This is a genomic window from Microbacterium sp. HA-8, assembly GCF_046111165.1.
GTDB lineage: Bacteria > Actinomycetota > Actinomycetes > Actinomycetales > Microbacteriaceae > Microbacterium.
In genome coordinates, this window is the sequence record NZ_CP162025.1 from 1,029,740 (window position 1) to 1,086,258 (window position 56,519).

Genomic DNA, 56,519 nt, shown 5'->3' on the forward strand with positions numbered 1-56,519 from the left:
TCGCAGCTCAGCCATACGCACAGGGTAGTGGGGTCCGGGTGCCCCCGTCACGGACGCTCGACCCGGTCACCTGCTGTTCACGGAGCGAAGTATCTCGACGTCAAGAGAAAAGATGCCTTGCGATAGGCTGGAATGACGACCCGAACGGAGACGACACCGGTGACCGACTCGACCATCATCTACACCTACACCGACGAGGCACCGGCTCTGGCGACGGCGTCGTTCCTGCCGATCGTCAAGGCGGTCGCCGGCCAGGCCGGGGTCGACATCGAGACCCGCGACATCTCGCTCGCGGGTCGCATCCTCGCCGCCTTCCCGCAGAAGCTCGCGCCCGAACAGCAGGTGGGCGACGCGCTCGCCGAACTCGGCGGGCTCGCCACGCTGCCCGAGGCCAACATCATCAAGCTGCCCAACATCTCGGCGTCGATTCCGCAGCTCAAGGCCGCGATCGCCGAGTTGCAGGCGCAGGGATTCGACATCCCCGACTACCCCGACGAGGCCGCTTCGATCGAAGACAAAGACATCCGTGCCCGGTACGACCGCATCAAGGGTTCGGCGGTCAACCCCGTGCTGCGCGAGGGCAACAGCGACCGCCGCGCGCCGCTGTCGGTGAAGAACTACGCGCGCAAGCACCCGCACCGCAACAAGGCCTTCCCCGCCGGTTCCCAGACCCGGGTGGCGACCATGGGCCACGACGACTTCAAGAGCAACGAGAAGTCGTGGGTGGCGGCGCACGACGACGTGCTGACCGTGCGCCATGTCGCCGCCGACGGCACGACGACCGTGCTCAAAGACAACCTCAAGGTGCTGCCGCGCGAGATCATCGACGCGACCTTCCTCTCCGCGTCGGCGCTCGACGCTTTCCTCGCCGAGACGCTGGATGCCGCTGCCGCCGATGACGTGCTCTACTCGGTGCACCTGAAGGCCACGATGATGAAGGTCAGCGACCCGATCATCTTCGGTCACGTCGTCACGACGTACTTCGCCGACGTGTTCGCCCGGTACGGCGACCGCATCCGGGCCGCGGGCCTGAACCCGAACAACGGACTCGGCGCGATCCTCGCGGGGCTGCCGAAGGTCGAGGGCGGCGACGAGATCCTCGAGGCCTTCACCGCGGCGATGGCCGCAGGTCCCCGTCTGTCCTACGTCAACACCGACCGGGGCATCACCAATCTGCACGTGCCCTCCGATGTCATCGTCGACGCCTCGATGCCCGCACTCGTGCGCAACGGCGGCAAGCTCTGGGGCGCCGACGGCGGCGAGGACGACACGATCGCCGTGATCCCCGACTCTTCGTATGCCGGCGTGTACCAGGCCGTGATCGACGATGTGATCGCCCACGGCCCGCTCGATCCCGCGACCATCGGCACCGTGCCGAACGTCGGACTCATGGCCCAGGCGGCCGAGGAGTACGGCAGTCACGACAAGACGTTCGAGATCGCCACCGACGGCGTCGTGCAGATCCTCGACGGCGAGGGCGAGCTGCTCATCGAGCACGCCGTCGGCGCCGGCGACATCTGGCGGGCGACGCAGACCAAGCACATCGCCGTCATCGACTGGGTGCGCCTGGCGGTCGGGCGCGCCCGTGCGACGGGGTCGCCCGCCGTCTTCTGGCTCGACGTCAACCGCTCGCACGACGCGCAGCTGATTGCGAAGGTGCACCAGGCCCTCGCCACCCTCGACGTGCACGGGCTCGAGATCCTGATCCTCGCGCCCGAAGAGGCGACCAGCTACACGCTGGCGCGCATGCGGCAGGGTCTCGACACGATCTCGGTCACCGGAAACGTGCTGCGCGACTACCTCACCGATCTCTTCCCGATCCTCGAGGTCGGCACGAGCGCCAAGATGCTCTCGATCGTTCCGCTGCTCGCCGGCGGAGGGCTCTTCGAGACCGGCGCGGGCGGCTCCGCCCCCAAGCACGTGCAGCAGCTCGTCGCAGAGAACTACCTGCGGTGGGACTCGCTCGGCGAGTTCTTCGCGCTCGCGGCGTCCTTCGAGCATCTCGCCGAACGCACCGGCAACGCCAAGGCGAAGGTGCTCGCCGACACGCTCGACGCGGCGACGGGCACCTTCCTCGAGCAGGACAAGTCGCCCGGCCGCGCCCTCGGCACGATCGACAACCGCGGCAGCCACTTCTATCTGGCCCTGTACTGGGCGCAGGAGCTGGCGGCGCAGAAGGCCGACGCCGACCTCGCGGCCGCGTTCGCGCCGGTGGCCACCGCGCTCGCCGAGAACGAGCAGAAGATCGTCGACGAGCTCGTCGCCGTGCAGGGCTCGCCGGTCGAGATCGGTGGCTACTACCGTCCGGACGAGCGGCTCGTGACCGAGGCGATGCGTCCCTCGCAGACCTTGAACGGCATCATCGACGCGCTCTGACCGTGAACGACGAAGGGGGTGGATGCTGCAGCATCCACCCCCTTCGTCGTTCGCTCAGGCGTGCACCCACACGTCGGTGCCGACGTCGGCCCACTCGTAGATCTGCTTGGCAAGGCCCGTCGGCATGCCGACGCAGCCGTGCGAGAGGGGCGTGCCCCAGATGTTGCGCCAGTACACCGCGTGGAACGCCTGGTCGCCGCTGAAGTACATGACCCACTCGACGTCGGGCTGCAGGTAGCCGACCTCGGTGTTGCCCATGTCCTGCATGCGCACCTTGGCGTTGACGGTGAAGCGCCCCTGGTTGGTCTCCCAGCCAGGCCCGCCGCTGGAGATGAGCCAGGTGTGGATCGTGACGCCGTTCTCCTTGACGTAGAGTCGCTGCTCCGAGAGATCGACCTCGAGCAGCCGGACGACGCTGGTCCTCTCGGCCGGGGTGACCTCGACATCGAGGGCGTAGGCGGCGTCTCCGGCCGAGAGCTGCGTCGCGAACGCGGCCGCGATCCCCGCGGTCGCACCGAGCACCCGTCCGTCGGCGCCCTGCTGCTCGGTGCGCAGCTCGCGTCCCGCGTTGTTGACGACGACGACACCGTTGGTGGCGGGTCGGTCGACGGCCGCCGGCAGCGTGTCGACGACGGCCTGGATGGCGGCCTCGTCGGCGGCGATGTCGATCGTGCCCTCTTCGGGATCGGGGGTGATGCTCAGCCACGACGCGGTCGTGTCGGGCGCGATCGGAACCGTGCGCTCGTCGCCGACGTAGAAGCCCGCCGAAGCGAGCATCGCGTTCAGCTCGCCGGCACGCTCGGTCGCGACGGTGGTCGTGATGTCGGCCTCGAGCTCGGTGAGCGCGTCGTCCATGCTCGCGGGGGCCGACGGGTCGAGGAGCAGCGCCGTGTAGGCGGCTTCGGCCTCGGCGTGATCGACGCCCAGACCGGGCTGGTCGGGGGTGACGACGTAGGTGTCGCCGGTGTCGTCATACGCGATGGAGGCATCGATCGGAGCCACCCACTCGGCGGCGAACGCCTGCGAGAGGGAGGAGAGCGCGAGCTCGGAGTCGAGCGTGGGTGTCAGACGATCGGGGTCGGGGAACCAGCCGCCGACCTGCCACAGCGGGTTGGTCTCGAGGGCGGCGGCGGCGAGATCCTCCGCCGGGATCTGCGCGCCGAGGTCGGCACCCGTGATCGTCGCGGTGACATTGCCGGCGGTGATCTCGACCCCCGTCTCGGCGATGGTCCGTGAGACGGTGTCGGCCGCAGCATCCACCGTCATTCCGCCGACGGGCACACCCGAGATCGTGACGCCCGGGGCGATGAGGGTCGTTCCGAAGTACCAGCCCGCGGCCCCCAGGGCGAGGGCGGGGATGCCGATCCACAACGCGATCGGCCAGCGTCGCCGGCGCACGGGGTCGGGTGCGGGCGCCCACTCGACGCGCGGCTCGCCCTCGGGCTCGGCACCGCTCGTCGGCGACGGCGAGGTCACCAGATCCGTCATCACGCCCCCCTGTCGCGTGCCGGTGCACGCGTCAGGTCGATTGTAGGCGACGGTATATCACGTTCCGGCAACGGTTGCGGCGCGCGCGCCGCGACGACGGTACGGACGGGTCTACGAGAGGCAGAGTTCCTGGAACTCGGTGAAGCTCTCCTGCAGCTCGGTGCCGACGCTCTGCAGCTCTTCGGCTTCGGCGAGATCCCCCTCGGCGACCGCGGACATGGCATCGGCGATCGTCGAGAAGCCCGACTCGAGATCCGGCAGGAGGGCGGCGACGTCGGCGTTTCCGACCTCGGTCGATGCCTCGCCGATCGCGTCGGCTGCGGCGCGCAGCGCCTCGGCTGCGCCGGCCGGGTCTTCGGCCGAGACGTCTTGGAACTCCGAGGCCGCGGCCTCGATGGTGTCGTTGACCACCGCACACGCGTCGGCGACGCTCTGGTCGGGGGAGGCCTGCGACCCGCCGCCGGTCGAGCCGTCGGCGCCGCCCGCGCCCCCCGCTGAACAGCCGGCCAGGCCCAGCACGGCGATGCCCGCGAGGGCGATCGCGGTCAGGTTCTTGTTCATGTGGTGTTCCCCCTTCACCCGTCCACCCTAGGTGCCACGGTGGCGCGGACGGCGCCGAGGGGTTTGGAAGGCGTCTGAACGAAAGTGGGGGAAACTCTTGCGCAATCTTTGTTCGTAAGGTCTACTAACAAACATGCCTGCCCCGAAGACACCCCGCACGAGCGTTCTCGACACCGCGCCGAACACGCGTTCGTTCGGCCGCGGCCGCGCCCTGCGCTCGGCGGGCAAGGTGCTGCCCGAGCAGGCGCGCGGTCACAATCGCGCCCTCGTGCTCCAGACCCTGTTCCACGACGGCGCGATGAGCCGCGCGGACCTCTCGCGGCAGACGGGTCTCACACGCGTGACGATCAGCGACCTCGTCGCCGAGCTCATCGTCGACGGCTTCGTGATCGAGAAGGGTCCCCGCGAGGGCTCGCGCCCGGGCAAGCCGGCGATCCTGCTCGACATCGATCGCGCGGCGCACCGCATCGTGGGGGTCGACCTGTCGGGCCCCGATGCGTTCCTCGGGGCCGTGCTCACTCTCGACGGCGAGATCGTCGCGCGCCGCGAGGTCGCTCGCCCCGCGACGGAGAGCACGGTGGATGCCGTCCTCGACCTCGCGCGACGCCTCATCGCCGACTCGCACGCGCCCGTGCTCGGCATCGGTGTCGGGACGCCCGGCATCGTCGACGACGAGGGGGTGGTGCTGAGCGCGCCGAACCTCGGGTGGACGGCGTTCGACCTGCGGGGCGCTCTGGAGCGGGCGCTCGATCTGCCGGTGCTGGTCGCCAACGACGCCAACGCCGCCGTGCTCGCCGAGTACACCTTCGGCCGCGCGGAGGGCGACATGATGCTGATCAAGGTCGGAGCCGGCGTCGGCTCCGGCCTGCTCACCGGCGGCCAGCTCACCCGCGGCAGCCGCTATGCCGCGGGTGAGATCGGGCACGTCACGATCGGCACGGACGGCGGACCGCGCTGCGCATGCGGCAAGGTCGGCTGCCTCGAGGCGTGGCTGTCGGTGCCGTCGCTGTCGGACGCGCTCGCCGAGACGGCCGACGACGCCGCGCGCGAGCGGGTGCTGCGCGACGCGGGCGAGCGGCTCGGTATCGCCGTCGCGCCGATCGTCGGTGCGCTCGATCTGTCGGAGATCGTGCTCTCCGGCCCCGAGGAACTGCTCGACGGACCCCTGATGCGTCAGACCGTCGAGACGCTCCGAGCCCGCACGCTCGCCGAGTTCCACGACGAGGTGCGCGTGCGACTGACCGCCTACGGCCAGGACATCGTGCTGCGCGGCACCGCCGTCATGGTGCTGCAGGGTCGCCTCGGCGTCTCCTGAGCCTGCCCCGACAGCATCCGGACCCCCCACCCCATCCATCACCCATCCACACCCCCACCGAGAGAACACGAGGGATCACCATGAAGAAGACGCTCGGAGCGCTGGCCTTGCTGGGCGGCAGCGCGCTCGTGCTGGCCGGTTGCGCGGCCGGCGGCTCCTCGGAGTCCGATGGCGCGGAGATCCGCGTCTGGCTGGTCGGCACCGACACCCCCGATGCCGCGCGAGAGTATCTGGTCGACACGTTCGAGGAGGAGAACCCGGGATCGACGCTCGTCATCGAAGAGCAGTCCTGGGAGGGCCTGGTCGACAAACTGACGACGAGCCTGTCGAGCTCGGACAGCCCCGACATCGTCGAGTTCGGCAACACCCAGGCGCCTGCCTTCACCTCGGTCGGCGCCCTGCTGGACATCTCCGACGAATACGAAGCCCTCGGCGGCGACGACCTGCTGCCTGGCTTCGTGGAGGCGGGATCCTACGACGGCGCGTTCTACGCGGCGCCGCTGTACTCCGGAGCGCGGGTGGTCTTCGCCGACCCGGCGCTGGTCACCGCCGCCCCCGCGACGCTCGACGAGTACGTCGCCACGGCCAAGAGCCTGGCCGCGGCCAACCCCGGAAAGTCGGGCGTCTACTTCGCGGGCCAGGACTGGTACAACGCGCTGCCCTTCATCTGGGAGAACGGCGGCGAGGTCGCCGTCGCCGACGGGGAGGGCTGGGATGCGCAGTTGAGCTCGGACGCCTCGATCGCCGGACTGCTGCAGGTGCAGGACCTGATGATGAACGCCTCGCTCGCGCCCAAGGACGGCGACAACGCCGAGCCGTGGACGCCGTACTGCGAGAACCAGGCCGTGCAGTTCTCGGCGCCCAACTGGGCGCTGGGCCTTGCGAGCGCGTGCGAGACCGAGGCCCCTCCCGCCGCGCCGATGGTCTACGCGCTGCCGGGCATCGACGGCGGCGCCGCACAGGTCTTCGCCGGCGGATCGAACATCGGCATCTCGGCGCGATCGGAGAACCCCGAGCTGGCCAAAGCCGCGCTCGAGATCATCCTGAGCGACGGATTCCAGACGATCTACGGCGAGAACGGCCTCATCCCCGCCAAGCTCTCGCTCGCCTCGACACTGGGATCGAGCCCCGAGGCCGAGGCGTTCACCGCGGCCGCCGGCAACGCCAAGCTCACCCCCGCCTCCCCGAACTGGGCGGAGGTCGAGGCGAGCCGCGTGCTCGAGGACTTCTTCGTGCAGATCGCTCAGGGCGGCGACGTGGCGGCGCTCGCCGCCGAGGTCGACATCCAGATCGAGGAGATCCTGAACGGCTGATCCGCCTCGGGCGGGCGGGTGCGTGGCGCATGGCGCCCCGCCCGCCCGAAGCACCCGTCATCCGAACACAAGGAGTCCCCATGGCGAGCGTCCGCAGCGATGCCGCTCCCGCGGTCAGCGCGATCGACGGCGAGCGGCTGATCTCCCCGGCACCCCCCGGAAGGGCGCCCCGGCGCCGGCGACGCGGCGGGTTCACCCCGTACGCGCTCCTCCTGCCCGCCCTGATCGTGCTCGCCGCGATCACGGCCTGGCCGCTCGTGCAGCTGGTCATCATGTCGTTCCAGCGCTTCGGCCGCGAGCAGGTCTTCGGCGCCCCGCCCGAGTTCGTCGGCTTCGACAACTACCTCGCGGTGCTCACCGACGACGCGTTCTGGGCGGTGCTGGGGCGCTCGCTCGCCTTCGCCGCCGTGTGCGTCGTCGTCACGATGGTGCTGGGCGTGCTGGTCGCGCTGCTCATGAAGCGGCTCGGCACGGCCCTGCGCACCCTGGTCTCGATCGGCCTGCTGCTGGCCTGGGCGATGCCGCCGCTGTCGGCGACCATCGTCTGGGGGTGGATCTTCGACACCCAGTACGGCGTGCTCAACCACGTGCTGAGCTCGTGGTTCGGGTTGCCCTTCGAGGGGCACTCGTGGCTCATCGAGCCGCTCAGCTTCTTCTTCGTCGCCGCGATCATCATCGTCTGGGGTGCGGTGCCCTTCGTCGCCTTCACGGTGTACGCCGGACTCACGCAGGTGCCCGACGAGGTCATGGAGGCCGCCCAGCTCGATGGAGCGGGCGGCGCGAAGCGGTTCTTCTTCGTGATCGTGCCCTACATCCGATCGATCCTCATCGTCGTCACGATCCTGCAGGTCATCTGGGACCTGCGCGTGTTCACCCAGATCTACGCGCTGCAGTCCATCGGCGGGCTTGCGGAGCAGACGAACACGCTGGGTGTCTACATCTACCGTGTCTCGCTCGGCTCGGGCGATTTCGGAATGGGCGGTGCGATCTCCGTGATCGTCGTGCTGCTCCTGGTGGCGATCTCGATCTTCTACGTCCGCCGCAGCATCAAGGAGGACGCGGAGTGACCACGACAGCATCCCTCGTCACGGCGCGGCGCGACGCGCGCGCCCCCCGCCGACGCCGTCGCCTGGGCGGGTTCCTGGCCGCGGTCGCCGCGGTCATCGTGTTCGTCGCGTCCGTCTTTCCGGTCTACTGGATGCTCAACACATCGCTGCAGCCGAACTCGCAGGTGCGCGGCACCGACGTCAACTTCTGGCCCGAGCAGTTCACGCTCGACAACTACGCCGGGATCCTCGCGGGCGACGGGCGCGCGCCGTTCCTGCCGGCGCTGCTGAACTCGCTGCAGGTGACTCTCGTGACGATCGTCGTCGCGCTCGTCTTCGCCTTCCTCGCCGCGCTGGCGGTGTCGCGTTTCCGTTTCCGCAGCCGCGGCGGGTTCATCATCGCGATCCTGGTCATCCAGATGATCCCCGCGGAGGCGATGATCATCTCGATCTTCCGGCTCGTCGACGGCTGGCAGATGCTCAACACGATCATCGGGCTCTCGGCCGTCTACATCGCCACCGTCCTGCCCTTCACGATCTGGACGCTGCGCGGGTTCGTGGCCGGAGTGCCCATCGAACTCGAGGAAGCCGCGATGATCGATGGACTCAGCCGCGCCCAGGCGTTCTGGCGCATCACGTTCCCGCTGCTGGCGCCGGGTCTGGTCGCGACCGGTGTGTTCGGCTTCATCCAGGCCTGGAACGAGTTCATCTTCGCGCTCGTGCTCAACCCGCGCCCCGAGGCCATGACGCTGCCGGTGTGGCTGCGCACCTTCCTCGATCCCAACGGCGGCATCGACTGGGCGCAGCTGATGGCGGGCTCGACGCTCGTGGCGGTTCCCGTCGTGATCTTCTTCCTCATCGTGCAGAGCCGCATGACCAGCGGCCTCGTCTCGGGGGCGGTCAAAGGCTGATGTCCGACACACCTCCCGCCGGCCCGCCTCCGCGGCACCGGCCGATCACCCTCGGGCTCGACGTCGGCGGCTCCAAGACCGATGCGGTCGCCGTCCGCGACGGCGAGATCCTCGCGCGCGTGCGACTGACCACAGGCTGGGGGCCGGATGCCGTCGTGGCGACCATCCTCGACGCTGTCACCGCCCTGCGGGGCCAGGCGGGCATCGCACCCGGTGATCCGACGACGATCGGCATCGGCATCCCGGGCCAGATCGTGCCCGGAACGACGCGCGTCGAGCACGCGGTGAACCTCGGCCTCGACTCGTTCGATCTCGGGGCGGCGCTCGCCGACGCGTCGGGATCGGCGGTGCGGATCGAGAACGACGTCAAGGCCGCGACCCTGGGCGCCGCCTTCCTGCGCGGCGGCGCCGCATCGATGGCGTATCTCAACCTCGGCACGGGCGTCGCCGCGGGAGTGCTCACGGGCGGCGCGCTGTGGCGCGGGACGCGCGGGGCAGCGGGCGAGATCGGACACATCTCGATCGACCCCGCCGGGCCCGACTGCCGCTGCGGTCAGGTGGGCTGCATCGAGGCGCTCGCCGGCGGCGCCGCGATCGCGCGCCGCTGGGGGCATCCCGGGACGCTGCCGGTGCGGGACGTGTTCGACGCCGCCGACGCGGGCGACACGCGGGCGATCGCGCTGCGGGCGGGACTGGCCCACGGGGTTTCCGCCGCGGTGCGCGTGCTCGTGCTCACGGCGGACGTCGATGTCGTGACGATCGGCGGCGGGCTGGCAGCTCTCGGCGACCGTCTCCTGGCAGACGTGCGGCGGGAGCTGCGGCGCTCGGCCGCAGCATCCTCGTTTCTCGGTTCGCTGCGCCTCGACGAGCGCATCGAGACCCTGCCCGAGGGCTCGGCCGCGGCGGCGCTCGGCGCGGCGCTCGCGGGCGCCGACCGCCCGGCGTCGCAGCTGAGGGGGGTGCTCGCGCGTGGCTGAGGTGATCATCGTGCGCGATGCAGCGGCGGGCGGCGCGCTCGTGGCCGATCACATCGCCGCGCTCGTGCGCCGCCGGCCCGAGACGGTGCTGGGACTTGCGACGGGATCGACCCCGCTGCCCGTTTACGCGGCGCTGCGCACGCGCCTCGCGGGCGTGGATGTCTCGCACGTGCGCGCCTTCGCGCTCGACGAGTATGTCGGGCTCGACCCCGCCCACCCCGAGTCCTACGCGCGGGTGATCGAGCGCGAGGTCGTGCGCCCGCTCGGGCTCGATCCGGCGCGGGTGCGGGTGCCGCGGGGAACGCTGCCGGGCATCGAGCACGCGGGTGAGGACTACGAGCACGAGATCGCGGATGCCGGGGGCATCGATCTGCAGATCCTCGGCATCGGCAGCGACGGTCACATCGGGTTCAACGAGCCCGGGTCCTCGTTCGCGTCGCGCACCCGCGTCAAGACGCTCACGCGGCAGACGCGCGAGGACAACGCGCGGTTCTTCGCCGGCCCCGACGAGGTGCCGAGGCACTGCATCACGCAGGGGCTCGGGACGATCCTCGACGCGCGCCACCTCGTCCTCCTCGCGTTCGGCGAGGGCAAGGCCGCCGCGGTCGCGGGCGCCGTCGAGGGCCCGCTCACCGCATCCCTGCCGGCGTCGGCGATTCAGTTGCACGAGCGTGTGAGCGTCGTGGTCGATGAGGCTGCAGCATCCACCCTGGGGTTCGCGGACTACTACCGCGAGGCGTGGGCGCACAAGCCGGCCTGGCAGGGCCTCTGACGCGCCGCGCTCTGCCGCGCGCCCGCGCGCTGCCGCCGCGCTCTGCCGCGTGCCCGCGCGCTGCCGCCGCGCTCTGTCCCCGAACCCACATTTTTGCAGCGAGCCACCACGCGTCTGATGGTGGTTCGCTGCAAAAATGTGGGTTCGCGGGTGGGAGGCGCGCGCAAAGCGCGGACGCGGGCATCGGCGCGGAGCGAAGTGTGGGCGCGGGCGCGCGCCCAACGCCGGCACGCCCGGCAGCGCTCAGAACACCTTGCCGGGGTTCAGGATGCCGAGCGGATCGAACGCGCGCGTGATCCTGCGCTGCAGCTCCCACTGCGCGTCGCCGAGCTCGTCGGCCAGCCACCGCCGCTTGAGCACGCCGATGCCGTGTTCGCCGGTGAGGGTGCCGCCCAGGCGCAGCGCAGCACGGAAGAGCTCGTCGGCGGCGGCCCAGATGTGCTCGGGCACGGCGGGCACACCCTCGGCCACGGGCGCCGTGAAGACGAAATTCGGGTGCAGGTTGCCGTCGCCCGCATGCGCGACGGTGGGGATCGCGATGTCGTAGGACCGCTCGATGCGGGCGATCTCGTCAAACATCGCCGCGAGGGCGCTGCGCGGAACGGAGACGTCCTCGATCAGCGTGGTGCCGAGCGCCTCCATCGCGGCGTGGAACGAGCGGCGGATGCCGAGCAGCCGCTCGCCCTCGGCGGGATCGTGCGAGAGAGCCACGGTTCCGCCGTGCGCGGTGAGCACGCGCGCGATCTCGTCGGCCTCGGCATCCGCCGCGGGGCCGTCGGTCTGCACCGTCAACTGCGTGGCGCCGGGCGTCGGGGGCTGAAGGCCCAGCAGGTCGTGCACGGCGGACAGGCTTGCAGCATCCATAAACTCCATGAGGGCGGGCTGGATGCCGGCGGCCGTGACCGCGGCGGAGGCCCGTGCCGCGCGCCCTACATCGGCGAAGGTCGCCGCGATCGTGCACACCGTGCCGGGTGTGCGGCGGCGCAGCTTCAGCGTCGCGCCGACGATGACGCCCAGCGTGCCCTCGGATCCGATCACGAGTGAGGTCAGATCGAGCCCCGTCACACCCTTGACGCTGCGATGACCCAGTCGCAGCAGCTCTCCATCGGCGGTGACCAGGTCGACGCCGAGTACCGCGTCGCGCACGACGCCGTACTTCGCGCACAGCAGGCCGCCGGCGCCGGTGGCGATGTTGCCGCCCACCGTCGAGATCGCGCGACTGGCGGGATCGGGTGCCCACCACAGGCCGTGAAGGGCGAGTGCGTCGCCGAGCTCGGCGTTGAGGATTCCGGGCTCGACGACCGCGAGCAGGTCGTCGGCGTTGATCTCGAGGATCCGCGTCATGGCGCGCGTCGAGAGGACGATCTCGCCGGGTCCGGCCATCGCCGCCCCCGCGAGACCGGTGCCCGCGCCGCGGGTGACGACCGGGGTGCGCGTCGCGCTCGCGATGCGCAGGGTCTCTTGCACGTCGGCGGCCGAGGCGGCGTGCACGACCGCGAGCGGAGCACCCGCGGAACGGTGCCCGGACTTGTCGACACGGGCGCCCTCGAGGCTCGCCTCGGTGGTGTCGACACGATCGCCGAGTGCGCCGCGGAGGCGGGTGACGACATCCCCGTGGTCGATCATGGACGCGCGGCGCTCACGCGAACCGGCGTCTGCCGACGAGCATCCCCGTCACCACGGCGACGAGGCCGAACGCGACGCCGACCCACGGCTGCCCCATGCTCCACCAGGCGAGCGTCACCGACACGAAGATGAGCAGCTCGACGACGGCCGCGACGAACGGATGCACGGCCACGACCGCGCGGGGGGAGACGAACAGCGCCCACAGCAGGATTGCGAACGCGGGTGCGCCGAGTCCGGCGACGATGTTCCACGGCACGGGGAACGAGACGAAACCCCACAGCACGAGGGTTCCGACGGCGACGATCTCGGTGAGCAGGCGGACGATGTCGAGCGCGCCCGGTCGTGCCACGACGCCCGCGGGGCGGGGCTGCTCGGGCGTGGAGGGTCCGACGTGGGGGGTGTTGCTCATCGTTCGATTCTACGAGCGGTGTGCGCGGGGGCGGTGCGGCGTGGCTGGTGGCCGTTCGCGGCCGGGGATGCTCAGGGGGCGGCCGGTGGGGGAGTGAAGAGCTGATCGAGGAGGTCGGCGATCGGCGTTGTCGGCTCGGGCTGCGGTGCGGGTTCGGGGTCGGGCTGGGGCTCGGGCTCCGGTTCGGGCTCCGGCTCTACCGGGGGAGTGGTGGGCGGGTTCGTCGGCGGCGTGGTGACGGGTGGGGTCGTCGGTTCGGGATCGGTCGGCGGGGTCGTCGGCTGCACGGGATCAGGAGTGGGCGTGGGTCGCACGGGATCCGGCGTCGTCGGGGGCGTGGGGCCGGTGGGTGTCGTCGGTGTGCTGGGCGCGGTGGGCGCGGTCGGTGTCGTCGGTGTCGTCGGGCGGACCGGGGCCGGCGTGGGTGCGGACGGGCTGGGCGCCGGCGACTGGAAGACATCGCGCAGCGCGAATGGCGCGGACGGTGTGCGGGGGATCGTGCGCGGCGCTGTACCCACCCGATCGGTGCCACCGGAGGCCGGTGGTGCCGCCTCGGGCAGCAGAGGGGCGGGCGGGTCCTCTGTCGTGCTCGGCGCGGTGGTGGCCGACCGGGTGGGGCGTGGCGTGGGCGTCGTCTCGGACGCGGTGAGCCGCGTGTCGGCGTCGATGGTCCGGGTCGTATCCTGCGTGCCGAGCGTCGGCAGCACCGAAACGGCGACGGCGCCGGTGGCGACGACAGCCCCGGTCACGAGCACCGCGGTGATGGCGACGCCGGAGAACGCGCGGCGGCCCGCACGCGGTCGGCGGGTCGAGGCGGCGCGCCCCGCCGCGCGCCCCGCGGGTGTCAGCGCGGCCGGAGCGGCGAGAGCGCGTGCGGCGACCTCGGCGGGTGTGCCCGCATCGAAGACGTCGCCCGGCGCGGGGGAGGTCACGGTCGCGGAGGCGATGACGGCCGAACCGGCTGCCGCCGCTGCCGCCGTCGCGCCAGGCGCGAGCGCGGCCGCCGCGCCAGGCACGGGCGGGATGTCGGCGGTTCGCACACCGGTGTCGAGAACGGTCGTGCGGTAGGCGGCGGCGCCGGCTGCACCGAGCACGCCCGGCAGCACGCCGGCGGCGAGCCGCGAGGGCAGGCGATCGACCTCGGTCGCCAGGGCGGCGCACGCGCGGCACTCGGCGAGATGCTCCTGTGCGCGCTCGGCGTCGGCGGTGTTCAGCGACGCCTCGGCGAGGGCCGGCAGCTGGGTGCGCGTCCACGCGCACTCCGCCGCGATCTCGGGCTCGGCGGGGCGCGCCTTCAGCCAGATGCGACGCAGTTCGCGGCGGGCACCCGCGCTGAGTTTGGTGACGGCCGTGGGCGCGGCGTGCACGAGCGGCGTGATCGCGTCGGGGGTCATCCCCTCGATCTCGGAGTACCAGAGCAGCTCCTGCTGGTCGGAGAAGAGCTCGCCGTACGCATCGGCCGCGGACCGGTCCCGCGGGGCCACCCGGGCGCGGGCGCCCGAGGCCGAACCCGCCGCGACGGCGATGGCGCGCACCTTCGCGAGCAGATGGGCGCGGAAGGCTCCGCGAGGCCGCTCCCCGCGCACGATGCCCTCCTCGACGCGGCGGAACGCGTCGGCGACGAGCGCCGGATCCTCCGTGTCGCCGATCGCCTCGGTCGCTGCGAGCGCGTGGCGGTAGTGGCGACGCCAGAGCTCCGCGGAGGCGGCGGGATCGCGCCGGTGCACGCGCTGGATCAGTTCGACATCGGCAGCTGCGCCGACGTCATCCGCGTCGGCGACAGGCAGAAAAGTCCCCATCATGCTCCCCAGACGCCGGTGATCCGCGGATCACATTCCCCAATGCCGCCCGCGCGGCGCCGAACACACGGACGTCTCCCCATTGTGCCGCACTCGGCGCGTCGTGCCCGACCCAGGCACATGAGAGTTGTATGAGGCTTCCGCCCGCACGGGGTTCGTGCCGCCCCGGGCGCCCGTCCGGCGCGCGCTGCCGCGCCTCCCCCCGGACGTTGGGGCGTCGGAATCACGTTGGGGCGCGGAGCAGCACGCCCCAACGTCGCCCTGACGCCCCAGCCCCACCGTCGCCCTGACGCCCCAACGTCGCGCTGACGCCCCAACGCCGAGAAACGGGATGCTGCGCCCCGGGCGCCGCGGTCAGCTCAGCCGCGTGCCCGCCCGCCATACGCCCCGCACCGCGAGATCGGCGCTCCAGAGCACCGCGTCGGCCGCCGCGGCGGGCTGCAGCATCCCGAGGTCGCCCCGGCCCAGCAGGCGGGCGGGAGCCGCCGTGGCCGCGTGCACCGCGTCGGGAAGGGGCACGCCCGCGGCGACCGCGACCCGCACGGCGCGGTCCTGCGTGAGCGTGGAGCCGGCGATCGTCGTGGTGCCGCGGACGTGCGCGATGCCGCCCTCCACCGAGACGTCGAGGACGCCGAGGCGGTAGTCGCCGTCGCCCGCGCACGTCGCCGCCATCGCGTCGGTCACGAGCGCGACGCGCCCCGGTGCCATGCGCGTGAGCAGCGTGAGCACGACGGGGTCGAGGTGCACGCCGTCGGCGATCGCCTCGAGCGTGACGCGATCGTCGGCGGCGGCCGCCGCGACGGGGCCCGGCGCGCGGTGGTGCAGGCCCGGCATCGCGTTGAAGGCGTGGGTGAGTATGCGCGCCCCCGCATCGAAGGCCCGCGCCGCGATCTCGGCCGATGCGCCGGTGTGTCCGACCGCGGCGATCGCGCCCGCGTCGACCACAGCCCTGACGGCGTCGAATCCGCCCGGCAGCTCGGGTGCCAGAGTGATCTGCCGGACGGTTCCCCGGCCGGCGCGCAGCAGCGCGGCGACGGCATCGGGGAGGGGTGGGCGCAGCAGGTCGCCCGCGTGCGCGCCGCGGTGGGCCGCGTCGAGAAAGGGTCCCTCGAGGTGCGACCCGAGCACGCCGGTCTCATCACCGACGAGATCGGCGATGCGCGCTGCCGCGGCCTGCATCGCGGCAGCCTCGGCCGTGGCGAGAGAGAGGATCGCGCGGGTCGTGCCGTGCCGTGCGTGGGCGGCAACCGCGCGCAGCACCGCATCGGCATCGGGATCGTCGTACGAGACCCCCGCCGCCCCGTGCCCGTGCAGATCGATCATGCCCGGGGTGAGCAGAGCGCCGGGCCCGGCATCCACCCGCCCGTCGATCACCCGCGCCGCAACGCGCGCACGCCACTCGTCGCCCGTGCCGAGCGCGGCGACGCGGCCGCGCTCGAACAGCACCCACGCGTCGTCCGTGTCGGTCATCTCTCCCGCGGTGGATGCTGTCATCAGCCGCACCGAGTGGATGAGCGTGCTCATCTCGTCACCCGCGCGATCTCGGGCGAGGCGAAGAACCCGATGCCGAGCGCGTGCCACAGCGGCTCGAGGGCGGCCACGCGCACGCGGAACGACTCCCACGTCCGCTCCGCGGCGAGGGCCGACGAGGGGGACCACGCGATCTCCGCGGCGGTGGCGATGCGCGGGAAGACCATCTCGTCGATATCGGCGGGGGTGGCGATCGTCTCGGTCCACAGCGCCGCCTCGACGCCCCGCACACGGGCCTCGTCGAGGCCGTCGATCACCGTCGCCGGATCCCAGTCGTAGGCGCGCTCGACGCTCGTGGGGCCATCGGCCCACGTCAGCCCCAGCCGGGTGCCGCCGTCGTACTTCATGTCGAGGTAGACCGCGTCGGCCGGCGAGAGGATCACGCCGCCGTCGAAGGCGCGCGCCGCGTCGTCCTGGCCGTCGACGGGGGAGCGCAGACCCCAGTACTGCCCGACCGTCCCGGCCGGCAGGCCCCCGACAAGGCCCGCCTCGTGCCAGGCGATCGGCGTCTTGCCGGCCGCCGCGACCGCCTCGGCCGCGTGGCGCACGAAGGCCGCGTAGTCCGACGGGTCCGTGCCGTGCGCCTCGTCGCCGCCGATGTGCACGTACGGGCCGGGCGTGAGCGCGGCGACCTCCGCGACGACATCCCTCACGAAGCCCTCGACCCGTGGGTCGCCGATGCGCAGCGACGAGAACCCGACCGCCCACCCCGCGTACGGCTCGCCGGCCGCCGGCAGTTCCTGGTCGAGCTCCGTGGCCTGCGCGCGCAGGTCGTCGGTGAGCACTGGCGCGGCGGCGAGGTGGGGGTAGGCGACGCCGACGGCGTGCGTGTGCCCCGGCATGTCGATCTCGGGCACCACGGTCATGTGCCGGGCGGCGGCGTGCGCGACGATCCCGCGGTAGTCCTCGCGGGTGAAGAACCCGCCGGGGTCGCCGTTCGCCGAGCCCGATGCCGCGACCTCCGTCAGGCGCGGCCAGGCATCGATGTGGAGCCGCCACCCCTGGTCGTCCGTCAGATGCAGGTGCAGCGTGTTGAGCTTGAGCGCTGCGGCCCGGTCAATCAGCGCACAGACGGTCTCGACGCCGAAGAAGTGCCGCGCGACATCCAGCATCAGGCCGCGGTGCGCGAACCGCGGCGCGTCCTCGATATCGATCGCCGGCACCCGCCATCCGTCACCGGGCGCGGGGCGCAGCAGCTGCACGAGCGTCTGCGCGCCGTAGAAGAGCCCGGCCTCGGTCGGAGCGGCGATGTCGATCCGATCCCCGTCCGCGCGGAGGCGGTATCCCTCGGGATGCTCGCTCGCCTCTTCCGCCAGGCGCAGGCTCACGGTCGCCGCGTCGTGGGCGACCGAGTGGATGCCGTCGTCCCATCCCGCGCGTGCGCCGATCGCCGCGCGCAGCCATGCGGTGTCGAACGTCGCCAGGGCATCGATGACGAACCCGGGCGCGAGGCGCACGGCCAGCCCTCCCGGCACGTCGTCGAGTCGAGCCGGGTACGGGATCATGTAAGGAACCCTAACAAACTGGCGACAGCATCCACCAGGGCTTCGTGTCGCCGCCATCCGGTATGCTCGACCCGTCGCGACTGGCGTTTGGGTGGGTCACCACCGGGGAGCGGCTGACAACGGCATTCGACCGTACGCCTGGGTCGATGTAGAACCCTGCTGCAAGCCGTCGTCCAGGAGGCCGCTATGACCGATCCGCTCTTCTCCGCCCCCCTCTCCGAGGTCGATCCCGAGATCGCGCAGGTGCTCCAGCGCGAACTCGACCGCCAGCGCGGGTACCTCGAGATGATCGCGTCCGAGAACTTCGTGCCGGTCTCGGTGCTGCAGTCGCAGGGCTCGGTGCTCACCAACAAGTACGCCGAGGGCTACCCCGGCCGCCGCTACTACGGCGGCTGCGAAGAGGTGGACGTGGCCGAAGAGCTCGCCATCGAACGGGCCAAGAGCCTGTTCGGCGCGCAGTTCGCCAACGTGCAGCCGCACTCGGGAGCGACGGCCAACGCTGCGGTGCTCCACGCGATCGCGCGTCCCGGCGACACGCTGCTGGGTCTTTCGCTCGATCACGGCGGGCACCTCACGCACGGCATGAAGATCAACTTCTCGGGCCGCCTGTACGACATCGTCGCGTACGGCGTCGACCCCGAGACCTCGCTCGTCGACATGGCCGAGGTGCGCCGCCTCGCGCTCGAGCACAAGCCGAAGGTGATCATCGCGGGTTGGTCGGCCTACCCCCGCCGGCTCGACTTCGCCGCCTTCCGCGCCATCGCCGACGAGGTGGGCGCCTACCTCTGGGTCGACATGGCGCACTTCGCCGGGCTCGTCGCCGCAGGCCTCCACCCCTCGCCCGTGCCGCATGCGCACGTCGTCTCCTCCACGGTGCACAAGACCATCGGCGGCCCGCGGTCGGGCTTCATCCTGACCGACGACGCCGACCTGGCCAAGAAGATCAACACGGCGGTCTTCCCGGGCCAGCAGGGCGGCCCGCTGATGCACGTGATCGCGGCGAAGGCGACGGCGTTCAAGATCGCCGCCTCCGACGCGTTCAAAGACCGCCAGGCCCGTACGGTGCGGGGCGCCGCGATCCTCGCCGAGCGGCTGACGCAGCAGGATGTCGCGGATGCCGGCATCACCCTGCGCTCGGGCGGTACCGATGTGCACCTCGTGCTCGTCGACCTGCGCGACGCGGCGATCGACGGCAAGCAGGCCGAAGATCTGCTGCACGAGATCCACATCACCGTCAACCGCAACTCGGTGCCGAACGACCCGCGCCCCCCGATGGTCACGTCGGGTCTGCGCATCGGCACGCCCGCGCTCGCGACGCGCGGCTTCGGCGAGGCCGAGTTCGCCGAGGTGGCCGACATCATCGCGCTCGCGCTGTTGCCGGGCTCCGACGTGCAGGCGCTGCGCGCGCGGGTGGCCGCTCTGACGGCCGCGTTCCCGCTGTACCCCGGCCTCGAGCAGTAGTCGGGGCTGGTGGGGCGCGTCCGCCGCACCTAAGATCGGTGTCGGCGGATCACTATGGACATAGGTATTCTGCGATGCCGCGACGCGACGATGCGTCGTGTACCTCGAGACGGGAGATTCGGATGACGGCGAACAAGCTCGACGGAACGGCTACGGCCGCGGCCATCAAGGAGGAGCTGCGCACGCGCGTGGCGGCGCTGGCCGAGCGGGGCATCGTCCCGGGTCTGGGCACGCTCCTCGTGGGCGATGACCCGGGATCGCGGTCGTACGTGACGGGCAAGCATCGCGACTGTGCCGAGGTCGGCGTGGCCTCGATCCAGGTCGAGCTTCCGGCGTCGGCGAGCTTCGAGGAGATCGCCGACGCGGTGCGCGCGCTCAACGACGACCCGGCCGTCACGGGCTTCATCACGCAGCTGCCGCTTCCGGCCGGCATCGATGAGAACACGATCATCGAGATGATCGACCCGGCGAAGGATGCCGACGGCCTGCACCCGACGAATCTCGGTCGCCTCGTGCTCGGCGTCGACCCCGCGACGGCCGTCGCCGGGCCCCTGCCCTGCACGCCGCGCGGCGTCATCGAGCTGCTCGAGCGCCACGGCGTGGGCTTGGCCGGAAAGCACGTGGTCGTCATCGGGCGCGGTATCACCGTCGGCCGCCCCCTGGGACTGCTGCTCACCCGACGCGGCACCGACGCGACAGTGACCCTGACGCACTCGCGCACACCCGACCTCGCCGAGCACGTCCGCCGCGCCGACGTCGTCGTCGCCGCGGTGGGCGTTCCGCACCTGGTCAAGGCCGATTGGATCAAGCCCGGCGCCGCCGTGCTCGACGTCGGGGTGACGCGCACCGGCACGACCGCATCGGGCAAGGCGAAGCTCTCGGGCGACATCGATCCGGCCGTCGCCGAGGTCGCGGGGTGGCTCTCGCCCAACCCCGGCGGGGTGGGGCCGATGACCCGCGCGCTGCTCGTGGCGAACGTCGTCGAATCCGCCGAGCGCCTCGCCGGCTGAGTCGCGAGAACAGGCGACGCGGCGAGAACAGGACGATTCGGGCCCGATGCTCCTGTTCTCGACCCCACTTCCGCGCGAGCCGCGGCTCAGGCGGTGAAGCGGGCCAGGAACGCCCGCGTGCGCGCCTCGCGCGGTGCGCCGAAGACCTCGGCGGGGGTGCCCTCCTCGAGCACGCGGCCCTGATCGAGGAACAGCACACGGTGGGCGACGTCGCGCGCGAACGCCATCTCGTGCGTCGCCATCAGGATCGTGGTGCCGTCCTCGGCGAGTGAGCGCACAAGCTCCAGCACCTCGCCCACGAGCTCCGGGTCGAGGGCGGAGGTGACCTCGTCCAGCAGCAGCACCTCGGGGTCGGTCGCGATCGCCCGCGCGATCGCCACGCGCTGCTGCTGGCCGCCCGAGAGCCGGTCGGGGTGTTCGCGCGCCTTGTCGGCGAGTCCGACCCGTTCGAGGATCGCAAGGCCGCGGGACTCGGCATCCCGTCGCCTCTCCCGCCGCACCACTCGCGAGGCGAGGGTGACGTTGTCGAGCGCCGAGAGGTGCGGAAAGAGGTTGTACGCCTGGAAGACGATGCCCAGGCGCGCGCGCACCCGGTTCGCGTCGATGCGCGGGTCGGAGATGTCGGTGTCGCCGAGCAGGATCTGGCCGTCGTCGATCGGCTCGAGCAGATCGAGGCAGCGCAGCAGCGTCGACTTGCCCGATCCGCTCGCACCGATGACCGCGACGACCTCGTGGGCGGCGAGGTCGAGCGAGACGCCGCGCAGCACGGGGCGCTCGCCGAAGGACTTGTGCAGATCGAAGGCCCGCAGCAGCACGGTCACAGCAGCGCTCCCGACTGCTCGCGGCGACGCAGCCTCGCCGCGTACCAGTCCGTCAGGCGGATCGTCGGGATCGCGAGCAGGATGAACAGGATGCCGGCGACGACGTACGGGGTGAAGTTGTAGGTCTGCGACGACTCGATGCGCGCCGCGAGCACGGCGTCGGTGGCCCCCAGGATCGAGATGAGTCCGACATCCTTCTGCATGGCGACGAAGTCGTTCATGAGCGGAGGCGTGATGCGGCGGAACGCCTGCGGCAGCACCACGCGCCGCAGCGTCTGGGCGTATCCGAGACCGAGAGCCCGGGCGGCGAGGCGCTGGGAGGGATGCACCGACTCGATGCCCGCGCGGATCACCTCGGCGACGTACGCCGAGTAGGTGAGGGTCACGGCGATCGTGCCGAGCACGATCACGGGGATGCGCTCACCCGACAGGGTCGGCAGGCCGAAGCCGACGAGGTAGAGCACGATGATGAACGGCAGGCCCCGGAAGATGTCGGTGTAGGCGGCGGCGAGGGCCCGCAGGGGAACGAAGACGGGCCCCTGCAGCGTGCGCAGCAGCGCGATCGCCAGCGCGACCACACCGACCGTCACGACCGACAGCCCGAGAACCTGCAGATTGAGCAGGAACCCGGCCCACACCGCGGGAAGCGCATCCCACGCGATGGCGGGGTCGAAGAACGCCTGCTGTACCCCCGCCCAGCCGGGGGTGTTGATCACGGTGACCCAGACGATCAGCGCGAAGGCGAGCGATGACGCGATCGCGACCAGCACCGAGCGCTGCGACTGGCGTGCGCGGTACGCGCGCCGGTCGAGCTCGAGCTCGCTGGGGGAGTGATCGCTCACGGCTCGACGCTACCGGGCCGGCGGTGATCGGCGCCGCGCCGGGTCACTGCAGCAGCGTCACGCCCTGGCCGGCGCCCAGCCATTCGTCGGTGATCTCGGCGAGGGTGCCTCTCTCGCGCAGCTCGTCGATCGCTGCGGTGACGTCGTCGGTGAGGGGCGAGTCCTTCGACAGCACCACGCCCCACTCGTCGGGGATGCCGCCCGCCGGCAGCTCGCCGACGATGAAGGAGTCCTCGATGTACATCGCGGTCGCGAGGTACGCGGTGGGCAGGTCGATCACGAATGCGTCGATCTGGCCCGCGTTGAGGGCGGCGACGACGTCTTCGTTGGAGCCGAACAGCTGCGGGGCGGTGGTCGGCTGCACGACCTCTTCGAGCGTCTGGGCGCTCGTGGACCCCGCCATCGCGCCGATCACGATGTCTTTCAGCCCGTCGATCGAGTCGACGCCGTCGGCGGGTCCGCCCTCGACGGCGACGATGGCCTGGCTCGCCGCGTAGTAAGGCGATGAGAAGTCGACGGCCTGCGCCCGCTCCTCGGTGATCGTGTACTGCTGGATGTTGAAGTCGAAGTTCTTCGGACCCGGCGCGATCGCCGCCTCGAAGCTCGTGCGCACCCACTCGACCTCGTCGGCGGCGAAGCCCAGCTCGTCGGCGATCGCGTACGCGACGGCGGCTTCGAACCCCTCACCCGAGGTCGGGTCGTCGTCGATCACATAGGGGTAGTAGGCGATGTCGCCGGTCGCGATCGTGAGCGTGCCGGGGGTGACGTAGCCGGCGTCCTCCCCGTCGCCCGATCCGGCGTCCGAGGCGCAGCCGGCGAGAGCGAGGGCTGCGAGGGCGGCGCCCGCGGCGAGGGTGGCGAGGCGGGTGCGGGGCATGAGGGACTCCAAGGCGAGGGGTGCGGGGCGGCGGCTGCGGTGATCGCGAGAGCGCTCGACGGTGCGCGAGATCCCATTCTCCCCGCTCGCCGCCTCGGCGGGACGCGCGCGCGACGGATTGTTACCGGGCCGGCGGGCAGCGGCGCCGTTCAGAGCTCGTCGAGGTTCAGAGCTCGTCGAGCATGCGGCGCTGTTCGTCGGTCAGGCCGTCCTTCAGTTCACGACGACCCGCGGATGCTGCCGGCGAATCGGGTGCCTGGGCCACAGCATCCACGGTGCTCCGCCCGCCCCGGACGCGAGCGGTTGCGGAGTCGTACAGGGCGCCTGCCCGTGCCTCGATACGGTCGTCGATGAGGTCGTAGATCGCCCACGCGATGAGGAGGGCGACCGGAGGCAGGACGTAGCCCCAGAACCAGCCGCTCACGTTCACCCGGGTCAGGACGACGACGAGCACCCAGACGATCAGGGCGACGACGAAGACGAGCCCGTACTGCACGAGCTTCTCGCCGATCTTGGTGCGCCGGTTCTGCGATTTCGCCGCCATGCCGCGGAACCAACGGTGGATGAGGGGCTTGAGCCAGATCGTCGCGGCGGTGAGGATGACGGCGGCCCAGAACGCCGCCCAACCCACGCTCACGCCCGGCGTGAGCCAGCCGATGAGCAGCAGCACGACGAGATCGAAGATGTACAGCGACGCGAAGCGCACGATCCAGGCCCTCATGTCTCCAGGGTGCCACCGCGGCGGGGGTATGCGCACCCCGGCGCACGGTCCGGGAGCGTCACGCCCTCTCGGGCGTCGTCACGGGGGTTCTTGCCGCGTTCTCCCCCGCACCCTGGCCGGTGGATGAGCCGAGCCGTGCGTGTCGGCGGTCGGCGGAGACCGCTGCCGCGCCGTCGAGTCCGCCCAGGCGTGCGGCCTGGTCGACCCATCCGCGCCGCGTGTCGTCGGTGCGGTGCCGCACCTCTGCGAAGCGCGTCACGCCGCGCGTGCGGATTCCGCAGTAGCCGAGGATCGCCCGCGTGAGGCTCGTCTCGGCCGCCGCACGGTACACGAACGCGTTCCAGGCGCGGGGGGAGTCCATCGTCATGACGATGCGCGCCGTGCGTCCGGTCAGCAGGCGGTCCCACAGCTTGCCCGCCGGGCGGTACCGGAACGCGAAGCCCGACAGCAGCACGCGGTCGATGAACGCCTTCATCGCTGCCGGGTATGTGCCCCACCACTGCGGGTAGAACACTGCGATGTGGTCGGCCCAGCGCACGTCTTCGATGTAGGAGGCGACCTGCGGGTCGAGCGGGTCGTCGGCGTCGGTGCGGGGCATGCGCAGTTCGTCGCGGGTGCGTGGATGCTCGGGCACGGGGTCGTGGGCGAGATCGATCACGCGCACCTCGGCGCCGCTCGCTCCGGCGGACCGCGCATAGGCGCCGGCGAGCGCGTGCGTGAGGGTGTCGGGCAGCGGTGTGCCGATCAGGACGAGGATGCGGGGGTTCACGAGGGGGTTCCCTTCTCGAGGACGAGGTCGGTGAGGACGGCGAGGTGGGTGTTGAGGGTGGGTACGTCGACCGCTCCGGCCGTTCGGCGGGGGTCGAGCCGCGGGTCGGCGAACAGCGCCGTGAACTCCGCGTCGAGTGCGCCGCCGGCGTCGTGGACGAGGCGCTCGGCACGCGGGGTGAGCGCGAGCATGACGCGGCGGGCGTGGCTCGGGTCGGTGCCCGTGGTTATCCACCCCTCGGCGACGAGGCCCGGGACGCGCTTGCTCACGGCGGCCTTGCTCACCCGGAGGCAGTGCGCAAGCCCGGTGATGTCGGTCGGTGCCTGCTCATGGACGGCGACGAGGAACTCGAACTGGTTGTAGGTCACGCCGTAGCGAGACTGCAGCACCGCGTCGGCGTAGGTGTCGAGGGCCGAGACCAGTTCGTGCAGAGTGACGGTGATGCGTTCGGCCATGCGTTCAGTAAACCTGTTGACACCTACGATGTCAACAGGTTTACATGCTGATGGCTCAGCCCAGCCGGTCGAGCTTGGTCACATCGTCGTCGGGCAGCACGTCGGCGACCGCGGTCACGGTCATCGCGCCGAGCTCGATCGCCCCCGAAAGGGTCGTGAGGAACGCCGTGTCGGACGCGTCGCGACCCGTCGAGATCCGCAGCATGGTGCCCCGCGGGGCGAGGGTGGTCGCATCGACGACGTGCCAGTCGTCGTCCACGTACGCCTCGGCGACCGCGTGGAAGTCCATCGGGTACAGCCCCGGCGCGTAGACGGCGGCGAGGCGGGCGGGCACGTTCATCGCACGCAGAAGAGCGACGCACAGGTGGGCGTAGTCGCGGCAGACGCCCTGGCGTGCGAGCATCGTGCGCACCGCGCCGTCGGTGGGCAGGCTCGATCCGCTCACGTACGCCAGACGGGTGCCCACCCAGGAGCTGACGGCGCCGAGCAGCTCGACGCCGGTGACGCCCGAGAACTCGGCGACCGCCGTGGGTACGAGGGTGTCGGACTCGCAGTAGCGGCTGGGTCGCAGGTAGCGGATCAGATCGGTCGCATCGAGCTCTTCGGGTACCGCACGGCCGACGACGCTCGCGGAGTAGCTCGCCTCGAAGGAGCCGGCGCCGACGGCGAGGCGTTGCAGGCGTGTGCCGTGCGCGTCGGTGAGCTCCTCGTACTCGACGGGGGCGCCGTCGAGGGTGAAGGAGAGGTTCTCGGTTGCCGGGGTCACCCCCGCCGCGACGGCGATGGAGAACACGAGTTCGGCGGGTTCGAGGACGGACAGGCTGATGAGTGCTCCCACATCGCGCTTCATCGCCCCATCGTGGCAGAGGGGTGTGTCGGCCGCGTGAACTTCGGCCGCCCCTTGTGCCCGAGCGCGCGGCACGACACAATCCCGACAGTGGGGGTCGATGCCGACGACACGAAATGGAGCGGATCATGCCCGGCAAGTTCGAACTCTTCGAGGATGCGAACGGCAAGTACCGCTTCCGGCTGACCGCTCCCGATGGTGCGGTGATCGCGCACTCCGAGGCCTACTCCTCGAAGTCCGCGGCCAAGAAGGGTGTCGCGGCGGTGCAGCAGCACGCGGGTGATGCGAGCGTGATCGATCTGACGGCGTAGCGCGATGCGGCGAAGGGATGCGGCATCCATCGCCGGTAGGCTGGAGGTCACGGGCCTCTAGCTCAGTCGGTAGAGCATCGGACTTTTAATCCGCGGGTCGTGGGTTCGAGCCCCACGGGGCCCACCAGTCAGGCGGCGATCCCCGCTAACGGAGGAGATCTCCACTTCGGAGGATCACAACGCGCCCCAGCATCCTCCGAACCGGGGATCTCCTCCGTTAGCGTGACGCGAGGGTCGGCAAGCCCGAACCGCTCAAGCACGTTCTGTCTGGGGCGTGGTCACGCCGTCACCGATAGCCACGTCGTCTTTCTCCAAACCCGCGAAGCGCGCCCGGTCAGGCGGCGGCGAGCTCGTCGCGGACGATGGCCGCGCCCGCGCTGAGCGCGCTCAGTTTGCCGAGTGCAACATCCCGAGGAAGCGGCGCCATGCCGCAGTTCGTGCTGGGGAGCAGGTTGGCGGCATCGACGAACGCGAGCGCGCGGCGGAGGGTGTCGGCGACCTCCTCCGGCGTCTCGACCGCATCGCTCGCGACGTCGATCGCCCCGAGCATGACCTTCTTGCCGCGGATGAGCTCGATGAGCTCCATCGGCACGTGGGAGTGCTGGCACTCCAGAGAGACGATGTCGATGGCGGAGCGCTGCAGAAGGGGGAACGTCTGCTCGTACTGCCGCCACTCCGATCCGAGCGTCGCCTTCCACTGCGTGTTGGCCGCGATCCCGTAGCCGTAGCAGATGTGCACGGCCGTCTGGGCGCGCAGGCCCTCGGTCGCCCGCTCCAGCGCCGCCACACCCCAGTCCCGGACCTCGTCGAAGAAGACGTTGAAGGCGGGCTCGTCGAACTGGATGATGTCGACCCCGGCCGCCTCGAGTTCTCTCGCCTCCTGATTGAGGATCGTCGCGAACTCCCACGCCAGCTTCTCGCGGCTGCGGTAGTGACGGTCGGCGAGCGTGTCGATCATCGTCATCGGGCCGGGCAGTGCCCACTTGATGGGCTGATCGGTCTGCTCGCGGAGGAATCTCGCGTCGTCGACGAACACCGGCTTCTCGCGGCTCACGGCGCCGACGACGGTCGGCACGCTCGCGTCGTACCGATCTCGGATCCGCACCGTCTCGCGCCGTTCGAAGTCGACGCCGCTCAGGTGCTCGATGAACGTCGTGACGAAGTGCTGGCGGGTCTGTTCGCCGTCACTGATGATGTGGATGCCGCGGCGACGCTGCTCCTGGACGGCGATGCGCAGTGCATCCTGCTTTCCCTCGACCAGCGCGTCGCCCTCCATCTTCCAGGGTGACCACAGGGTCTCAGGCTGCGCGAGCCACGACGGCTTCGGGAGGCTGCCGACGGTGGAGGTGGGCAGAAGTGTGTGCACGATCGGCGGTTCTCCGGTCGTCATCCGATGGGAGCGAGTTCGCGGGCCGCCCACCGCTCCAGGACGTGACCGTGCGGTTTCACAAAATGCTCCTCCGTGTACGTGCCCTGCTTCGCCGCGAGTTGACTGCGCTCGACGCGGTCGTAGGCGATCTGCGTGGGCGAGTAGTCCTGCTGCTCCAGGCTCGGGCGGTAGAGCGCACCCGCGGCCGAGTGGGCGTTGTAGATCTCGGGTCGATAGATCTTCTGAAAGGTCTCCATCGTGCTGATCGTGCCGATGAGCTGCAGATCGGTGTAGTCCGCCACCAGGTCGCCGCGAAAGTAGAACGCGAGCGGGGCGACGCCGCCGGGAGGCATGAAGTATCGGACCTGCAGGCCCATCCGAGCGAAGTACTCGTCGGTCAGCGAGTAATCGTCCTGCCGATACTCGACGCCGAGAACGGGATGCCGGTAGTCGGTGCTCCGATACGTTCTGCTCGTCGAGACACTGATGCAGATCACGGGCGGCAGCGGGAATCGATCCCGATAGCCGTCGGAGTCGAGGAAGTGCCGGAACAGCTTGCCGTGCAGATCGCCGAAGTCCTCGGGAACGGTGAACGCGGCCGCGCCCTCGTTGACCGCCGGCAGCCGCACGCTGAAGTCGTAGTCGCGCAGATACGACGAGAAGTTGTTGCCCACGATCCCGTGGCTGCGGCGCCCCGTGCGTCGATCGACGATCTGGATGTCGAGCACCTCGAGCAGCGGGAACTCCCGATCCGCGCCCTCCGTCGTGAACTGCATTCCCACGGAGACGATCTCGAGTTCGACCGTGTACCGGTCCCGGGTCGGGTTGTCGGCGGCCGCGAGCTCGTTGAAGCGCTGATCGATCATCGCGAGGGCATTGCGCAGGTTCTGTCGGCGGTGCTGACCTCGGGCGAGGTTCGCGAAGTTCGTCGTGATCCGGGAACTCTCCGACGGGGAGTAGTCCTCGTCGAAGCGGGTGGTGGTGATGCTGAACGTGAACTCGCTGTCCATGGTCGGCCAATCCGGTCGGTGATCGGCCGGGGTCGGCCGTGCGGAAGTCGCTACGCACATCGTGCAGGCATCCGACGCCTATCGGGTAACTCGCCCTGACTATCGATGCCTATAGTCTTCACCTATGGCTCGGGCGACAGCATCCATCACCCTGCAGCAGCTGCACTACTTCATCGAGGTCGCCGCCGAGGGCTCGATCAGCGCCGCGGCCGATCTGCTCTACGTCTCGCAGCCGACCATGTCGGCGGCGATGAAGGACCTCGAGGCCCGCGTGGGCCGCGCCCTCCTGCTCCGCTCCGCGCGCGGGGTGACGCTGACCGCGGACGGCGCGGAGTTCCTCGGCTATGCCAGGCAGGTCACCGAGCAGGTCGCGCTGCTCGAGCAGCGCTACCTCGGACGGCCGCCGTCTCGACGCCTGCTCGGGGTGTCGGCGCAGCACTACTCGTTCGTCGTCGAGGCGTTCGTGCGGATGGTCAAGAGCAGCGAGGCGGCAGAGTACGAGTTCTCGCTGCGCGAGACGCGCACCTGGGACATCATCGAGGACGTCCGGACGCTGCGCAGCGAGCTCGGCATCCTCTATCGCAACGACTTCAACAAGAACGTCATCGACAAGCTGCTCCGGGACTCCGGACTCGCCTTCCATCCGCTCTTCCGCGCCGAACCGCACATCTTCATCTCGCGGAAGAACCCGCTCGCCTCCCGCGATCACGTCACCCTCGACGATCTCGCCGGACTGCCGCGGCTCACCTTCGATCAGGGGGCGAACAACTCTTTCTATTTCGCCGAGGAGATCCTCTCGACCCTCTCGAGTGCGCAGGAGATCCGGGTCTCCGACCGTGCGACCATCTTCAACCTCATGATCGGCCTCGACGGATACACGATCTCGACGGGCATCATCAGCGACGACCTCGACCCGGAGATCGTCGCGATCCCGCTCGATGTCGATGAGCGCATCGAGATCGGCTGGATCGGCCACTCCGCGATCCCTCTCACCGAGCAGGCTCGGCGTTACCTCGCCGAGCTGCGGACCGTCGTCGCGGGCTTCGGCGTGGCGCTGCTCGGCTGACCGCCCCGCCCCGCGCCGGGCCGCACCCGCACGACGACGCGGCCGCCGGCACCACCTCGCAACGGGTGCCGACGGCCGCGGCCGTTCCTCTGATCCGTGCCCCCCGGATCGGATCAGAGATCTAGGGTGATCACATCGGGGGCATCAGCACCGTGTCGATCAGGTACACCGTGGCGTTGGCGGTCTGGACGCCACCGCAGATGACGGCGGACTCGCCGTTGACGACCAGGTCGTCGCCGCTGCCGGTGACCTCGAGGTCGGCACCCTGCACGGTGGTGTGCGTGCCGGGGATCTCGTCAGGGGCGACCTGGCCGGGCACCACGTGGTAGGTGAGGATCGAGGTCAGCAGGGCCGAGTCGGTCTGCAGGGTCTCGATCGTGGCGGGGTCGATCTTCGCGAACGCGTCGTCGACGGGCGCGAAGACGGTGAACTCGTCGCCGTTGAGCGTGTCGACCAGGTCGACCTCGGGGTTGAGCTGTCCGCTGACCGCGGAGACGAGCGTGGTCAGCAGCGGGTTGTTCGACGCGGCGACCGCGACGGGGTCCTGGGCCATGCCCTCGACCGAGCCGGCGCCGTCGGGAACGGCGGCCGCGTAGTCCGCGCAGCCCGCGCCGACGAGGTTGGCGGCCGGGTCCATCTCCATCTCCTCCGACATCGAGGGGGTGCTTTCGGGCTCGGTCGTCTCGTCCTCGGTGGCGGTCGTGGCGCCCATCGAACAGGCGCTGAGCGCGAACGTCGCCGCCACGGCGAGCGACAGTCCGGTGGTGAGGCGCAGCTTCGTACGTGACATGGTTTCCTCCTGTGTGTCCGGGGCGGCAGGCCCCTGCTGTGGCACACCCCCGGTGCGGGGGTTGTCCTTGCCGCTGAGCGGCTTCACAGGCTGTTCGGATCGCCCCCGATATCGGATTGAAGTTTCTTCGAAACGGGGGATGCTGCCCCTCAAGGCCGCGGGAGTGTAACGGTTGGCTCTCGCGGGCGCGATCCCGCGCGCGCGACAGGGACGACGGGCGAACGTGCGGCATGCTGGGGTACATGGTTATCGACGGACTCGACGTGCCCGAGGGCGGCGCCGACCCGGTCGATCACGCCGGCGAACTCCTCGTGCGCATCGCGCAGGGCGACAGGGACGCGTTCGCAAGGCTCTACGACCTGCTCTCGTCGCGGGTGTTCGGTTTGATCCTTCGAGTGCTCGTCGACCGCTCGCAGAGCGAAGAGGTGCTCCAGGAGGTCTTCCTCGAAGTGTGGCAATCCGCCGACCGCTTCGCTCCGAACAAGGGTCAAGGAAGATCCTGGGTGCTCACGATGGCGCACCGCCGGGCTGTCGATCGTGTGCGTTCTTCGCAGGCGAGCGTGGACCGGGACGTGCGGGTGGGCTTCCGGGACATGGAAGTCGCACATGACGGGGTCGCTGAGCACGTGGAGCTTCGGATCGAGGGACAACGGGTCGCAACGGCCCTGAAGACCCTGCCCGACGCTCAGCGGGAGGCGATCACCCTCGCGTACTACGGGGGTTACAGTCAGAGCGAGATCGCGGCGCTCGTGGGGGCGCCGCTGGGAACGATCAAGACACGCATGCGGGACGGTCTGACCCGCCTGAGGGCAGAGATGGGGGTGACGTCATGACGGAGCACGATTTCGCAGAACTCGCCGCGGGGCACGCGCTGCACGCGCTCGACCCTGACGACGAGCGCGCCTTCGTCGCCGCCCTCGCTCAGCATCCCGAATGGCGCCACCACCTCGACGCGGACCGCGTCACGGTCTCGGCCCTCGCCGACGGTGTGCCCGAGGTCGCGCCGCCCGCGGCGCTGCGCGCGGGATTGCTCGACAGCATCCTGACCACGCCTCAGAAGCGGGTGGATGCCGAGCCCGCCGCTGCGGCTGCGGCCTCGGTTCCGGTCACGCAGGCGCCGACACGTCGCGCCGGATGGGGGGCGAGGGCGTGGTTCGCGCTCGCAGCCTCGATCGCCTTGCTGCTGGGTGTGGGTGCGGGTGCGACGATCGTCGCGCAGCAGCTGAACCGCCCCGCGGCCGTGGTGGCGCTCGATCGCATCGAAGCGGCGCCGGATGCGCAGAGCGCATCGACGACGCTGGCCGATGGGGGAGAGGCGACGGTGCACTGGTCGGAATCTCTCGGTGAGACGGTGTTCGTCTCGGCGGGTCTTCCGCCGATCGAGGCCGATCAGAGCTACGAGCTGTGGTTCGTGCGGGGTGAAGAGCCGATCGCCGCCGGGGTGTTCACCGCCGACGATTCGGGCACCGCGACCGCGCTGCTGGCGGGGCAGATGGCGCCCGGCGACACCATCGCCGTGACGGTGGAGCCCGCGGGGGGATCCCCCACGGGGCAGCCCACATCGACGCCGATCGTCGCGATCCCCACCGCGTGAGGCGCGCTCGCGCTCGCCGCGGCCGCGGGTAGCCTGGAGTGATGAGCGACGAGAATCCCGGCTTCCACAAGCCCGTGCGTCGTCCCTCCGAGACCTTCGATCGGCTCTTCGCGGCCGATGATCCGGCCGAGGTCTCGCGTGTCGCGCACACCACCGCCGCGGCACTGCTCTCGCGGGTGCGTGACGAGCCCGATGCGGGCGTGATCGACCGCCTGATCGGCTTCACCGATCGGCACGGCATCGACGACATCGCCGAGCTGTGGTCGCGGTCGCCGGCGCGGACGCTGCCCGGCGCGCTGTGGCGCATCTATCTGCTGCAGTTGATGATCCACGACGACCCGCGCACGGCGGCGCTGCTGTACGAGCGCGGGCGCGACGCGCTGCCCTCCGTCGACCCGGTGATCGCGGGCGCGCCCGCCCCTGCCGGACCGGACGAGCTGATCGAACTCTCCGACGCGATCCTGCGCGGGGTCTTCGACGGCGATTTCGGGGTCGCGCTCGATCGCGCGGCCGCGTTCTGCCGGGTGCAGGCATCCGGTGCCACGCATCTCGCGGACGATTACGAGCCGACCGAACCGGGGCGCTCGAGCGAGCTGACGACCCGCGCGCTGCGCCTGTCGACGTTCGCCGTCGACCTCACGGCGGCGGCGGCGCTGTGGCGGCGCGACGCCCTCACCTGAGTTGCCGCGGTCGTGCCGGATGCGGACACAGTAGTGCCGGGCCGCAGAACGCCTCTCGGCGCATGGCCGCTCATAGCGGCAGAAGATGGAGCCCGGGGTTACTGCGGCCCGGCTATGACAGTCTAACCGAGGTCGTGGGCAGGCTGTTCCGAGCTGCCGGATCGGCGGTCCCGAGCGGCGTGGCGACGCGCGCGTAGGCTCGGGGGATGAGCTGGCGTCACGCGCTTCTGATCGACCCGGCGGCATCCGATGATGCCCGTAGCGACTTCGGGTCGACCTTCGCCGAACACGATCCCGGCGCACCCGCCCTGCTGCTCGGCGACCTCAGCGCCCAGCGCGGCGACGGCGTCTTCGAGACTCTGGGCGCCCTCGATGGAATCCCGCACCAGGTCGAGGCGCACCTCGAGCGGCTCGCGCGGTCGGCCGCCCTCATGGATCTTCCCGCCCCGCACCTCGGGCAGTGGCGGCAGGCGATCGCGCGCGCCGCCTCCGCCTGCCCTCCGGGCGAGGCGACGATCAAGCTCGTCCTCAGTCGTGGCCTCGACGACGGACGCACAGCGACCGCGTGGATCTCGGTCGCGCAGGCACCGGATTTCACCGCGGCGCGGACCGGCGGCATCCGTCTCGTCACCCTCGACCGCGGGGTCGACCGCGACGCCGCGGCCCGCGCGCCGTGGCTGATGCTCGGCGCCAAGACGCTCTCGTACGCCGTCAACATGGCGGCGCTGCGCGAGGCCCGACGCCGGGGAGCCGATGATGCGCTCTTCGTCTCCTCCGACGGCTACGTGCTCGAGGCGCCGACCGCGACGGCGCTGCTGCGCATCGACGGGATCTACGTCACGCCACCGGCCAGTTCCGGCATCCTGCACGGCACGACGCAGCTGAGCGCTTTCGCCTGGCTCGACGGGCAGGGGATATCGGTGCAGTACCGTGACGTGCCCGTGTCCGAGCTCGACCGGGTCGACGCGATGTGGCTGCTCTCGAGCGTGCGTCTGGCCGCGCCGGTGCGTGAGCTCGATGCGCGTCCCGTGGTCGTGGATGCTGCCCTCACCGCGGCGCTCAACGCCGCACTTCTGGCCCGCACGTCCTGAGCCCCCCTCTGCCTCCCTCTGCCCTCTGCCCCCCGGCGTCCCCGCGGGCACAGCTGCGGACGCGACGGCCGACACGCCGTGCTGCAGGCCGCGCCAGCGGCGTGTCGCGGCACCCCGTCCGCAGCTGTGCACGGCCCTCATCGCAGATGGCGTCCGGCGGCGACACGAGACAGGATGGCGCGCTCGACGAGATCCCAGTCGTGCACCACCATCGCGTAGTCGAACCGCAGCGTGTCGTAATCCCACATCGCCGCGTGCGCGTCGCGCACGAGATCCTTGTGTCGGCTGGTCGCGTCCGCGTGCCCGGCCTTGCCGTCCACCTCGATCAGCAGTCGCTCCCCGATGATCAGATCGATTCTTCCCACACCGGGCACGCGCACCTGCGTGCGCACGCTCAGGCCGTGGCGCCGCAGTCGCAGCCGCACGAGCGACTCCAGCCCGCTGTCGGCGTCGTTGCGTGCGAAGTCGACGATGGGCTGCACGGCCGCGGGCACCGCGGTACGGAGCGCCGCGCGGCGATGAGACGGCAGCATCCGCTTCCTGAGGGCCGATTCGAGGGCGACGAACATCGCCTCGATGCCGCGGCACTGCAGGATCTGAACCAGGATCCGCTCCACCGCCGGCAGGCCGAAGGCATCGGTCGCGCCGCCGCGGTCCCAGTGCTCGATGCACCGGCATCCGTCGTGGGCATAGCGGTGGCCGCCGCGATGCAGACGGACATGCACCCGATCCGGGTCATCGAGCACCCAGAGCCCCAGGTGTCGGGCTGCGCTCTCGCACGTGAGTGCGCCCCCGTGGGCCGCCGCCGCGAGGGTGGGGGTGCAGGTTCCCGCGGTCGCGTAGATACCGCGCCGCACGTGCCGCAGATCGCCGGATGCTGTCTGAGCGGCGACGCTGCGACGACTCGATCCGTCGCTCCTCAGCGCCGCGTACGTCCGGACGAAGGGGGAGGGACCTGTGCACATCCCTCGAGGGTGGAGCCTCCGGCATCCCGCTCCCGGCTCTGGCCGCGCCGCCCGGGGACGTCCCCTCTCACCCCATTCCTGTGGAGGGCTCACCCCCACCCCCACACCCGACCCGCCGCGAGGCATGCACAGCTGCGGACATCTCGGCCGACACGCCGTCTCTCGGGCCGCCCACCCGGCGTGTCGCGGCATCCGGTCCGCAGCTGTGCACAGCCCGCGCAGGCGCGGCACAGACCGCCCGGCCCCCGTGGCACAAAGAAAGACGGGATGCCTCACCCCGAGGCATCCCGTCTGTGCGGCCGCGTCCGCCCCCGAATGGCGGGCGCGTCCCGAAGGGCCTTACCCGAAACGGCCCGAGACGTAGTCCTCGGTGGCCTGCACCGTGGGGGTGGTGAAGATCGACGTCGTGTCGTCGTATTCGATGAGCTTGCCGGGCTTGCCCGTACCCGCGATGTTGAAGAACGCGGTCTTGTCGGACACGCGCGACGCCTGCTGCATGTTGTGCGTGACGATCACGATCGTGTACTCGCTCTTGAGCTCGCCGATCAGCTCTTCGATCGCGTAGGTCGAGATCGGGTCGAGCGCCGAGCAGGGCTCGTCCATCAGCAGCACCTCGGGCGAGACCGCGATCGCGCGGGCGATGCACAGTCGCTGCTGCTGGCCACCCGAGAGACCCGAGCCGGGGCGGTCGAGGCGGTCCTTGACCTCGTTCCAGAGGTTGGCGCCCTGAAGGGACTTCTCGACGAGAGCGTCGGCGTCGCCCTTGGAGATGCGCTTGTTGTTGAGCTTCACGCCCGCGAGCACGTTGTCGCGGATCGACATCGTCGGGAACGGGTTGGGGCGCTGGAAGACCATGCCCACCTGCCGGCGCACGAGCACGGGGTCGACGCCCGCGGCGTAGAGGTTGTTGCCATCGAGCAGCACCTCGCCCTCGACGCGCGCGCCCGGGATGACCTCGTGCATACGGTTCAGGGTGCGCAGGAACGTCGACTTGCCGCAGCCCGACGGGCCGATGAAGGCGGTGACGCTGCGGGGCTCGATGTCGAGCGAGACCCCCTCGACGGCGAGGAAGTCGCCGTAGTAGACGTTGAGGTCGTTGACTTCGATGCTCTTGGACACGTGTTCCTCTGGGTGTTCTCGGGTGAGGTGAAGGGCGGGGCGTGTGGCGCTCAGCGCCCGAACTTGGGGGCGAAGATCCGGGCGATGAGGCGGGCCAGGATGTTGAGCGCCATGACGAGGGCGATGAGGACGAGCGCGGCCGCCCACGCGCGGTTGATGTACGCCTCGGCGGGAATGCCCTGGTTTATGAACTGCGTGTAGGTGAACACCGGCAGCGTCATCATGCGGCCCTCGAACAGGTTGTAGTTCATGCTCGTCGTGAAGCCGGCGGTGATCAGCAGAGGTGCGGTCTCACCGATGACGCGGGCGATCGAGAGCATGATGCCCGTCGTGATCCCGGCGATCGAGGTGGGCAGCACGACCTTGACGATCGTCAGCCACTTCGGCACACCGAGGGCGTATGCGGCTTCGCGCAGTTCGTTGGGCACGAGGCGCAGCATCTCTTCGCTCGAGCGCACGACGACGGGAATCATCAGCACCGACAGCGCGATCGCTCCCATGATGCCGAGGCGGATGCCGGGGCCCAGGAACAGCGCGAAGAGAGCGTAGGCGAACAGGCCGGCGACGATCGAGGGGATGCCGGTCATGACGTCGACGAGGAACGTGATGCCCTGCGCGAGTCGCTTTCCGGCGCCGTACTCGACGAGGTAGATGGCGGTGAAGAGGCCGATCGGGATCGAGATGATCGCCGCCGCGAGAGTGACCAGTACGGTGCCGATGATCGCGTGCAGAGCGCCGCCACCCTCACCGACGACGTTGCGCATCGACTCCGTGAAGAAGGCGGCCGAGAGGCCGGCCACGCCGTTGGTGATCGCCGTGACACCGAGGGAGATCAGCGGCACCATCGCGATCGCGAAGGCGGTGCTGACGACACCGGTCACGAGGCGGTCGACGGCCTTGCGGCGGCCCTCGATCATCGATGACACGATGGTGATGAGCACGAGGTAGGCCAGTGCCGTCACGACGAGCACACCGGCGATGTTGATGCCGGAGCCGTCGGCGACGGCGAGGATTCCGAAGATCAGCAGGCTCAGCAGCGCGCTCGCGCCCAACAGGGCCCAAGGAACCCAGGTGGGCAGGCGACCGGCGGTGATGCGAGGCGCCTGCGAGGTCGGGGTGGGCGCCGGACTCTGCGTCGGGGTGGACGTGAGTGTCATGTCAGTTGGCTCCCGAGAATTCCTTGCGGCGGTTGACGACCCACCGAGCGAAGGCGTTGACCGCGAAGGTGACGATGAAGAGGATCAGGCCCGTGGCGATGAGCACATTGACGTTGACGCCGTAGGCCTCGGGGAAGGTGAGCGCGATGTTCGCGGGGATCGTGCTGGGGTTCTCGGAGGTGAGCAGACGGAAGCTGACGATTCCGGTGGCGGAGAGCACCATCGCGACGGCCATGGTCTCGCCGAGGGCCCGGCCGAGACCCAGCATCGAGGCGGAGACGATGCCGGAGCGGCCGAAGGGGAAGACGGCCATGCGGATCATCTCCCAGCGAGTCGCTCCGAGGGCGAGGGCCGCCTCCTCGTGCAGCACCGGAGTCTGCAGGAAGATCTCGCGGCAGATCGCGGTGATGATCGGAACGACCATGACCGCGAGCACGATCGCTGCGGTGAAGATCGTGCGTCCGGTGCCCGAGACGGGGCCGGAGAAGAGGGGGAACCACCCGGCGTTGTCGACGAGCCAGCTGTAGACCGGCTGCACGGCGGGGGCGAGCACGAGGATTCCCCACAGGCCGAAGACGACGGACGGGACGGCGGCGAGAAGGTCGACGACGTAGCCGAGCCCCTGCGCGAGTCGGCGCGGGGCGTAGTGCGAGATGAAGAGGGCGACGCCCACCGAGAGCGGGACGGCCATGAGCAGCGCGAGGAAGCTGGCCCAGACGGTGCCGAAGGCGAGCGGCCAGACGTAGTCCCAGAAGTTCGTGCTGAGGATCGAGGCGTCTTCGCTTGTTGCGGCCATGCCCGGAACGGACTGCACGACGAGGAAGATCGCGACCGCGGCGAGCGTGACGAGGATCATCGATCCGGCGAAGAGCGCGGTTCCCGAGAACCAGCGGTCGCCGGGCCGCAGCGGAACCTTCGTGGTGGCGGCCGGTGAAGCGGTGGTGGTCATCTCATCCTGTTCTCGGGTGATGCGGGATGTTCAGTTGTGGGATGACTCCCGGTCCGCGGGTGACCGCGGACCGGGAGCCGAAGGAATTACTCGACGACGATCAGGTCGAGCGCAGCCTGCATGTTCTCACGCTGCGTCTCGGAGATCGGCGCGGAACCGGCGGCGGCAGCCGCCTCGTCCTGACCCTCGGGGCTGATGACGTACTCGAGGAAGCCCTTCACGAGCGGCGCGGTCGCGGCGTCGGTGTACTCCTCGCACGCGATCATGTAGCTCACGAGAACGATCGGGTACGCGGCCTCGTCGGGCGTGCGGTCGAGCGCGATGGCGAGGTCGCCGTCGGTGCGGCCCTCTTCGCGCGGCGAGGCGTCGACGATCGCGGCAGCCGCCTCGGGGGTGAAGCTGACGAACTCGTCGCCGATCCGTACCGCGACCGTGCCGAAGCCCTCGGCGCGCGACGCGTCGGCGTACGTGACCGCGCCGGGAGCGCCCTCGACGGCGGCGACGACACCCGAGGTGCCCTGCGCGGCCTCACCGGTGACGGGGGTGGCGGGCCACTCGCCGTCGGCCTCCCACTCCCACACCTCGGGAGCGGCCTGGGCCAGGTAGTCGGTGAAGTTCTCGGTGGTGCCCGAGTCGTCGGCGCGGTGCACCGGCGTGATCGCCAGGTCGGGCAGCTCGACACCCTCGTTGTCGGCGGCGATCGCCGGGTCGTTCCAGTTGCTGATGGTGCCCGCGAAGATGCCCGCGACGACGGCGGGGGACATGTTCAGCGTCTCGATGCCGTCGAGGTTGAAGATGACCGCGATCGGGGAGATGTAGGACGGGATCTCGATGATGCCCGTGCCCTCGACGCAGGCGTCGAACGGGCCCTCGGCGATCTCGTCGATCGTGAAAGCGCGGTCGGAGCCGGCGAAGCCGACGGCGCCGGCCTGGAACGAGTCGCGACCCGCGCCCGAGCCCGAGGGGTCGTAGCTGATGGTGACGTCGGGGTTGACGGTCTGGAACCCGGCCGACCACGCCTGGACGCCGACCTCCTGGGCCGACGAACCGGCGCCGACGAGCTCGCCCGAGAGGCTGCTGCCGCCCTCGGTGGGCTCCGTCGTGGTGCCGCCTTCGTTTGCGGCGCAACCGGCGAGGGCGAGAGCGGCGACGGCGCCCAGGGCCGCGACGCGCGAGATTCGGGTGATCTTCACTGTGTATCCGTTTCGATCCGTTACAGGGGTATGTGTCCCGGTGCAGGGCACACAGCGACGCTAAGAGGGCGTGCTTAAGAGAGTGCGCCCGGGCGGTTAACGGGAGGTGAACGGCGGAGGGCGCCCCGAGCCTGTTCACGCGGCCCCCATATGCTGTGCGCCATGGCCCAGAAGAGCACGAAGCAGAAGGCCGCGGTCGCGGCGATGGATGACGCGGCGACCGCCGCGAAGCAGGCGCGCAAGGCCGCCAGATCCCTGCCGCCCAAGGCCGCGAAGAAGGTCCGCGCGCTCGCCGACGAGGCCGCCGACCGTGCCGACGCGTCGAAGAAGGCGGTGCGCACCAAGCCCGCCAAGGTCGCCGCCAAGGCCAAGGACGCCGCCGCACGTCTGCGCAAGGCGACCGAGGCGGCCCTGGCGAAGGTCGAGCGCAAGGCGACACTGCGCGCCGAGGCCGAGCGCGCCGCCGCCGAGGCCGCACGCGCCGAAGCTGACGCGAACGCCCGCTCCGCCGAGGCGAAGGCGCTGAAGAAGACCGCCGCGAAGGCCGAGAAGGCCGCCCAGCGCGCGGCGGAGGTCGCCGACCGCGCCGTGCACGATCTCAACTCCTCACCGGAGCCGGAGCCGGAGCCGGAGCCGGAGCCGCAACCCGAGCCCACCCCGGCCGACACCCCCGACCCGGCAGCGCCCGAGCCCACAGCGACCGACGTCCCCCGACCCGCAGCATCCGACGACGACCTCTCCTCCCTCACGGTCGCCCGCCTGCGCGCCCGCGCGCGTGACGAGGGTCGTGCGGGCTACTCGCGCATGACCAAGGCGCAGCTCGTCGCGCTGCTGACCGACTGACGTGAACGAGAGCCCCCGCCCGGCCCCGATCCTGCAGCCGGGCCTCGATCGACGCGCCCACGCGCCCGCCGAGCGCACGCTGCTCGACATCCTGCGCGCCACGACGGCCCGGCACCCGGAGGCATCGGCGATCGACGACGGATCGGGGGCGCTGAGCTACCGCGAGCTCATGGCGCGGGTGGGGCGCACCGCGGCGCGGCTGCATGAGGCAGGGGTGCGCCGCGGCGACCGGGTCGGCGTGCGCATGCCCTCCGGCACGAAGGAGCTGTACATCTCGATCCTCGGCGTGCTCGCCGCGGGTGCGGCGTACGTGCCGGTCGACGCCGACGACCCCGACGAGCGGGCGGCTCTCGTCTTCGGCGAGGCGCGGGTGCGCGGCACGATTCAGGGCGCGGGCGAGTTCCATCCCGCCACCGACACACAGGCGGTGGATGCTGTCGCGGCGACGCCGCGCGACGACCCGGCATCGTCCCTCTTCTCGGGCACGGCCCCGCACCCCAGCACGCACGCGGTGATCGCCGTCCCGCCGCCCACCGCGGACGATGACGCGTGGATCATCTTCACCTCCGGCTCGACGGGGACGCCCAAGGGCGTCGCGGTCAGCCATCGCTCGGCCGCAGCCTTCGTCGATGCCGAGGCGGCGCTGTTCCTCCAGGACGATCCGCTGGGGCCGGGCGACCGCGTCCTCGCGGGCCTGTCGGTGGCCTTCGACGCGTCGTGCGAGGAGATGTGGCTCGCGTGGCGTCACGGCGCGTGTCTCGTGCCGGCTCCGCGCGCGCTCGTGCGGTCGGGCGAGGACCTCGCGCCGTGGCTGGTGCGCCAGCAGATCACGGTCGTCTCGACCGTGCCCACCCTCGCCGCCCTGTGGCCGGCCGAGTCGATCGAGAACGTGCGCCTGCTGATCTTCGGCGGCGAGGCGTGCCCGCCCGAGCTCGCGGCGCGGCTGGCCGATGAGAGCCGTGAGGTGTGGAACACCTACGGCCCGACCGAGGCGACCGTCGTCGCGTGTGCCGCGATCCTCGACGGCACGTCGCCCGTCCGTATCGGTCTGCCGCTCGATGGCTGGGCCCTGGCCGTCGTCGATGCCGAGGGTGCGCCCGTCGCACCGGGCGCGGTCGGAGAGTTGATCATCGGCGGCGTGGGCCTCGCGCGATACCTCGACCCGGCCAAGGACGCCGAGAAGTACGCGGCCATGCCGACCCTGGGGTGGGAACGCGCGTATCGCTCCGGCGATCTCGTGCGCTACGACCCGGAGGGCCTCGTGTTCCAGGGCCGGGCGGACGACCAGGTCAAGATCGGCGGGCGCCGCATCGAGCTCGGTGAGGTGGAGGCCGCGCTGCAGGCCCTGCCGCGGGTCGCGGGTGCCGCGGTGGCGGTGCGGCGCACGGAGGCCGGAATCGACATCCTGGTCGGATACCTGGCTGTCGACGAGGGTTTCGATCGCGCCTCGGCTCGCGCCGATCTCGCGGCGACGCTGCCCGCGCCCATGGTGCCGCTGATCGCGGTCGTCGACGAGCTGCCCGTGCGCACCTCGGGCAAGGTCGACAAGGCCGCCCTGCCGTGGCCTCTTCCCGGTGTCGAAGCCGAGGAGTCCTCGCTGACGGGCGTCGAGGACTGGCTCGCGCAGCAGTGGCGTGCCGTTCTCGGGGTGCCCGTGCCGGATGCCACCGCGGACTTCTTCGACCTCGGCGGCGGCTCCCTCGCGGCCGCGCAGCTCGTCTCGCGCATCCGGGTGCGCGCGCCCGAGTTCTCGGTTGCCGACATCTACGACCTGCCGCGCCTGGGCGCGATGGCCAAGGCGCTGGGCCGCCTGGGCGAAGAGGCGTCCTCGACGTATCGGATGCCGGCACCCACGCCTCGCTCGACGCAGGTCCTGCAGACCCTCATGGGTGTGCCGCTGTTCATCCTGACGGGCATCCGCTGGCTGCTGTATCTGCTCACGGCGGGCGCGATCCTGCGCCTCGTGCCCGGGTTCGACGTGCTTCCGGTCGTGCCGTGGTGGGTGCTCGTGCCGGGCCTGATGGTGTTCGCGACGCCGTTCGGGCGCATGGCGATCGCCGCGGCGGCGGCGCGGATGCTGTTGGCCGGCGTCCGCGCGGGAGATCATCCGCGCGGCGGGTCGGTGCACATCCGGCTGTGGCTGGCCGAGCAGATCGCCGATCAGGTCGATGCGGTGGGCCTGGCCGGTGCGCCGTGGATCAGCTATTACGCCCGCGCGCTCGGCGCCAAGATCGGGCGCGACGTCGACATGCACACGCTTCCGCCCGTCACGGGGATGCTGCAGGTCGGTGACGGTGCCGCGATCGAGCCCGAGGTCGACCTGACCGGGTACTGGATCGACGGCGATGTCGTGCGGATCGGCTCGGTGCGCATCGGCGCAGAGGCCACGGTGGGCGCGCGCAGCACGCTCGCGCCGGGTGCACGCATCGGCCGGCGCGCCGAGATCGCGCCGGGCTCGGCGGTCTTCGGCCGCGTGCGCGCCGACCAGCGCTGGGCCGGATCGCCGGCCGAGCGCGTCGGCGGCGCCGCGGAGGACTGGCCCACCGAGCGTCCTCCCGCGCCGACGCGGTGGCTGTGGGCCTACGCCGCCTCGTCCGCGCTCCTCGCGCTCCTGCCGCTGGTCGCCTTCAGCGCGGGCGGCCTTGTGCTGGCCGCCGGTATGCGCGGCGCCGGCAGCCTCGCCGCGGCGGCGCTCGCCGCCTTCGCCTGGCTCGTGCCCGCCGTGCTCGTGGCGGGTGTCGTCTTCGCGGCATCCGTCGTCCTGCTCGTGCGCCTGCTGCAGGTGGGTCTCGCCGAGGGCACCCACCCCGTGCGCAGCCGTGTCGGCTGGCAGGCGTGGACCATCGAGAGGCTGCTGGATTCGTCGCGCACGATCCTCTTCCCGCTGTACTCGAGCCTGTTCACCCCCCTCTGGCTGCGGATGCTGGGGGCGAAGGTCGGACGCGACGTCGAAGCATCCACCGTGCTGCTCATCCCCGCGATGACGACGATCGAGGACGGCGCGTTCCTCGCGGACGACACGATGGTCGCCTCCTATGAGCTGCGCGGGGGGTGGATGCGCATCGGCGCGGTGCGCATCGGCAAGCGCGCGTTCCTCGGCAACTCGGGCATGGCGGCACCGGGGCACAGGGTGCCCAAGGGCGGGCTCGTGGCCGTGCTCTCGGCCGCACCGCTGAAGGCCAAGGCGGGCACGTCGTGGCTGGGATCGCCGGCCGTGCGCCTGCGCCGGGTCTCGAGCGACGCCGACGAGAGCCGCACCTACCGGCCGCGTGCCGGGCTGCGGGTCGCGCGGGCGCTCTGGGAGCTGTGTCGCATCGTGCCCGTGATCGTGACGTGCGCGATCGGACTCGGCGTGCTGTTCGCGCTCGCCGCCCTCGTGCAGGCCTTCGGCGCCGTCGTCGCCGTGCTGCTCTCGGGCGTGGTGCTCCTCATCGCGGGCGCCGTGGCGGCGGGCGTGTCGACCCTCGCGAAATGGCTGCTCGTCGGCGTGATCCGCGCGGGCGAGAAACCGCTGTGGTCGAGTTTCGTCTGGCGCACCGAGGTGTCCGACACCTTCGTCGAGATGGTGGCGGCTCCGTGGTTCGCGCGATCGGCGGCCGGCACGCCCGCGCTGGCGGTGTGGCTGCGCTCGCTCGGGGTGCGGATCGGCCGCGGCGTCTGGTGCGAGAGCTACTGGCTGCCCGAGCCCGACCTCGTCTCGCTGGGCGACGCATCGACGGTCAACCGGGGTTGCGTCGTGCAGACGCACCTGTTCCATGATCGGATCATGAGCATGGATGCCGTCTCGATCGAACCCGGGGGCACGCTCGGCCCGCACAGCGTGATCCTGCCCGCCGCCACGATCGGCGCGAACGCGACCGTGGGCCCGGCCTCGCTCGTGATGCGCGGCGAGACGGTGCCGGTGGGCAGCCGGTGGAGTGGCAATCCGATCGGGCCGTGGCGCGCGGTCAAGGTGCGCTCGTACCAGTCGAGCGCATCGTGACGGGCGCCCACCTGCCCGCCCCCGACGCCTATGCCCCGCAGAGCGGCGACCTCTCCTACGACGTCGAGTCCTACGACATCCAGATCGACTACAAGCCCTCCACCAACCGCCTGTCGGGTCGCGTCGTGATCAATGCGGTCGCCCGCCGCCCGCTCCGCTCGTTCGCGCTCGACCTGGTCGGCCTGCGGGCCAACAAGGTGCGCGTCGACGGCGAGCGTCGCACGTCGTTCCGGCAGGGACCGCGGATGCTGCGGGTCACCCCTGCGGCGCCCTTGGCCCTGGATGACCGCTTCTCGATCGAGGTCGCGTACGCGGGTGCGCCGTCACCGCGCCGCTCGCGCTGGGGCACGATCGGGTGGGAGGAGCTCGAGGACGGCGTGCTCGTCGCGGCGCAGCCGACGGGCGCGCCGACCTGGTTCCCCTGCAACGATCGACCCGACGACAAGGCCGCCTATCGCATCAGCGTGACGACGGATGCCGCCTATCGGGTGGTCGCGACGGGGGAGCGCCGCGAGGTGCGCCGCGCCGGGGGTTCGCTCGTCTGGACCTTCGAGCAGCCCGTACCCACGGCGACGTACCTCGCGACGGTGCAGATCGGACGCTACGTCGAGACCGCGCTCGAGCTCGACGGCGTACCCGGCGCGCTCCATCATCCGCCGTCGCTGAACCGTGAGGTCGGCACCGCGTTCGCCGACCTCGGCGCGATGATGCGGGCGTTCCAGCACGCGTTCGGGCCGTATCCGCTCGGCCGCTACGACGTCGTCGTCACAGCTGATGCGCTCGAGATCCCGCTCGAGGCGCAAGGCATGGCGGTGTTCGGCTCGAACCACCTCGACGGATCGGCCGAGCGCCTGGTCGCCCACGAGCTGGCCCACCAGTGGTTCGGCAACAGCGTCGGCCTCTCGCACTGGCGCGACATCTGGCTCAACGAGGGCTTCGCCTGCTACGCGGAATGGATCTGGTCCGAGGCTTCAGGGGGCCCCACCGCGGCCGCGCGCGCGGCGGTCCACCACGCGCGCGTCGCCGCACAGCCGCAGGATCTGCTGCTGTCCGATCCCGGCCCCGACCTGATGTTCGACGACCGGGTCTACAAGCGCGGGGCTCTCACGCTGCATGCGCTCCGCGTGCGGGTCGGAGACCGGGCGTTCTTCGAGATCCTGCACCGCTGGTGCGCCGATCACCGGCACGGCCTCGCCACCACCGAGGACTTCGTCGCGTGCGCCGAGGCTGTGACCGATGAACCCCTCGCGGATCTCTTCATGCGCTGGCTCTCGCACACCCCGCTGCCGCCGCTGCCGTAGCTCCGGCAGTTCGCGGGGATCACGAACGGATCGCGAGGCTCACGACCAGTCCGCGAGGACCGCGCACGCGCCGCACGCGATACGGGATGCCGTCGCTCTCCGCCGCGTCCGGTTCGCTGATCCGCGCGACCACTCCCCGCACCCCGCGTGAGATCCGCACCCGCGCCGGATCCACCGACAGGCCGCGCCCATCGGCCTTGAGCACGGCCTCGACGCGGGTCCACCGGCGCAGCGAGGTGCGCCGTCCCGGGGTGATGACCCCGTGCAGCGCCGCGCCGCGCGCCCGTGATCGCGGCTCGGCGTCCACGCCCACGGCATCGACCCGGCCCGCGTCGCCGACCGCCACGAGCACCCACCCGTCCGCGTACGACACGCTCGCATGCACGCCCGCCGCCTCCGCGACCGGGCGTCCGTGCGTCGTGCTCCCGCACCGCGGACACGACCGCGCGATCGCCCCCGTCCCGCCGGCGATCCGCGCGATGAGCGCGTCGGCGACGGCGCGACGCGTCAGCCCGGCATCCACTCGGCACCAGCCGACCCGCACGCCGCCGGCCGCGCGTCGCACGCGCACACGCCCGATCACACGGTGGGCGCGTGCGTCTCGATCGAGACGATGCCCGAGCCGGGGTTCGTCGCCGAGAGATGCACGACCGAGAAGGCGCCCACCTCGAGCGCGGAGGCACTGCCGAGGTACGACCCGCGCAGCGTGCCGGTGGCCAGCGCGAGCTCGGAGAGCACGTCGGGCAGCACGGGACCGTGGCTGCACAGCACGGTGGCCTTGCCCGAGCGCACCCGGTGGCCGATCAGAGAGCGCACGTCGGCGCGGCCCTGCTCCCAGGCGTCCTGGCTCAGCCGGTCGTCGCGGTCGATGCTGCGGCCGAGTGTCGCCGAGAGAGGCACGACGGTCTTCATGCAGCGCACGGCCGGGCTGCTGATGATCTTGCGCACACCGAACGCCTGCAGCGGTCCGACGATGGCGTTCGCCTGGCGCTTGCCGCGTCCCGAGAGGGGCCGCGACGCATCCGGGCCGTCCCAGTCCGAGCGCGAGACCGCTTTGCCGTGCCGGAGCGCGATGATCGGGAACGTCGAGAGCACCCCGTCGTCGACGAGCTTCAGGAAATTCTCGAGGATCTCGATGTCGACGGGGTAGCTGAGGTAGCCGAGCGCCTTCTTGGCGCTGACCCACTCGACCGCCGCGATCTCCTTGTTGGGGACGAAGCTCGACGCGCGGATCGCGATGTCGGTGGCCTCCGCCGCCCAGTAGTGCACGATCTTCTGGCGTCCGTTGGGCAGGTGATACTTCGACACCCCCACGGGCGCGCCGAGCGCGACCCGGATGCCGGTCTCCTCCTCCACCTCCCGCGCCGCGGTCTCGGCGAGCATCTCACCCGGGTCGACCTTGCCCTTGGGCAGCGTGACGTCGCGGTATGCGGTTCGGTGCACCACGAGGATGCGCAGCTTGTTCTCGACCAGGCGCCACACGACCGCGCCCGCCGCGTAGACGGCGGTATCGGTCATCGCACCGCCCGTGCACGCCGGCGGCGCTGCACGCTCGACATGGTGCGGTCCTGGATGTCGATCAGAGGCTTGCCCTCGGCATCCGTGCTGTGCCGTACCCATTCGCCGTCGGGGCCCAGCCACCACGACGAGGTGGTATCGCTCATCGCGAGATCGAACAGGCCCGACAGCTCCTTCAGGTGCGAGGGCTGCACGACGCGCACGAGCGCCTCGACGCGGCGGTCGAGGTTGCGGTGCATCATGTCGGCGCTGCCGATGTAGACCTGAGGGTCGCCGTCGTTGTCGAACGCGAAGATGCGGGAGTGCTCGAGGTACCGGCCCAGGATGCTGCGCACCGTGATGTTCTCGCTCATGCCGGGCACGCCCGGCTTGAGCGAGCAGATCCCGCGCACCCACACCTCGACGGGCACGCCGTCCTGACTCGCCCGGTAGAGCGCATCGATGATCTGCTCGTCGACCATCGAATTGACCTTGATGCGGATGCGCGCCGGCTTGCCGGCGAGGGCGTTGCGGCGTTCCTTGTCGATCAGACGCAGCAGGCCCTTGCGCAGGTGGAGGGGCGCCACCAGGAGGCGCTTGAACTTCTTCTCGATCGCATAGCCGGAGAGTTCGTTGAACAGGCGCGTCAGGTCTCGGCCGACCTGGTCGTCGGCGGTGAAGAGGCCGAAGTCCTCGTAGATGCGGCTGGTCTTGGGGTTGTAGTTGCCTGTGCCGACGTGACTGTAGCTGCGCAGGACCCCGCCCTCCTCGCGGATGACGAGCGCGAGCTTGCAGTGGGTCTTCAGGCCCACCAGGCCGTACACGACGTGCACCCCGGCCTTCTCGAGCTTGCGTGCCCAGACGATGTTGGCGGCCTCGTCGAAGCGGGCCTTGATCTCGACGAGGGCGAGCACCTGCTTGCCGGCCTCGGCGGCGTCGATGAGCGCCTCGACGATCGGGCTGTCGCCCGACGTGCGGTAAAGCGTCTGCTTGATGGCGAGCACGTGCGGGTCTTTCGCCGCCTGCTCGAGGAACGCCTGCACGCTCGTCGCGAACGACTCGTAGGGGTGGTGCACGAGCACGTCGCCCTTGCGGATCGCCGAGAAGATGTCGACGCGGTCGTTGTTGTCCCCGGGCTGGAACGCGACCGCGGTCGTGGGCAGGTGCGGCTTGTACCGGAGTTCGGGCCGGTCGATGCGGGCGAGATCGAAGAGTCCGCGCAGGTCGAGCGGGCCGGGCAGCCGGTAGACCTCCTGCTCGGTGATGTCGAGCTCGGTGATGAGCAGGTCGAGGGTCACCTCGTCCATGTCGTCGGTGATCTCGAGCCGGATCGGTGGACCGAACCGGCGCCGCAGCAGCTCGGCCTCGAGCGCCTGGATGAGGTTCTCGGTCTCGTCCTCCTCGATGACCATGTCCTCGTTGCGGGTGAGGCGGAACGCGTGATGATCGAGGATCTCCATACCGGGGAAGAGATCCTCGAGGTGGTTGGAGATGAGGTCCTCGAGAGGCAGATAGCGCACCCGGCCGTCGGCGCTCGGCACCTCGACGAAGCGCGGGAGCATGGGCGGAACCTTCAGACGTGCGAACTCCTGCCGCCCCGTCCGCGCGTTGCGGATGCGCACGGCGAGGTTGAGTGAGAGCCCCGAGATGTAGGGGAAGGGGTGGGCGGGATCGACCGCGAGCGGCATCAGGACGGGGAAGACCTGGGACTGGAAGTAGTCGTAGAGCGCCGAGCGGTCCTCATCGGCGAGTGCATCCCACGTCACGATCTCGATGCCCGCATCGGCGAGGGCGGGCATGACCAGGGAGGTCCAGGCCGCCGCGTGACGCAGCTGCAGGGTGTGCGCCTCGGCCGAGATGTCGGCGAGCACGTCGGCGGGGGCGCGGCCGACATTCGTCGGCATGGCCAGGCCCGTCACGATGCGGCGCTTCAGGCCCGCGACCCGCACCATGAAGAACTCGTCGAGGTTGCTCGCGAAGATCGCGAGGAAGTTCGCCCGCTCGAGCACCGGCAGCGCCGGGTCTTCGGCGAGCTCGAGCACGCGCTGATTGAAGGAGAGCCAGCTGACCTCGCGATCGAGGTAACGATGCTCGGGCAGCTGCGAGTCGAACGCCTCCACCGCCTCATCGAAGTCGTCGTCGTCGGCATCGCCGAGCCCTGCGTCGAGAATCGATGATTCGAGCATCCCCACATCATTGCAAATGCAGGTGACGCGTGTGTGAACGGGTTCAGGCCTTGCGCCCGCTGGAGGCGGGCAGCTGGTCCTCTTCGTAGACGTTGAAGCGGTATCCGACGTTGCGCACGGTGCCGATGAGCTGCTCGAGATCGCCCAGTTTCGCGCGCAGGCGCCGCACGTGCACGTCGACCGTGCGGGTGCCGCCGAAGTAGTCGTAGCCCCACACCTCGCTCAGCAGCTGCTCGCGCGTGAAGACCCGCGAGGGGTGCGTGGCGAAGAAATGCAGGAGCTGGAACTCCTTGTAGGTCAGATCCAGCGGCTTGCCGTGCACCTTCGCCGAGTAGGAGGACTCGTCGATCGTGATGCCCGAGGTCTGGATGCGGCTGGTGACCTGCTCCTGCGAGAGGCGGCCCATCGCCAGACGAACGCGGGCGTCGACCTCGGCCGGGCCCGCGCTGACGAGGATGACGTCGTCGACGCCCCAGTCGGTGCTGACCGCCGTGAGCCCACCCTCGGTCACCACGAGGATGAGGGGCGCGTCCAGGCCGGTCGTATTCAAGATCTTGCAGAGGGACTTGGCCCCGACGAGGTCGGTGCGGGCGTCGACGAAGATGATGTCGGCGCTCGGGGCGTTGACCAGTTGCGCAGGCTCGGCGGGGATCTGGCGCACCCTGTGGCTCAGGAGTTCCAGGGACGGCAGAACGGGACCGCTGCCGTGTGCGGAACTCAGAACGAGCAGTTGGGCCACGCGAATCCTCTCAGCGACGCCGCCAGGGCCGTCGTGGCCCCCTATCTTACGCCGACGCGCGGGTCGTGCCCCGCCGACGCCGCCGAACGGGCGTCTTGCCTCACGTCAAGATGTCCGGGAGTGAGTGATGCTTGCCTCACGTGAAATGTCCGCGTAGCTCAGGCGGCGGGGCGGGTGCCCTGGGTGCGGGCGGCGGCGAGTTCGATGAGTTGTTGCTGGATCTGGTTGATCCGTCGGGTGATCCGTGCCGGGTTCAGCTTCGCATGCTCGCGCTCCAGTCGGGCGCGGGTCTTCTCGTCGAGCACACCGGCGTCGAGCAACCGCTGGTAGGGGGTACGTGGCTTGTCGTAGACGCGCTTCTTCCGGCCGGCTGCGGTGTGGGTCCAGTCGATCGCTTTCACGCAGGGCAGCAGATGGTTCTTGCGGGCCATCACGAAATCCCAGAGCTCGTTGAGCAGGGTCATCTCCGCCTCGGTCTCGTAGCGGTAGCGGAACGCGTGTTTGCGGACCCAGTCGCCGTTGCGTTGCTCGACGTGCGCGTTGTCGTTGTGCTTGTAGGGACGCCCCCGGGTGACGGGGATCTCCTTCTTGTCCGCCCAGGCGATCACGCCCCAGTTCATGAACTCGGATCCGTTGTCGAAGTCGAGCCCGGCGACCGGGACGGGCGCGTTCTTCACCATCCATTCCAGGGCGCCGTGCACGTGCACGTAGGCGTTGTTGCGGATCGTGCGCAGCATCGTCCACCCCGCGACCGGGTCGGTGCCGGTCAGGGTGCGCAGGAACTCGCCTTTGAGGGAGTGGCCGCAGTGCGCGACGGTGTCCAGCTCCAGGAACCCCGGGACGGTCAGCGGGGCGTCCATGCTGGTGCGCGTCGGGATCGAAGAGCGCAGGATGTGGGACGGCTTCGTGCCCGAGACCGCGACCGGGTAGGCGGCGTCCTTGTGCGGTTTCAGGTACCGGTCGATCGTCGCGGCGCTCATCGATCGCAACTCGTCCAGCACCTCCGGTGTGACCCGCTGCTCGACCTTGCCGAGCTCACGGAAGCGGACGAGGCGTTCGAGGGTGTCGTCCATGATCGCCGCGAAGTACTTTCCCGACGGCTGCCCGGACAGCCGCCAGACTTCTTGCAGCACCACGAGCGCATCGTAGGAGTACTTCCGCTCACGCGGCTTACGCTGCTGATCGCGCGCGGCACCTTTGCGTGCGTTCGCGGCACGGATCGCGCGGCGCGCGTGATCACGCGTCCAGCCTGTCGCGTGCACAAGCTCGTCCAGCAGCCGGCCCTTCTCTTCCTTGCCTGCTTTCGCATACTCGCGGGCGAACTTCTTCGTGATCTCACGGCGCGCCGCCATCGACAACTCCCTGCTCATCACCCCAGGGAACTACGCGGACATTCCTACGTGAGGCACGCGCAGCCCTTCCCGGACCTTTTAGCTGAGTCTCGTCGACGGGTCGCGCGGCCGGCGCTCCGTGGGGGAGGATGAGGGCATGACGGTACCCGAGCTCGCCCCCCGCCCCACATTCGCGGGCATCGTGGCGGTCTGGGTCGTCGCGCTCGTCGCGGGGGTCGCGATCGCCGTCTTCGTGCCCTTCGAGGTGCGGGCCGTATGGTTCGCCCTCGCCCTGGCCGGCTCGCTCATCCTCGCCTTCGCCATCCAGCTCGTGTACGGACGCTCGGTGGGATTCATCGAGCGCGTGGGCGCCAGCATCCTGGGTGCCCTGCTGGTGCTCGGCCTGGTGTCGGCCGCCGTCGGCCTCGCCGCGATCATCCCCGAGTGACCGTGCTCCTCTTGCGCGCGTCGCACTAAGGTGGGTGGTATGGACCTCGTCGCACTCGAACTCTTCTTCGTGGGTCTGCTGGGCCTGGCGTCGCTCGCGATCGCGTTCGTCTCAGGCGTGGTGATCCTCAACCTCTACCGCGGCCAGCGCTGAGCTGCGCCGCAGTGTCGAACCTGCCGGAGGCACGGTGCTGAACCTGCCCGCGGATCTGCCCGCAGACCTCGTTCCCCTCTCGTGGCTCGTGGGTGTCTGGGAGGGCACCGGCGTCATCGACTACGAGGCGGCCGGACGCACGTACGCCGGCGAGTTCTCGCATCGCGTGAGCTTCAGCCATGACGGCGGCGACTATCTCAACTATTCGGCGACCGCATGGATCCAGGGAGTGGACGGCGCCCCCGACCGGCGGCTCGTCGCCGAGATGGGGTTCTGGCGCCTGTCGCGTCCCCTCGGGCATGCGGACCCGGGGCCCGGGCTGCTGCCCGCGCTCGAGACGGCGGCGCCCCGCACTGCCGACGACGTCGAGCGGCTGCGCACCGCCGAGGGCGGATTCGAGATCGAAGCCGTGATCGTGCACGCCGACGCCGTCTCCGAGCTCTATCTGGGGCAGGTCCGCGGACCGCGCATCGACCTGGCGACCGACGCCGTCGTGCGTCCCGCCGGGGCGAAATCCTACGCGGCGGCGACCCGCATGTACGGTCTCGTCGACGGGCATCTGCTCTGGGCGTGGGACATCGCGGCGCTCGGCCAGAAGCTCGGCGCCCACGCGTCGGCCCGCCTGGCGAGGGCAGACTGATGGCCTCGCCGCTGCTGACTCTGCCCGGCGCCGTCACCGACGAGCAGAGCACCGCCCCCGCGCACTACGGCAACCCGCTCGGCGAGCAGCGCCAGCTCGCCGAAGGGCGGGCGCTCGTGCACCTCGGCGACCGCGCGGTGCTCGAGGTCGCAGGCGCCGACCGCCTGACGTGGCTCGACACCATCACCTCGCAGCGCCTGACGGGGCTTGCCGCAGGGCATGGCACCGAGCTTCTCGTGCTCGACCCGCACGGACACGTCGAGCACGCGGCCGCCGTGGTCGACGACGGCGAGACGGCCTGGCTGATCGTCGACGCCGACGATGTCGCGGGGCTCGGCGCCTGGCTTCGCCGCATGGTCTTCCGCGCGGCCGTGACGATCACCGATCGCCCCGACCTCGTCGTGATCGGTCGCTCGGGCCCCGACGCATCGCCGGCTCGGGATGCCGTCGCTACGGCCGCCGCGGGAGCGCCCGCGCCTGCGTGGACCGATCCGTGGACGGGGGTCGAGCTCGGCGGGCATCAGTACGCGCCCGCAGCCGACCACCCCGGCGCGCACCGCGCGTGGGTCGAGACGATCCTCCCCGAGGAGGCGCTGCCGGCCCTCGCCGACGCCGTGCGTGCCGGCGCCGTCGCCCCGGCCGGTCTGCTGGCAGCCGAGGCCCTGCGCATCGCCGCCTGGCGACCCCGATGGGCCGCCGAGCTGGACGAGCGCACGCTTCCGCACGAGCTCGACTGGCTGCGCACGGCGGTGCACCTGAACAAGGGGTGCTACCGCGGCCAGGAGACGGTCGCCAAGGTGCACAATCTCGGGCACCCCCCGCGGCGCCTGGTCTTCCTGCACCTCGACGGCAGCGATTCGGTGCTTCCCGCGCGGGGCGCGCACGTGCTGCGTGACGACGCAGTCGTCGGCCGGATCACGTCGGCGGCGCTGCACCACGAGCTGGGTCCCATCGCGCTGGCGGTCGTCAAGCGCACCCTTCCCCCCGATGCGGCCGTCGTCATCGCGGTGGAGGACGAGCGGATCGCGGCCGCGCAGGAGGTCATCGTGCCTCCCGAGGCGGGGGCCGCAGCATCCGTGCCCCGCCTGCCGCGGTTGTCGTCCCGCGCCCGCGCGTGAGCGGGCCCCGGGGCGGCTCCGACGCCGAGGACGACGCCCCCGAGCCCGACGATCGTCGCTCGGCGGCGCGAGCACCGCGGCCCGATTCGACCCCGATGACCGTGGCCGTGCCGGTGCGCATGCGCGACCGGTTCGACCCGCGGCCCGGCATCGAGCGGCTGCGCGGCTCGGCGTTCGCCATCCTTCAGATCGTCACGGCCGCCACCGGTGCCTACACGTTCGCGTACTTCGTGCTCGGCCACACCGCGCCGCTGCTGGCCGCCACAGTGACGGTCTCGAGTCTGGGGCTCGTGCGCGATGCCCGTCCGCGTCGCGTCCTCGAGACCGTGACCGGGATGCTGGTGGGCATCCTGATCGCCGAGCTGATCATGCTCGGGCTCGGCGACGGGTGGTGGCAGCTGGGACTCACCCTGTTGCTCACACTGACCATCGGCCGCTTTCTCTCTCCGCAGCCGGCCTTCGCGATCGCGGCCTCGATCCAGTCCGCGATCGTGCTGATCCTGCCCGCCACCGGTGCCTCCTTCCCGTTCGGGCGGCTGCTGGACGGGCTCCTCGGCGGGGCGGCCGCGCTCCTGGTCACCGCGCTCATCCCGCGCAATCCGCGGTTCGAAGCCGCGCGCGAGGTGCGCCGTCTCTACGCCTCGATCGACGACGCCGTCGACACCCTCGCCCAGGGCCTGCGCCGGGGCAGCCGTATGCGCACCGAGCGCGGGCTCGAGAAGGCACGGGCACTGGATCCCGCCGTGCGGGCGTGGCGCGAGACGCTCGACTCGTCGGTGGCGATCGCGCGCATCTCGCCGTGGCTGCGCCGGCGGCGGTCCGACCTCGCGCGCAGCGAACGCATCCTTGCGGGCACGGATCTTGCGGTGCGCAACCTGCGCGTGATCGCGCGCCGCGCGGTGTACGTGGCCGACGACGGCGCCCCGCGCCCGGCTGTGGCCGACCTGCTGCAGGGGCTCGGGCGGGGGATCGCCCTCGTCGGCGCGTCGATCGACGACATCTCGCTCGAGCCCGTCGCGCGCGAGAGCGTGCTCGGTATCGCCCACCACCTCGATCCACGCGAGGTCGCCCCGGACGCCTCGCTCGGCGACCAGAACCTCATCGCCGCTCTGCGTCCCCTCGCCGTCGACCTGCTCGTGGCGGCCGGTATGCCGCGCGACGAGGCGCGGCGGCAGGTGCCGCGCATCTGACGCCGCCTCAGCGTGGCGCGACGGCCGACCAGGGGAGGGTGAGTTCGCCCAGTCGCCACCGTGCCCTGGTGCCGAGCACCGGCATCCCGTCGTCTTTCAGCCCCTCGACGGTCGCGATGAAGCGCTGACGCGCCCCGAACGCGCCCGCGGGCGCCGCGCGGGCCCACGCGCGATCCATCGCCGCGAGCACGTCGTGCACGCGTTCTCCGGCGACATTGCGGTGGATGAGTGCCTTCGGCAGTCGCTCGGCGACGATCCCGGGGGTCTCGAGCCCGGTGAGGCGCAGCGAGATCGTGAGGCGCAGCGGGGTGCCGTCCGCGTCGACGTCGATCCACGAGCCGACGCGGCCCAGTTCGTCGCACGTGCCCTCCACGAGCAGACCGCCGGGGGCGAGGCGGGCGGCGCTCAGCGCCCAGGCGGCGGCGACTTGACCCTCGTTGTACTGGCGCAGCACGTTCATGGCGCGGATCATCGTCGGACGGCGTCCGTTCTCGAGCGGGATCTCGAATCCGCCGACCCCGAAGGACACCCGCGCGTCGGCCGCGAACGTCGTCTCGCCCGCACGCACGCGCTCCATCTGAGCGCTCGCCCGCGCCACGCGCTCGGGCGAGATCTCGAGCCCCACGACCTCGACGTCGGGGCGATGCTTTCGCAATCGCGCGTGCAGCTCCAGCGCGGTGACGCCGCTCGCCCCGTAGCCGAGGTCGACGACGAGCGGATCGGCCGCGCGGCGCAGCGTCGGCAACGTGGCGAGGTAGCGGTCGTTGCGCCGCAGCCGGTTCGCTCCCGTCGTGCCACGGGTCGCCTGGCCGACGGGCCCGCGGGTGGGGGAGCGACGCGGTGTCATGCCTCCATGATGGCGGCACGGCGTTTGCCGGGCGTCGATATCATGGCCCCATGACCGCGCCCCATACCCTGATCCTGCTCCGCCACGGCCAGAGCGAATGGAACGAACTGAATCTCTTCACCGGCTGGGTGGACGTGCGTCTGACCGAGCTCGGCAAGTCCGAGGCCACGCGCGGCGGTGAGCTGCTCGCCGAGTCGGGACTCCTGCCCGACGTGCTGCACACGTCGGTGCTGAGCCGGGCGATCCAGACCGCCGACCTCGCCCTCGACGCCGCCGACCGCCTGTGGATCCCGGTCAAGCGCTCCTGGCGCCTGAACGAGCGTCACTACGGGGCGCTCCAGGGCAAGGACAAGGCGCAGACGCTCGCGGAGTTCGGCCAGGAACAGTTCATGCTGTGGCGCCGTTCGTTCGACGTGCCGCCGCCCGTGCTGGCCGATGACGACGAGTACAGCCAGGTGAACGACCCCCGCTATGTCGGGATCGACGGGGAGATCCCCCGCACCGAATCGCTCAAGCTCGTCATCGACCGCATGCTGCCTTACTGGCACAGCGACATCGCCCCCGACCTCAAGGCCGGCAAGACGGTGCTCGTCACGGCGCACGGAAACTCGCTGCGCGGCCTCGTCAAGCACCTCGAGGGCATCAGCGACGACGACATCTCCGAGCTCAACATCCCCACCGGCATCCCGCTGGTCTACCGTCTCGACGAGAACCTCGAGCCGCTCGGACCGGGCGAGTACCTCGACCCCGAGGCCGCTGCGGCGGGTGCTGCCGCCGTTGCCGCGCAGGGCGCCAAGCACTGACCCCGTGACGACGAAGGGAGCGGATGCCTGGGCCCAGGCATCCGCTCCCTTCTTTCGTTGGTGACTACTCGGTGTCGGGGCTGGTCGTCCAGTCGCCGGTGGCGAGATAGACCACCTTCTTGGCGACCGACTCGGCATGGTCGCCGAAACGTTCGTGGTAGCGGCTCGCGAGCGTGGCGTCGACGGTGGCCATCGCCTCGCCCTGCCAGTTCTCGCCGAGGACCTTCTCGAAGACCGAGACGTGCAGCTCGTCGAGCTTGTCATCGAGGTTGCGCAGCTGTTCGGCGATCGTGATGTCCTGCGTGCGCAGCAGCTCCGCGAGCAGGCGGGCCATCTCGACGTCGATCTGTCCCATGCTCGTGAACGTGCTCTTGAGACCCTTGGGGATCGCGCGCTCGGGGAACCGGTAGCGGGTGAGCTGCGCGATGTGTTCGGCGATGTCGCCCATGCGCTCGAGCGACGCCGACATGCGCAGCGCGCTGACGACGATGCGCAGGTCGCGCGCGACGGGCTGCTGGCGGGCGAGGATCTCGATGGCGAGTTCGTCGAGGGCGATGGCCTTCTCGTCGATGACGGCGTCGGCCTCGATGACCTGCTCGGCGAGCGAGACGTCGCTCGTGCCGAAGGCCTGTGTGGCGTGCTCGATGGCGATCGCGACGAGCTCGGAGATCTCGACGAGACGCGCCTGCACATCCTCGAGCGACTGGTGGAAGACT

General features: G+C 70.8%; 53 protein-coding genes, 1 tRNA gene and 1 riboswitch (2 of these 55 running past the window's edge). Of the genes, 24 read left to right on the plus strand and 30 right to left on the minus strand.

The genetic code is table 11. From position 1 onward, the window contains the following. Window positions 1–15, minus strand: partial view of an N-acetyltransferase gene (locus AB2L57_RS04890; RefSeq protein WP_292810643.1) — the start only. It extends 438 nt beyond the left edge of the window; the window shows 15 of its 453 coding nt (coding positions 1–15); the start codon lies at window positions 13–15; the stop codon falls past the left edge of the window. A gap of 144 nt (window positions 16–159) precedes the next feature. Between AB2L57_RS04890 and AB2L57_RS04895 the strand changes: the two genes are divergently transcribed. Beyond that, window positions 160–2,376 (plus strand): NADP-dependent isocitrate dehydrogenase, encoded by a 2,217-nt coding sequence (locus tag AB2L57_RS04895; protein ID WP_409048677.1) that lies wholly within the window; start codon window positions 160–162, stop codon window positions 2,374–2,376. A 54-nt stretch (window positions 2,377–2,430) separates the two neighbouring features. Here AB2L57_RS04895 and AB2L57_RS04900 read toward each other — a convergent pair whose 3' ends face one another. Continuing rightward, a complete protein-coding gene (locus AB2L57_RS04900) occupies window positions 2,431–3,864 on the minus strand; it encodes a L,D-transpeptidase family protein (RefSeq protein WP_409048216.1) in 1,434 nt (477 codons plus the stop codon). Between the two features lie 111 nt (window positions 3,865–3,975). Next, a complete protein-coding gene (locus tag AB2L57_RS04905; protein ID WP_409048217.1) occupies window positions 3,976–4,443 on the minus strand; it encodes a hypothetical protein in 468 nt (155 codons plus the stop codon). A gap of 115 nt (window positions 4,444–4,558) precedes the next feature. Between AB2L57_RS04905 and AB2L57_RS04910 the strand changes: the two genes are divergently transcribed. The 6 genes from AB2L57_RS04910 (at window position 4,559) to AB2L57_RS04935 (ending at window position 10,759) form a co-directional block, all read left to right on the plus strand. Further along, the gene (locus tag AB2L57_RS04910) at window positions 4,559–5,740 is read left to right on the plus strand and encodes an ROK family protein (protein WP_409048218.1); all 1,182 of its coding nucleotides are present in this window, start codon (window positions 4,559–4,561) and stop codon (window positions 5,738–5,740) included. 80 nt (window positions 5,741–5,820) lie between these two features. Beyond that, on the plus strand, window positions 5,821–7,053 hold the full coding sequence (locus AB2L57_RS04915) for an extracellular solute-binding protein (protein ID WP_409048219.1): 1,233 nt from the start codon (window positions 5,821–5,823) through the stop codon (window positions 7,051–7,053). An 80-nt stretch (window positions 7,054–7,133) separates the two neighbouring features. Then, a complete protein-coding gene (locus AB2L57_RS04920) occupies window positions 7,134–8,120 on the plus strand; it encodes a carbohydrate ABC transporter permease (protein WP_292810653.1) in 987 nt (328 codons plus the stop codon). Next, window positions 8,117–9,010, plus strand: a complete 894-nt coding sequence (locus AB2L57_RS04925; RefSeq protein ID WP_363331332.1) for a carbohydrate ABC transporter permease — start codon at window positions 8,117–8,119, stop codon at window positions 9,008–9,010. Before AB2L57_RS04920 ends, AB2L57_RS04925 begins: the two co-directional genes overlap by 4 nt. Then, a complete protein-coding gene (locus AB2L57_RS04930; protein WP_292810655.1) occupies window positions 9,010–9,987 on the plus strand; it encodes an ROK family protein in 978 nt (325 codons plus the stop codon). Before AB2L57_RS04925 ends, AB2L57_RS04930 begins: the two co-directional genes overlap by 1 nt. Continuing rightward, complete coding sequence (locus AB2L57_RS04935) at window positions 9,980–10,759, plus strand: glucosamine-6-phosphate deaminase (RefSeq protein WP_409048220.1); 780 nt, start codon at window positions 9,980–9,982, stop codon at window positions 10,757–10,759. The genes AB2L57_RS04930 and AB2L57_RS04935 overlap by 8 nt, the downstream gene beginning before the upstream one ends. Before the next feature lie 243 nt (window positions 10,760–11,002). On the opposite strand, the gene AB2L57_RS04940 is transcribed toward AB2L57_RS04935, so the two are convergent. The 5 genes from AB2L57_RS04940 to AB2L57_RS04960 form a co-directional block, all read right to left on the minus strand. Then, a complete protein-coding gene (locus AB2L57_RS04940) occupies window positions 11,003–12,385 on the minus strand; it encodes an FAD-binding oxidoreductase (RefSeq protein WP_409048221.1) in 1,383 nt (460 codons plus the stop codon). Between the two features lie 13 nt (window positions 12,386–12,398). After that, window positions 12,399–12,794 (minus strand): YrdB family protein, encoded by a 396-nt coding sequence (locus tag AB2L57_RS04945; RefSeq protein WP_409048222.1) that lies wholly within the window; start codon window positions 12,792–12,794, stop codon window positions 12,399–12,401. A gap of 71 nt (window positions 12,795–12,865) precedes the next feature. Then, the gene (locus tag AB2L57_RS04950) at window positions 12,866–14,596 is read right to left on the minus strand and encodes a zf-HC2 domain-containing protein (RefSeq protein ID WP_409048223.1); all 1,731 of its coding nucleotides are present in this window, start codon (window positions 14,594–14,596) and stop codon (window positions 12,866–12,868) included. 351 nt (window positions 14,597–14,947) lie between these two features. Beyond that, on the minus strand, window positions 14,948–16,117 hold the full coding sequence (locus AB2L57_RS04955; RefSeq protein ID WP_292810666.1) for an N-acetylglucosamine-6-phosphate deacetylase: 1,170 nt from the start codon (window positions 16,115–16,117) through the stop codon (window positions 14,948–14,950). Beyond that, window positions 16,114–17,628, minus strand: coding sequence for a beta-N-acetylhexosaminidase (locus tag AB2L57_RS04960; protein ID WP_409048224.1), 1,515 nt, complete (start codon window positions 17,626–17,628; stop codon window positions 16,114–16,116). Before AB2L57_RS04960 ends, AB2L57_RS04955 begins: the two co-directional genes overlap by 4 nt. 66 nt (window positions 17,629–17,694) lie before the next feature. Continuing rightward, a riboswitch (ZMP/ZTP riboswitch) is annotated at window positions 17,695–17,779 on the plus strand. A 35-nt stretch (window positions 17,780–17,814) separates the two neighbouring features. On the opposite strand from AB2L57_RS04960, the gene glyA reads away from it, so the two are divergent. Next, entirely contained in the window at window positions 17,815–19,089 is a 1,275-nt protein-coding gene (gene glyA / locus AB2L57_RS04965) for a serine hydroxymethyltransferase (RefSeq protein WP_409048225.1), read from the plus strand. 122 nt (window positions 19,090–19,211) lie between these two features. After that, entirely contained in the window at window positions 19,212–20,099 is an 888-nt protein-coding gene (locus AB2L57_RS04970) for a bifunctional methylenetetrahydrofolate dehydrogenase/methenyltetrahydrofolate cyclohydrolase (RefSeq protein WP_409048226.1), read from the plus strand. An 86-nt stretch (window positions 20,100–20,185) separates the two neighbouring features. Here AB2L57_RS04970 and AB2L57_RS04975 read toward each other — a convergent pair whose 3' ends face one another. From AB2L57_RS04975 to AB2L57_RS05005, 7 genes are all read right to left on the minus strand, one after another. Further along, window positions 20,186–20,920, minus strand: a complete 735-nt coding sequence (locus AB2L57_RS04975) for an amino acid ABC transporter ATP-binding protein (protein ID WP_292810671.1) — start codon at window positions 20,918–20,920, stop codon at window positions 20,186–20,188. Next, window positions 20,917–21,762: an amino acid ABC transporter permease gene (locus tag AB2L57_RS04980; RefSeq protein WP_292810673.1), complete on the minus strand. Its 846-nt coding sequence runs from the start codon at window positions 21,760–21,762 to the stop codon at window positions 20,917–20,919. The genes AB2L57_RS04975 and AB2L57_RS04980 overlap by 4 nt, the downstream gene beginning before the upstream one ends. A 43-nt stretch (window positions 21,763–21,805) precedes the next feature. Continuing rightward, on the minus strand, window positions 21,806–22,639 hold the full coding sequence (locus tag AB2L57_RS04985) for an ABC transporter substrate-binding protein (protein ID WP_292810675.1): 834 nt from the start codon (window positions 22,637–22,639) through the stop codon (window positions 21,806–21,808). Window positions 22,640–22,805: 166 nt separating this feature from the next. After that, window positions 22,806–23,360 carry a hypothetical protein gene (locus AB2L57_RS04990; protein WP_409048227.1) on the minus strand — a complete coding sequence of 185 codons (555 nt, stop codon included), beginning with the start codon at window positions 23,358–23,360 and terminating at the stop codon, window positions 22,806–22,808. Window positions 23,361–23,418: 58 nt separating this feature from the next. Then, the gene (locus tag AB2L57_RS04995; protein WP_409048228.1) at window positions 23,419–24,129 is read right to left on the minus strand and encodes an NAD(P)H-dependent oxidoreductase; all 711 of its coding nucleotides are present in this window, start codon (window positions 24,127–24,129) and stop codon (window positions 23,419–23,421) included. Then, a complete protein-coding gene (locus AB2L57_RS05000) occupies window positions 24,126–24,584 on the minus strand; it encodes a MarR family winged helix-turn-helix transcriptional regulator (protein ID WP_292810682.1) in 459 nt (152 codons plus the stop codon). Before AB2L57_RS05000 ends, AB2L57_RS04995 begins: the two co-directional genes overlap by 4 nt. Before the next feature lie 55 nt (window positions 24,585–24,639). After that, the gene (locus AB2L57_RS05005) at window positions 24,640–25,434 is read right to left on the minus strand and encodes a transglutaminase family protein (RefSeq protein ID WP_292810684.1); all 795 of its coding nucleotides are present in this window, start codon (window positions 25,432–25,434) and stop codon (window positions 24,640–24,642) included. Window positions 25,435–25,559: 125 nt separating this feature from the next. Between AB2L57_RS05005 and AB2L57_RS05010 the strand changes: the two genes are divergently transcribed. Together AB2L57_RS05010 and AB2L57_RS05015 are read left to right on the plus strand one after the other, a co-directional pair. Beyond that, window positions 25,560–25,742: a YegP family protein gene (locus AB2L57_RS05010; protein WP_292810686.1), complete on the plus strand. Its 183-nt coding sequence runs from the start codon at window positions 25,560–25,562 to the stop codon at window positions 25,740–25,742. 51 nt (window positions 25,743–25,793) lie between these two features. Continuing rightward, window positions 25,794–25,869 (plus strand) — tRNA-Lys (locus AB2L57_RS05015). A gap of 207 nt (window positions 25,870–26,076) precedes the next feature. Here AB2L57_RS05015 and AB2L57_RS05020 read toward each other — a convergent pair. Together AB2L57_RS05020 and AB2L57_RS05025 are read right to left on the minus strand one after the other, a co-directional pair. After that, window positions 26,077–27,108 carry a methionine synthase gene (locus tag AB2L57_RS05020; protein WP_292814338.1) on the minus strand — a complete coding sequence of 344 codons (1,032 nt, stop codon included), beginning with the start codon at window positions 27,106–27,108 and terminating at the stop codon, window positions 26,077–26,079. 20 nt (window positions 27,109–27,128) lie between these two features. Continuing rightward, window positions 27,129–28,121: a putative oxygenase MesX gene (locus AB2L57_RS05025; RefSeq protein WP_409048229.1), complete on the minus strand. Its 993-nt coding sequence runs from the start codon at window positions 28,119–28,121 to the stop codon at window positions 27,129–27,131. Window positions 28,122–28,245: 124 nt separating this feature from the next. Between AB2L57_RS05025 and AB2L57_RS05030 the strand changes: the two genes are divergently transcribed. Further along, window positions 28,246–29,187 (plus strand): LysR family transcriptional regulator, encoded by a 942-nt coding sequence (locus AB2L57_RS05030; RefSeq protein ID WP_292814333.1) that lies wholly within the window; start codon window positions 28,246–28,248, stop codon window positions 29,185–29,187. Between the two features lie 130 nt (window positions 29,188–29,317). Here AB2L57_RS05030 and AB2L57_RS05035 read toward each other — a convergent pair whose 3' ends face one another. After that, complete coding sequence (locus AB2L57_RS05035; RefSeq protein WP_292814330.1) at window positions 29,318–29,977, minus strand: fasciclin domain-containing protein; 660 nt, start codon at window positions 29,975–29,977, stop codon at window positions 29,318–29,320. Window positions 29,978–30,207: 230 nt separating this feature from the next. Here AB2L57_RS05035 and sigK point away from each other — a divergent pair, with 230 nt between their 5' ends. The 4 genes from sigK (at window position 30,208) to AB2L57_RS05055 (ending at window position 33,342) form a co-directional block, all read left to right on the plus strand. Next, window positions 30,208–30,810, plus strand: coding sequence for an ECF RNA polymerase sigma factor SigK (gene sigK, locus AB2L57_RS05040; protein ID WP_292814326.1), 603 nt, complete (start codon window positions 30,208–30,210; stop codon window positions 30,808–30,810). After that, a complete protein-coding gene (locus AB2L57_RS05045; protein WP_292814324.1) occupies window positions 30,807–31,571 on the plus strand; it encodes an anti-sigma factor in 765 nt (254 codons plus the stop codon). The genes sigK and AB2L57_RS05045 overlap by 4 nt, the downstream gene beginning before the upstream one ends. 41 nt (window positions 31,572–31,612) lie before the next feature. After that, window positions 31,613–32,251: a DNA-directed RNA polymerase subunit beta gene (locus AB2L57_RS05050; RefSeq protein ID WP_292814321.1), complete on the plus strand. Its 639-nt coding sequence runs from the start codon at window positions 31,613–31,615 to the stop codon at window positions 32,249–32,251. A gap of 206 nt (window positions 32,252–32,457) precedes the next feature. Next, a complete protein-coding gene (locus AB2L57_RS05055) occupies window positions 32,458–33,342 on the plus strand; it encodes an aminotransferase class IV (RefSeq protein WP_292814319.1) in 885 nt (294 codons plus the stop codon). 137 nt (window positions 33,343–33,479) lie between these two features. Here AB2L57_RS05055 and AB2L57_RS05060 read toward each other — a convergent pair whose 3' ends face one another. From AB2L57_RS05060 to pstS, 5 genes are all read right to left on the minus strand, one after another. Then, window positions 33,480–34,307, minus strand: coding sequence for an endonuclease domain-containing protein (locus AB2L57_RS05060; RefSeq protein ID WP_292814316.1), 828 nt, complete (start codon window positions 34,305–34,307; stop codon window positions 33,480–33,482). A gap of 339 nt (window positions 34,308–34,646) precedes the next feature. After that, a complete protein-coding gene (pstB, locus tag AB2L57_RS05065; RefSeq protein ID WP_292814313.1) occupies window positions 34,647–35,426 on the minus strand; it encodes a phosphate ABC transporter ATP-binding protein PstB in 780 nt (259 codons plus the stop codon). A gap of 50 nt (window positions 35,427–35,476) precedes the next feature. Beyond that, window positions 35,477–36,583 carry a phosphate ABC transporter permease PstA gene (pstA, locus tag AB2L57_RS05070; RefSeq protein WP_409048230.1) on the minus strand — a complete coding sequence of 369 codons (1,107 nt, stop codon included), beginning with the start codon at window positions 36,581–36,583 and terminating at the stop codon, window positions 35,477–35,479. Window position 36,584: 1 nt separating this feature from the next. Beyond that, window positions 36,585–37,532, minus strand: coding sequence for a phosphate ABC transporter permease subunit PstC (pstC, locus tag AB2L57_RS05075; RefSeq protein WP_292812792.1), 948 nt, complete (start codon window positions 37,530–37,532; stop codon window positions 36,585–36,587). Window positions 37,533–37,618: 86 nt separating this feature from the next. Beyond that, window positions 37,619–38,725: a phosphate ABC transporter substrate-binding protein PstS gene (gene pstS, locus AB2L57_RS05080; protein ID WP_292812795.1), complete on the minus strand. Its 1,107-nt coding sequence runs from the start codon at window positions 38,723–38,725 to the stop codon at window positions 37,619–37,621. 162 nt (window positions 38,726–38,887) lie between these two features. On the opposite strand from pstS, the gene AB2L57_RS05085 reads away from it, so the two are divergent. From AB2L57_RS05085 to AB2L57_RS05095, 3 genes are read left to right on the plus strand one after another with little or no spacing between them, the layout of a single operon-like run. Continuing rightward, a complete protein-coding gene (locus AB2L57_RS05085) occupies window positions 38,888–39,568 on the plus strand; it encodes a hypothetical protein (RefSeq protein ID WP_292812797.1) in 681 nt (226 codons plus the stop codon). A 1-nt stretch (window position 39,569) separates the two neighbouring features. Further along, the gene (locus AB2L57_RS05090) at window positions 39,570–43,550 is read left to right on the plus strand and encodes a Pls/PosA family non-ribosomal peptide synthetase (protein ID WP_409048231.1); all 3,981 of its coding nucleotides are present in this window, start codon (window positions 39,570–39,572) and stop codon (window positions 43,548–43,550) included. A gap of 11 nt (window positions 43,551–43,561) precedes the next feature. Then, window positions 43,562–44,851 carry a M1 family metallopeptidase gene (locus AB2L57_RS05095; RefSeq protein WP_292812825.1) on the plus strand — a complete coding sequence of 430 codons (1,290 nt, stop codon included), beginning with the start codon at window positions 43,562–43,564 and terminating at the stop codon, window positions 44,849–44,851. 19 nt (window positions 44,852–44,870) lie between these two features. On the opposite strand, the gene AB2L57_RS05100 is transcribed toward AB2L57_RS05095, so the two are convergent. The 5 genes from AB2L57_RS05100 to AB2L57_RS05120 form a co-directional block, all read right to left on the minus strand. After that, window positions 44,871–45,422 (minus strand): 4'-phosphopantetheinyl transferase superfamily protein, encoded by a 552-nt coding sequence (locus AB2L57_RS05100; RefSeq protein ID WP_292812799.1) that lies wholly within the window; start codon window positions 45,420–45,422, stop codon window positions 44,871–44,873. A gap of 8 nt (window positions 45,423–45,430) precedes the next feature. Continuing rightward, window positions 45,431–46,369, minus strand: coding sequence for an NUDIX hydrolase (locus AB2L57_RS05105; protein ID WP_409048232.1), 939 nt, complete (start codon window positions 46,367–46,369; stop codon window positions 45,431–45,433). Beyond that, a complete protein-coding gene (locus AB2L57_RS05110) occupies window positions 46,366–48,534 on the minus strand; it encodes an RNA degradosome polyphosphate kinase (RefSeq protein ID WP_292812804.1) in 2,169 nt (722 codons plus the stop codon). The genes AB2L57_RS05105 and AB2L57_RS05110 overlap by 4 nt, the downstream gene beginning before the upstream one ends. A 43-nt stretch (window positions 48,535–48,577) precedes the next feature. Continuing rightward, on the minus strand, window positions 48,578–49,273 hold the full coding sequence (locus tag AB2L57_RS05115) for a winged helix-turn-helix domain-containing protein (RefSeq protein WP_292812806.1): 696 nt from the start codon (window positions 49,271–49,273) through the stop codon (window positions 48,578–48,580). A gap of 158 nt (window positions 49,274–49,431) precedes the next feature. Next, window positions 49,432–50,643: an integrase gene (locus AB2L57_RS05120; protein ID WP_409046856.1), complete on the minus strand. Its 1,212-nt coding sequence runs from the start codon at window positions 50,641–50,643 to the stop codon at window positions 49,432–49,434. 118 nt (window positions 50,644–50,761) lie between these two features. Here AB2L57_RS05120 and AB2L57_RS05125 point away from each other — a divergent pair, with 118 nt between their 5' ends. The 4 genes from AB2L57_RS05125 (at window position 50,762) to AB2L57_RS05140 (ending at window position 54,153) form a co-directional block, all read left to right on the plus strand. Beyond that, entirely contained in the window at window positions 50,762–51,052 is a 291-nt protein-coding gene (locus AB2L57_RS05125; RefSeq protein ID WP_292812809.1) for a hypothetical protein, read from the plus strand. A gap of 187 nt (window positions 51,053–51,239) precedes the next feature. Further along, the gene (locus AB2L57_RS05130; protein WP_292812811.1) at window positions 51,240–51,845 is read left to right on the plus strand and encodes an FABP family protein; all 606 of its coding nucleotides are present in this window, start codon (window positions 51,240–51,242) and stop codon (window positions 51,843–51,845) included. Then, entirely contained in the window at window positions 51,845–52,963 is a 1,119-nt protein-coding gene (locus AB2L57_RS05135) for a folate-binding protein YgfZ (RefSeq protein ID WP_292812813.1), read from the plus strand. Before AB2L57_RS05130 ends, AB2L57_RS05135 begins: the two co-directional genes overlap by 1 nt. Beyond that, the gene (locus AB2L57_RS05140) at window positions 52,960–54,153 is read left to right on the plus strand and encodes an aromatic acid exporter family protein (protein WP_292812816.1); all 1,194 of its coding nucleotides are present in this window, start codon (window positions 52,960–52,962) and stop codon (window positions 54,151–54,153) included. The genes AB2L57_RS05135 and AB2L57_RS05140 overlap by 4 nt, the downstream gene beginning before the upstream one ends. 7 nt (window positions 54,154–54,160) lie before the next feature. Here the strand turns inward: AB2L57_RS05140 and AB2L57_RS05145 are convergent, their stop codons facing one another. Continuing rightward, on the minus strand, window positions 54,161–55,000 hold the full coding sequence (locus AB2L57_RS05145; protein ID WP_292812818.1) for a class I SAM-dependent methyltransferase: 840 nt from the start codon (window positions 54,998–55,000) through the stop codon (window positions 54,161–54,163). 50 nt (window positions 55,001–55,050) lie between these two features. Between AB2L57_RS05145 and AB2L57_RS05150 the strand changes: the two genes are divergently transcribed. Beyond that, window positions 55,051–55,803, plus strand: a complete 753-nt coding sequence (locus AB2L57_RS05150) for a phosphoglyceromutase (protein ID WP_292812821.1) — start codon at window positions 55,051–55,053, stop codon at window positions 55,801–55,803. Between the two features lie 64 nt (window positions 55,804–55,867). On the opposite strand, the gene phoU is transcribed toward AB2L57_RS05150, so the two are convergent. Next, window positions 55,868–56,519, minus strand: partial view of a phosphate signaling complex protein PhoU gene (gene phoU, locus AB2L57_RS05155; RefSeq protein ID WP_292815688.1) — the 3' portion only. Its footprint extends 8 nt past the window's final position; only the last 652 of its 660 coding nucleotides appear in the window; its start codon lies off the right edge, out of view; the stop codon is at window positions 55,868–55,870.

Bases quoted from the DNA above. Each gene is read 5' to 3' on its own strand.
- AB2L57_RS04900 (WP_409048216.1), bottom strand. From the start codon at position 3,864: ATGACGGATCTGGTGACCTCGCCGTCGCCGACGAGCGGTGCCGAGCCC.
- AB2L57_RS04910 (WP_409048218.1), top strand. From the start codon at position 4,559: ATGCCTGCCCCGAAGACACCCCGCACGAGCGTTCTCGACACCGCGCCG.
- AB2L57_RS04915 (WP_409048219.1), top strand. From the start codon at position 5,821: ATGAAGAAGACGCTCGGAGCGCTGGCCTTGCTGGGCGGCAGCGCGCTC.
- AB2L57_RS04920 (WP_292810653.1), top strand. From the start codon at position 7,134: ATGGCGAGCGTCCGCAGCGATGCCGCTCCCGCGGTCAGCGCGATCGAC.
- AB2L57_RS04930 (WP_292810655.1), top strand. From the start codon at position 9,010: ATGTCCGACACACCTCCCGCCGGCCCGCCTCCGCGGCACCGGCCGATC.
- AB2L57_RS04940 (WP_409048221.1), bottom strand. From the start codon at position 12,385: ATGATCGACCACGGGGATGTCGTCACCCGCCTCCGCGGCGCACTCGGC.
- AB2L57_RS04945 (WP_409048222.1), bottom strand. From the start codon at position 12,794: ATGAGCAACACCCCCCACGTCGGACCCTCCACGCCCGAGCAGCCCCGC.
- AB2L57_RS04950 (WP_409048223.1), bottom strand. From the start codon at position 14,596: ATGATGGGGACTTTTCTGCCTGTCGCCGACGCGGATGACGTCGGCGCA.
- AB2L57_RS04955 (WP_292810666.1), bottom strand. From the start codon at position 16,117: ATGAGCACGCTCATCCACTCGGTGCGGCTGATGACAGCATCCACCGCG.
- AB2L57_RS04960 (WP_409048224.1), bottom strand. From the start codon at position 17,628: ATGATCCCGTACCCGGCTCGACTCGACGACGTGCCGGGAGGGCTGGCC.
- glyA (WP_409048225.1), top strand. From the start codon at position 17,815: ATGACCGATCCGCTCTTCTCCGCCCCCCTCTCCGAGGTCGATCCCGAG.
- AB2L57_RS04970 (WP_409048226.1), top strand. From the start codon at position 19,212: ATGACGGCGAACAAGCTCGACGGAACGGCTACGGCCGCGGCCATCAAG.
- AB2L57_RS04985 (WP_292810675.1), bottom strand. From the start codon at position 22,639: ATGCCCCGCACCCGCCTCGCCACCCTCGCCGCGGGCGCCGCCCTCGCA.
- AB2L57_RS04990 (WP_409048227.1), bottom strand. From the start codon at position 23,360: ATGAGGGCCTGGATCGTGCGCTTCGCGTCGCTGTACATCTTCGATCTC.
- AB2L57_RS05000 (WP_292810682.1), bottom strand. From the start codon at position 24,584: ATGGCCGAACGCATCACCGTCACTCTGCACGAACTGGTCTCGGCCCTC.
- AB2L57_RS05005 (WP_292810684.1), bottom strand. From the start codon at position 25,434: ATGAAGCGCGATGTGGGAGCACTCATCAGCCTGTCCGTCCTCGAACCC.
- AB2L57_RS05010 (WP_292810686.1), top strand. From the start codon at position 25,560: ATGCCCGGCAAGTTCGAACTCTTCGAGGATGCGAACGGCAAGTACCGC.
- AB2L57_RS05025 (WP_409048229.1), bottom strand. From the start codon at position 28,121: ATGGACAGCGAGTTCACGTTCAGCATCACCACCACCCGCTTCGACGAG.
- AB2L57_RS05030 (WP_292814333.1), top strand. From the start codon at position 28,246: ATGGCTCGGGCGACAGCATCCATCACCCTGCAGCAGCTGCACTACTTC.
- AB2L57_RS05035 (WP_292814330.1), bottom strand. From the start codon at position 29,977: ATGTCACGTACGAAGCTGCGCCTCACCACCGGACTGTCGCTCGCCGTG.
- sigK (WP_292814326.1), top strand. From the start codon at position 30,208: ATGCTGGGGTACATGGTTATCGACGGACTCGACGTGCCCGAGGGCGGC.
- AB2L57_RS05045 (WP_292814324.1), top strand. From the start codon at position 30,807: ATGACGGAGCACGATTTCGCAGAACTCGCCGCGGGGCACGCGCTGCAC.
- AB2L57_RS05050 (WP_292814321.1), top strand. From the start codon at position 31,613: ATGAGCGACGAGAATCCCGGCTTCCACAAGCCCGTGCGTCGTCCCTCC.
- AB2L57_RS05055 (WP_292814319.1), top strand. From the start codon at position 32,458: ATGAGCTGGCGTCACGCGCTTCTGATCGACCCGGCGGCATCCGATGAT.
- AB2L57_RS05060 (WP_292814316.1), bottom strand. From the start codon at position 34,307: ATGTGCACAGGTCCCTCCCCCTTCGTCCGGACGTACGCGGCGCTGAGG.
- pstA (WP_409048230.1), bottom strand. From the start codon at position 36,583: ATGACACTCACGTCCACCCCGACGCAGAGTCCGGCGCCCACCCCGACC.
- pstC (WP_292812792.1), bottom strand. From the start codon at position 37,532: ATGACCACCACCGCTTCACCGGCCGCCACCACGAAGGTTCCGCTGCGG.
- AB2L57_RS05085 (WP_292812797.1), top strand. From the start codon at position 38,888: ATGGCCCAGAAGAGCACGAAGCAGAAGGCCGCGGTCGCGGCGATGGAT.
- AB2L57_RS05105 (WP_409048232.1), bottom strand. From the start codon at position 46,369: ATGACCGATACCGCCGTCTACGCGGCGGGCGCGGTCGTGTGGCGCCTG.
- AB2L57_RS05110 (WP_292812804.1), bottom strand. From the start codon at position 48,534: ATGCTCGAATCATCGATTCTCGACGCAGGGCTCGGCGATGCCGACGAC.
- AB2L57_RS05120 (WP_409046856.1), bottom strand. From the start codon at position 50,643: ATGAGCAGGGAGTTGTCGATGGCGGCGCGCCGTGAGATCACGAAGAAG.
- AB2L57_RS05125 (WP_292812809.1), top strand. From the start codon at position 50,762: ATGACGGTACCCGAGCTCGCCCCCCGCCCCACATTCGCGGGCATCGTG.
- AB2L57_RS05135 (WP_292812813.1), top strand. From the start codon at position 51,845: ATGGCCTCGCCGCTGCTGACTCTGCCCGGCGCCGTCACCGACGAGCAG.
- AB2L57_RS05145 (WP_292812818.1), bottom strand. From the start codon at position 55,000: ATGACACCGCGTCGCTCCCCCACCCGCGGGCCCGTCGGCCAGGCGACC.
- AB2L57_RS05150 (WP_292812821.1), top strand. From the start codon at position 55,051: ATGACCGCGCCCCATACCCTGATCCTGCTCCGCCACGGCCAGAGCGAA.